The sequence below is a fragment of the Roseobacter sp. EG26 genome, assembly GCF_049830555.1.
Lineage (GTDB): Bacteria > Pseudomonadota > Alphaproteobacteria > Rhodobacterales > Rhodobacteraceae > Roseobacter.
The window spans coordinates 399639-455291 of the sequence record NZ_JBNBLH010000002.1; the positions used below are offsets into that span (position 1 = coordinate 399639).

Here is a 55653-nt window from a genome sequence, read left to right on the forward strand (position 1 = left end):
CCGCTGTCGCAATGACGACGCCTATACTATGGAGTTCATGCAAGGGGCTGTCCAGAACCTCACGGGGTATGCCCCTGACGATATTCTGGGCAACAAGAGGGTTTCGTATGTGGGCCTGACCCATGAGGCGGATGTCGATCGGGTGTTCAAGGAGGTCGACAGATGCATTGAAGCTGGCCAACCCTGGGATGTCGCGTATCAATTGACCCATGCGGACGGCCATCTGGTGAACGTGCGTGAAAGAGGTTGCGCAATTTATGAAAACGGCGAATTGGCCTTCTTGCAAGGTTTGGTCACAGGGGCAGCAGCCGAAATCGAGCTGCGCGAGACATTGCAGGAAACGCTGGACAGCAGCCAGTCACAAACGCTGGAAATCACTGAGCTGACGTCCAAAATCACGGAATCTCTCAAACAACTCAATATGTTGTCGATAAACGCGCGGATCGAAGCCGCACGTAGCGGCGATGCAGGCAGGGGGTTTGCTGTGGTGGCCGAAGAGATCAAGTCACTGGCCGACCAAAATACCAAATGGGCGCAGGTCATCCATTCGGTGCTGGCCAACGAGGGCGCTTCGGAAGCGGCGCGATCTACTGCGTCTGCGGATAGCTGATGATGGAAAGATAACGCGCTGGTAGTTTTACCAATCGTTCAGGCCCATGGGGCGCATCGGCGTCAAAAAACAATGTGTCACCGGGTTTCAGAGCATGCACATTTTCACCGTGGCGGTAGTCCACTTCGCCTTCCAGCATGTAGATCGTTTCAATCCCGCCATGTTGAAAGGTGGGAAAGACGTCCGATTCCTCGGACAATGTGATCAGGTACGGTTCCACCATCACGCCTGAGGCATTTGCCCCAATATGCCCCAGAAGATTGTATTGATGATTGGCCCGCGTGCCCCCGCGTTCCAGTTCCACGCCTTTGCCAGACTTCGTGTGCACGGCTTCCCGTTGTTCTTCGAAACGGCGGAAAAAGCTTGTCAAAGGGACCGATAGGGCGTTGGCCAGCGTTTGCAGGGTGGTCAGGGACGGCGAGGTGTTACCGTTTTCGATCTTGGAGAGCATCCCAATGGACAAACCGGTGAGGCCTGCCAGCTCTGCCACTGTGATCTCTTGTTGCTTGCGGTAGCTCCGCACTTCACGCCCAATTGCGACCTCAAGGACTTTTTCGCGGTCGCCTGATCGAACGCTGTGGGGGTCCTGTGTCAGTGGGGAGGCCATATCCTGCGCGGGTTTTTCAACGTTCATTTTCGATCCTTGCCCAGCCATCGGAGGATAAATTCGGCCCCGATGTACTATGCGTTTCATTTAGAGTATCCTATCGCATTATTTTCCTGATAGGAAAATAAATATGGACCATGAAAGCCGTATTCATATTGGATTTCTGATCTTCGAGGGCTTTCCGATGGCTTGCCTTACGTCAATGATCGAACCGTTGCGCGCGGCAAATGAAATCGCAAACCAGCCCGCCTTTGCCTGGACATTGATAGGTGAGAAAAAGGGCCGCGTGATGTCGAGCGCTCAGGTGGCGTTTGAGGCGACGCAAAGCCTTGCAGAGGCCGATGATCTCGACAGCCTCTTCTTGCTGAGCAGTCCCACGGAGCGGTTTGCAGATACGCAAAAGAGCCCCGCCGCCTTGCGCAGTCTTGCGCGTCACGGGGTCACCTTGGGCAGCATCAGCGGTGGCGTATTCCCTCTGGTGCGCGCGGGCATCGTGCGCCGGCAACCGGTCTCCGTTCACTGGTGTTACGAGGCGGCATTCCGAGCGGAATTTCCCGATGTCGATGCCCGAAGCGACGTGATTGTCGCAAGTGCGCGGTTGCAGACAGTGTCCGGTGCGGCGGCGGCATTTGATCTTGCGCTACGTCTGGTCGAAGGGCAACTGGGCCGTGAGACGGCCCATGAGGTGGCCTGCTGGTTCCAGCATCCCTCGATGCGGGGCGAGGGGGTCCGCCAAAAGGTTCCCGTCGCCCAGGCGCCACACACCGGGGACGACCTGCCCGATCTGGTGCTTCGGGCCGTGGATATTTTTGCCTCCCGGATTTCCGACGCGGTGACTGTTGCTGAGGTCGCCCGCAAAACCGGAGTGACACCGCGGCAAATCGAGCGGGCCTTCAAGGCGGCCACCGGCCAAAGTCCCACTCATTACTATCGCGCGATGCGGATGAAGGCTGCGCGCCAGTTGGTCATCTATTCCGGAGATGCCATCGCCGATATCGCTGCCGCTGTTGGCTACGGCTCAAGCGTGCCCCTGGTGTCGCATTACAAGGCGGCCTTTGGGGTGACACCCCAGCGAGACAGGCGGCGCGCAAATCAGTTTCGTGTGGACGCCAATAAACCGGTGCCGTCAATCTGACCCGTCTGACCTTAGAGCGCAGCTTTCATCGCTGTATGGATGGCGTGTTGTAAGGAACCCGCTGAGGCGCGCGGGCCGTAGATGCTGAATGTCTCTTCGGCGCGGCACAGGGCAAAACACCCAAGGTGATGGATAGAGGTGCGTTGTGCTGAACCCGGTTGGCTGTCGCGGATGTTGAGCGCACAAAGCAGCTCGAATACATCCCGCACACCAGCCCCTGTCAGATCAAACCGCGTCCAGCCGTCAGTCTGTTCGGTGACAGAGGCATTGTCTTTGGTCAGCGACTTGATGTGAGCGGCGATGTCTTCGTGCGTCTCGAACGGGGCCTCAACCATATATTGGTCAGGACCGGTCCAGAAGGCGCAGAGCGATGCTTCCGCAAAACGCGCGATATCTGGTGCGTCCACACCAATGGCTTTCTTGACCGCCGCACAGGTCAGGCTTTCCTTGCCCATCCGTGCGGCGACCGACGCCAGCGCCACCTCCGGCACCTCGCGACAGGTCACACCAGCGACGGAGAAGGTTTCAGCGTCGGATCCGCCCAAGGCGGTGATCTGCGTCAGGTCATGCACGTAAACGCTCCCCATCTGGGTCTACGAAATGAGCCGAAACAATTTCGACGTCGACGGTCAGGTCGGTCACGGGAGAGACCAGCCGCATCTTTTCGCCCTGCCGGTTCGCGCCGCGCTTTAAAAATCCAAGGCCGATCATCGACCCCACCGTCGGAGAGAACGCTGCCGAGGTCACATACCCCTGATCATGCGCGGCATCGACTGGGCCTGTCGCTGCCATAAGATGGCCTCCCGCAGTAATTTTATCATTCGGGTTCAATGGTTTGATCCCGACCTGCAACAGCGCGTCCTCTTCATTCAGCCCTTCGCGCTCAGACATCGCCGATCCAATGGAATCCTTGGCCTTGGAGACCATGCGCCCCATTCCGAGGTTCAGCGCGGTGGTTGTGCCGTTGAGTTCATTACCCGCCGCATGGCCTTTTTCGATGCGCATGACACCAAGCGCTTCGGTGCCATAGGGCGTTACGTCAAACTCTTCTCCCGCCGCCATCAGGCGTCGCATGAGCGCATCGCCGTAGCGGGCAGGCACTGCGATTTCAAATGCCAATTCCCCGGAAAAGGAGATGCGGAAAAGCCGCGCCCGCAGGCCACCGCATACGGTGATGTTGCCGCAGGCCATGAAGGGGAAGCCTTCGTTCGAGATGTCGAAGGCCGGGTCGACAATTTTCTGCAAGAGCCTGCGGGAGTTAGGTCCGGCCACGGCGTATTGTGCCCAGGCCTCGGTGGTTGAGATCAGCTGCACGTCCAGATCGGGGAACAGACATTGGCGTACAAACTCCATGTGTTGATAGACCTTTGCGGCATTGGCGGTGGTGGTTGTGACCACGAAGTGATCTTCGGCCAAACGCGCGGCAGTGCCGTCATCCATGGCCATACCGTCTTCGCGCAGCATCAGACCGTAGCGCGTCTTTCCCACCGCCAGCTTGGCAAACCCATTGCAGTAAACCTTGTTGAGAAAGGTCGCGGCATCCGTGCCTTGCACGTCAATCTTGCCCAAGGTCGTACAGTCACAGATCCCGACGGACGCACGTGTCTGGCGGACTTCGCGGTCCACCGATTGCCGCCAATGGGTTTCACCGGGGAGCGGGAACCATTGCGCGCGCAGCCAGTTGCCGACTTCGACAAAGACCGCGCCGCGCTCCTTCGCCCAGTAGTGGGAAGGTGTCAGGCGGGTAGGGTGGAACTCCATCCCGCGCATGCGCCCGCCAAATGCTCCGATGGCGACGGGCGTGTAAGGGGGCCGGAAGATGGTGGTGCCAACCTCGGGGATAGATTTCCCGGCCAGTTCGGCCATGATGGCGAGCCCACCAAGGTTTGACGTTTTGCCCTGATCGGTCGCCATGCCAAGGGTTGTGTACCGTTTGAGGTGTTCGACGGAGCGGAAACCCTCCTGATGGGACAGTTTCACATCCTTCACGGTCACGTCGTTTTGCTGATCCAGCCAGGCGCGCGCGCAGCCTTCCACGTACCAGAAGGCGGTTTGCGATACCGGCGCGTCACAGGCGTTGGGCAGTTTTGGCAGGCGGCCTTTCAGCCCAAGGGCGGTTTTTGCACCCGCCGCACCGGATTTCAAAGCGCCATGGGTGGAAAATTCACCCAATGCAGCCCCGGCGACGGCCATGCCGGGCGGCAAATCCTTTCCAGGCACAAAAGCCGCGAGACCCTCGTCCCATACCGGTCGGCCACGTTGATGGCAGGTCAGATGTACATTGGGGTTCCACCCGCCCGATACGCCCAAGGCACCACATTCCAGAATACGGGTTGATCCGTCAGCCTGTTTGACCTCCGCAAAGGTCAGCCCCAGACGGCCCCGCGTGTTGACGATCTGCGCGCCCTTCAGAACTTCGAAGTCATAGCTTGACGGGGCATCCGGCCTGACGTCCACCACGGCCGCGATCTTGACGCCCTTGGCGTGCAGATCGACTGCGGTCCGATGACCATCGTCATTGTTGGTGAAAATCGCGATGCGTTGGGCCGGTGTGGCCGCCCAGCGATTTGCATAGCTGCGCAAGGCACCCGCCAGCATGATGCCGGGCCGGTCGTTGTTTTCAAAGGCTATCGGGCGCTCAATTGCCCCCGCGCAGAGCAACGTCTTTTGGGCGTAGATGCGCCAAAGGATTTGTCGGGGCTTGCCCTCATTGGGCGTGTGTATGTGATCGCTGATGCGTTCAACGGCACCGTAGATGCCATGATCAAAAGCGCCAATCACGGTGGTGCGGGTCATCAACCGGACGTTGGGCAGACTGGACAGCTCGGCCAGCGCGGCACTCACCCAGTCCAGTGCAGGGGCATCGTCAACAGGCGCGGTTTCGGACAGCAACCGCCCACCCATGACAAAATCCTCATCCGCCAATATGACCTGCGCACCTGCGCGCCCGGCGGTTAAAGCGGCCATCAAACCGGAGGGACCCGCCCCGATGATCAGGAGATCGCAATGGCGAAACCCTTTGTCGTATGCATCGGGATCCTGTTTCATCGACAGTGACCCCAGACCGGCGGCTTTGCGGATAATCGGCTCGTAGAGCTTTTCCCAGAATGCGGCGGGCCACATGAACGTCTTGTAATAGAACCCGGCTGTCAGGAAGTTCGAAAACCGGTCGTTGATCGCCAACGCATCGAACGCAAGGCTGGGCCAGCGGTTTTGCGATTTTGCGAAAAGACCATTGAAAAGTTCAATTGTGGTGGCGCGGGTATTGGGTTCCTGCCGCGCGCCGCCGCGCAACTCGACCAATGCGTTGGGTTCCTCTGATCCGGCGGACAGGACACCCCGCGGACGGTGATACTTGAAGGAACGCCCCATCAGGCGCACCCCGTTGGCCAAAAGCGCAGAGGCAAGCGTATCGCCCGGATGGCCGGTGTAATCCTTGCCGTCAAAGCTGAAACGCAAGGTGGTGGCGCGGTCGATTTGCCCGCCGCCGAGCCGGTTGATCTGGGTCATGTCGAACGCCCCCGGGTGCGGGCCACATCGCGCGCCATTTCAACTTCCGTGATCTCGTGGGTCACGGTATTGCGGGTGACCACCAGCCAGGACCGGTCGCCCCCTTCGTGAAACCACAACTCGCGATGCTCACCTGCGGGATTATCGCGCAGATAAGCATATTCATAAAATGCCTGATCGCGGTTTTCCGCCTCGGGGTCCGGGCGGTCAATCAGCGATGCGTCGCCAAGGTAGATGAACTCAGCGCTGTCGCGCGGGCCAAGTAGCGGGTGATTGATGATCATCAGTGCAAATTGGGCTGATTGCCCACCCCTTTTTCGTCGATCATGCGACCTCTTTGAAAACGGTCCAGACGGAACGCGGTTGCTGTCGGATGTGGTACGTCCTTGGCCAGCAAATGCGCAAAAACGTAACCCGATGCTGGCGTGGCCTTGAAGCCGCCGTAGCACCAGCCGCCATTGAAATAGAGCCCCTCTATGGGGGTGCGGTCGATGATGGGCGAGCCATCCATGCTCATGTCCATGATGCCGCCCCACATTCGGAGCAGTCGCGCGCGTCCGATCATGGGCATCACGGCCATGCCGCCTTCGCAGACATCTTCCACGACTGGCAGGTTACCGCGTTGAGCATAGGAGTTGTAGCCATCAAGGTCGCCGCCAAAAACCAATCCGCCCTTGTCGGACTGGCTGACGTAGAAGTGACCGGCCCCGAAGGTGATCACGCCCGGCAGCACTGGTTTCAACCCTTCCGAGACAAAGGCCTGAAGCACCTGGGATTCGATCGGCAGACGCATGCCCACCATCGACATCAAACGCCCGGAATTACCGGCCACGGCGCAGCCCACCCGACCCGCGCCAATGAAACCTTTGGACGTCTCCACGCCGAGGCATTTGCCGTTCTCAATCCGAAATCCGGTGACCTCGCAATTCTGAATGATGTCCACGCCAAAGCTGTCGGCACTGCGCGCATACCCCCAGGCGACCGCATCGTGGCGCACGGTGCCGCCTCGGCGCTGCGCCAGCCCGCCCTTGATTGGAAAACGGGCGTCATTGAAGTTCAAAAAGGGGTATTCCGCCCGGATTTGCTGTTCGCTCAGAAGTTCGGCATCTGCACCATGCAACATCATGGCGTTACCGCGTCGAATGAAAGCGTCGCGCTGCGCATCGGTGTGGATGAGGTTCATGATCCCGCGTTGACTGACCATCGCATTGTAGTTCAGGTCTTGCTCCAATCCTTCCCACAGCTTCAGAGAAAACTCGTAGAAAGGTACATTGCCGTCGAGCAAGTAATTTGAGCGCACAATCGTGGTGTTGCGCCCGACATTGCCACCGCCGATCCAACCCTTTTCGACGACCGCAACTTTTCGCTGTCCGTAAATCTTTGCGAGGTAATGCGCCGTGGCCAACCCGTGACCACCGCCGCCGATGATGATGATATCGTAATGCGCCTGCGGCTCCGGATCACGCCAGGCAGGATTCCACCCCTTGTGGCCCGTGAGCGCCTGTTTGATGACGTTAAAGCCGGAATATCGCATGAATCGGACCCCTTTGCCTTTTTATCCCAATTTCACTGGCAAAAGACATGCCTCAAATGCGACATTCATTGAAGCTGATCGGACAATTTCCTGATCTTGCGGACGACAGAGGTACGATCAGAAATACCCGGCAAAAGAAAAAAACTTGATTGTGAGGAAAATCCTGCGAGACTGTGCGGCGGATGTTCAACGATCAGAAAAAGAATCGAAAACAGGCCAAACTTCGCGAAAAGCGCCCCAAAAAAACGGCGCTCACAGCAGGGCGACCGATAGGTCGCATGATAGGGAGAATACTCATGAGAAATGCCACGACGGCTCTGTTCGCCGGTGCTTTGGCAGTGATGCCAGCCATTGGTTTTGCTGCCGATAGCGACGATCCGATTGTCATTCCGATCCACAATTGGTCATCGCAGATCGTGATGTCGAATGTTGTCGGCCAGATTTTCGAATCCATGGGCAACAATGTCGAATACGTAACCACCGACAGTCAGGCGGTGTACGAATCCGTTCGTCTCGGTGATGTGACGCTTGAGCTGGAAGTTTGGGAAGGCGCCTTTGGCGCATCTTTCCGCGCGGCTCAGGAAAAAGGCGGAATCGTCGATGTGGGCGACCACAATGCGGTTACCCGCGAGGACTGGTGGTACCCGATGTGGACCAAGGAAGCCTGCCCGGGTCTGCCGGACTGGAAGGCCCTGAACGATTGTGCCGCCGTTTTCGCAACGGCAGAAACCGGTGACAAGGGCCGGTATCTGGACGGTCCGGTTGACTGGCTGAAGCACGGTCAGGAACGGGTTGCGGCCCTGGGCATGGATTTTGTCGTGGTGAATGCGGGTTCTGCCGCAGCACTCTGGGCAGAAATTGGTGCGGCGGAGGCGGATAAACGCCCCGTAGTTGTCTTTAACTGGACGCCAAACTTCGCTGAAGCGGTCTGGCCCGGAGAGTTCGTGGAGTTCCCGGCCTGGGAAGATGGGTGTGACAAGGATCCCGCCGTGGGTCCGAACCCTGATGCCCTTTACGACTGCGGCAATCCGGCGAAGGGCTACCTCAAAAAGGCGGCTTGGGATGGTATGGAAAGCAAGTGGCCTGCGGCCTACGGCGTGCTGAGCAAAATTTCCTTCACCAACGCCCAGATCGCGGAAATGGCCAAACTGGTCGATGTGGATGAACTGGAACCGGAAGAAGCGGCCGAGGAATGGCTGGATGCCAATGAAGATATCTGGAAGCCCTGGATAGACGCCGGTAGCTGACCCTTCACTTTGCTGAACGACAACCCTGTCCGGTGGCGTGCACCGGGCAGGGTTTTTTGAAAAGAGCTTCCAATGATAGACCCGACCCCTGTTATCTCTGCCCGCAATGTGTGGAAATTGTTTGGACCGAACCCGAAGGCATATCTGGCAGGTCTGCCGGAAGGGCACAGTTACGATGCCATCCGCGAAGACGGCTATATTGCCGGCGTCAAGGACGTGTCCATTGAGGTGGGTCGCGGTGAGATGCTGGTTATTATGGGGCTTTCCGGATCAGGTAAATCGACACTGGTTCGCTGTTTTTCCAGACTGCATGACATAACCGGGGGCTCTATCGAGGTCGAGGGGCAGGACATCATGTCTCTCTCCGAAAAGGAACTGATCGAGCTGCGCCGCAACAAGATGGGCATGGTGTTTCAGAGCTTCGGTCTTTTGCCCCACCGAACCGTCCTGCAAAACGTGGCCTTCCCGCTGGAGATGCGGGGGCAGGACCGCCACGAACGCCGCGAAAGGGCGCTTGAGGTGGTCAAGCTGGTGGGGCTTGAAGGCCGGGAAGAGTATTTCCCGCGCGAATTGTCAGGCGGTCAACAGCAACGCGTCGGAATCGCGCGATCGCTGGCGATTGAGCCGGACATCTGGTTCCTGGACGAGCCATTTTCTGCTCTTGACCCTCTGATCCGTCGTGAAATGCAGGATGAATTTCTGCGGCTTCAGGAGATGTTGGGCAAGACCATCGTCTTCATCACCCACGATTTTGACGAGGCTTTGCGCCTCGCGGACCGTATCGCAATTATGAAAGACGGCGCGGTTGAGCAATGCGACACTCCGGATCGGATCGTGCTGAATCCGGCCACGGAATATGTGCGCAAATTCACCGAAGATATCGACAAGGCGCGTGTGGTTCATGCCGGCGTTCTTGCCAGAGCCGATGTAAGTGGCGAGGGCGACCCGGTGATGGCCTCTGCATCAGTGCATGATCTTGCCAAGCTGCTGATCGAGGACAGGCGCGCAGAGATACCTGTCGCCGGAAATGGGCAGATACTCGGTGCGCTCAACCGGCAGGAAGCGCTGAACATTCTGGTGGGGTCCGGCTGATGGCCGATGCGGTGGCATCCTTGGCAGACGCTGCGCCACGGGGGCTCAGCAGGGGCCGCTGGGCGTTGATCTTTGTGGCTTTCGCCGTTCTGCTGACCTTGCTGCAATACGCAGGGCTGCTGCCAGCAGCATTGCACCGGTTACCGGAAAACGTGATCCCGCCCTTTGCGATCTGGCTCGATGCGATCTTCAACTTTGTAAAGGACGACCTGGGATTATTGACCCTGACCCGTACCCTGACCGAAGGTCTGCAATGGGTTCTCGATGTGACGGCAAATCTGCTTTTCGGGAAACGTCGCTGGCCCAATATCGGACCAATCCCCTGGACCGCCATTGCAGCAGTGACGGGTGTCATCGGCTACTCTCTGGGGGGATGGCGCATGGCGCTCCTCGGGGCGGGCACCTTTACCTGGACCGCGCTGATCGGCCAGTGGGATATCGCCATGCAAACCATGTCCGTTCTGGTCGTTGCCGCGCCCCTTGCTTTTGTGATCGGCCTGTCGCTGGGTATTGCCGCGTGGAAATACGCCTGGGTCAATACCGCCATCAAGCCGATCCTCTCGGTCTTGCAGACGCTTCCGTTCTTTACCTACCTGCTGCCGGCGGTGATCTTTTTCAAGGTCGGGCCCACCGCAGGAGCGGTTGCCACCACGATTTACGCCATTCCGCCGATGATCCTGATGACCACTTTGGGCCTGCAAAAAGTTTCGCCCGAGGTGGTTGAGGCCGGTCATATGTCCGGCTGTACCCGGCTGCAGTTGCTGCGCCATGTCTACATTCCTTCCGCACGCACCGAGATATTGGTCGGGGTCAACCAGGTGATCATGTTGTGTCTGGCCATGGTGGTATTGACGGCCTTTATCGGCATGCCGGGCCTTGGCGCAAAATTGCTGGCGATGATGGGCAGCTTCAAGCTTGGCCGCTCTTTCGAAATCGGGGTCACGATTGTCTTGATCGCGGTGATGCTGGACCGGATGTCCAAAGCCTGGGTCGTCAAGCAACCCGAACACTTTCCACGCGGCACGCCGTGGTGGCGCAAACACATCATGTCCCTGCTGGGGGTTGCGGCCTTCGTGTTCTTTTGCATCGTGGCGCAATTTTTCGAACTTGCCTCTGAAATTGGTCGCCGCCAGAGCTTGTCGATGGGTAAGGAAATAGACACTTTGATCAAGGATTTCCTTGCTGTCGAATGGGTAAAGACGACAACCGGATTCCTGCGTGCGTTCCTGAACGTAAAGGTTCTGATCCCCTTCCGGAACTTTCTGCTGTCGATCCCGACATTTGCGCTCATCTTGCTGATCGTCGCGTTTGCCTTGCGACTGGGCGGGCGTCGGCAGGCGACATATGCTGCGATCTTTTTCTCTCTCGTGGCACTGTCCGGGTGGTGGGACCGTGCCGTCATCACGCTTTACTCCGTCATCTCAGCGGTCACGCTGGCGATGCTGATCGGACTGCCAATTGGCATTCTGGCGGCGCGTTCTGAGAAGTGGTCGCGGCGGGTTCTATTGGCCTGCGACACGGCGCAGACTTTCCCGAGCTTTGTCTATCTTATACCGGCCATCATGCTCTTTGGGATCACCGACATCGCGGTAATCTTCTCGATCCTGATTTTTGCCATGGTGCCGCTGACCCGCTACACGATCGAAGGGTTGCGAACCGTTCCGGCGGAAATGACCGAGGCCGCCGATATGTCTGGTGCAACACGCATGCAAAAACTGTGGAAGGTGCAGCTGCCTTTGGCGTTGCCAACAATGGCCGTGGGGTTCAATCAGGCCATCATGTTTGCGTTTTTCATGGTGATCATCGCAGCTTTCATCGGCACGCAGGACCTTGGGCAGGAATTGCAAAGAACACTCGCGGGTACTGATTTGGGCAAAAACTTCGTGCTGGGTATATGCGTGGCACTTATGGCCCTGACCTTTGATCTGACCATCCTGAAATGGGCGTCAGATCAGAAAAAACTATTGGGCCTGGATCGTTAGTCTACCGCCATTCTTGGTCTCAGGTGGAAGTGGGTATCTGGTTCGAGATGTCTGTTCTTCGCTACCGAGCCGGCAGCGAACGAATGGATTTCAGCACAGAAAGCCAAAGAAAAAGGGCTTGACGATTTCTCGCTAAGCCCTTGAATTCTTTGGCTCCGGTGGTAGGCGTGCTGGAGAATTTCAAACGCTGTCTATCCCTTTGGAAAACCACAAGAAGTTGAAGGGGCGTTCTCTCGTGTATCCCCTAAAGGTATCCCTTACGAAAAATTGGAAGTCAACTGGACAGGGGTATCTGTATCCTCACTGACTGTGCTTCTTTGTCGGTGCCAGTCTCTCATTGCTAGCCCAACCGGATCGTCAATTGCTTCCGCAGAGGCAGAGGACAGGACCTTGAACGCCTCGGACGACTGTGTGTAGGAAAAATCGAGGTCATTTTTGTTGCTGATCTCAACGGATGAAAGCTTAGCGGCTTCTTGGACCACTGCCATGAAGCTTTCGCATACTAAGTCAAAACGCTGACGATTTTTTGAATAATCAATAGCCAACTCAGCATCCATGTGGATGCAATACAATGGTGCTTGACTATCGATGGTAGCGCGGATGCCACGGCTGGAGACAAGCCATTCCTTTCGATTGACCTTGTTCTGAATAGCATGGACTTCTGCCCCGTTTCCACGGATGCACTCGGCCATTCCTTGGATAAGTGGGCCTAATTTTAGCTTGCCTTCAAATTCCAAATGGCCCGAGGCGTAAAGACCGCCCCAAAACTCGGGAACGGTCGCATCGTCCAATGGAGTTATCGTCGTTTGCTCAGAAAAAAGATCTAAATACCAAAGCAGCCCAAGCTGACGATACTCTTCCCACTTCTCAACCCCTATACCGACCGTTTTAAACATTTCCGGAGTTACAAAACGCACTATGCCCGTAACTGAAGAAGCCGAACCCATATGCACCAAGTTTTGCGGCGTCGTAACTGCTGGAAGGAACAGAATAAAGTCTCGTATTCCGGGGAAATGACCAATAAATCCCGCAGCCTGCGCGTCGACAGGATATAAACAGATTTGAGAAAGATCGGTTGAAATGGGAGGATACAAACCAACCGGTTTTAAATGCGTCATGGCATTGATTGCTATTGTCATAGCAGGGTGTGGGGCAGCAAGCTGCGGTCCCAACCTTTGTCCTGATTTCATGCCGTTCATAGGGGACAAAAAATGGTCTCTTAGAAAAGGACCGAAATTGGAAGGCTTACAGTTTATTGTAACCCAGTTATCAGCTTGAATTTCATTCTTTTTTAGAGCCTCCAACAGGTCCATTGGAGAGTGAAAAATCGGGGCGTTTATCTTTTTTATCGGAGTTACCGCTTTGGAAACCAAGGATGGCAACCAGACTTTTAGGTCTTGATAAAGGCTCGTTAATATAAATTTTTGAATTTGATCTGACAAATTTGATGGCCCGTGAAAAATGTAATTGGCCATATATTATGTGGGTTCCCGGGTGACGATTACAAGATATGCCGCCATCAGGACAGTCTTTTTCGAGACCAAATCCACTTGAACCCAAAATTTTGCAAAAAATTTGGCAGCCCAAGATCAATACAGATGGTAGCGTGTTTCCCCCGGTAGACGAACTTGCCTTTGTTGATGATGACATTTGGTAGCTTCATCAGTAGTGCCATTGTTTGTTGTATCCCCAATGTATCCCGTAAAGTAGCCCGAAGGGAGACTGAAAAGCCCTTATTTCTATGGCTTTCAACAGGATAGAAGGAGAGAAATGGCTCCGGCGGTAGGGATCGAACCTACGACCAATTGATTAACAGTCAACTGCTCTACCGCTGAGCTACGCCGGAACGGTCTGGGCGATATAGCAGCGGTGTTTTGCTTCGTCCAGAGGGAATTGCAGGATTTCTTGAAAATTGAAACGGCTGTATTTAGCGCCGTTCGAATTTCGTATCAGCGCTGAGATTGCCATGAGCGGATACGTGGCTTTTTCCCATAAGATCAATGAGATGCGCAAGAACGTTGCGGGTCGCGGCGGCAAGCAATTCCAAAGGTGTGTCCAGATAGATCGCGCGCGCCAGCGCCTGGGCATTGGCAGGGCCCGCAGCCAGTGCTTCAAGGATTTGTTTCTCGCGCGCCCGCCGATGTGAGACAAGCCAGTCGAGATGGTTATTTGGGTGATCTATCGCAGCGCCGTGACCTGGATAAAAAATCTGCCAGCGTCTTTCTTGCAGCCGCGCGCAAGACGTCATGAAATCCGTAAGATCACCGTCTGGCGGCGATACCAGTGAACTGGCCCAACCCATCACGTGATCCGCGGTAAAGCAGATGTCGTCCCAGGCAAAACAGATATGATTTCCCAGGTGCCCGGGGGTGTGGATGACGTTGAGCATCCATTCCGCGCTCTGGATGATGGCGTTGTCTGGCAGGCAAACATCTGGTGAAAATTCGGAATCAATCCCTTCGCCGCCCGCGATCAAACCGGATTCTGCAAGGGATTGCATGACCGGTGACCGCCCGGCCGTTGCGTTGCCAAATGCATGGATCGGGGCCCCGCAGGCGTCCTGCAAACGCCGCGCGAGGGGTGAGTGATCCAAATGACTATGGCTGACGAGAATATGCGTTATACGAGCGTCCGGGCCGATCGCATCCAGAATAGCCGCCAGATGAGCACTATTGTCTGGACCGGGGTCGATGACGGCAATCTCCTTCATGCCCAAAAGATAGGTGTTGGTCCCGCGATAGGTCATTGCGGAAGGGTTTGGTGCAACGATGCGGCGCAGGCCCGGACGCAGGGTTTCTGCATACCCGATCCGTGGATTGAAACTGTCAGGCGCCAGCATGGCTATTCGGTCTTTCTAAAGGGCAGGGGCGTCGTTAGGGTTTAGCCCATGTCGTTCGTCTGGCTCAAACATTATATGCCGCGCAGCCTCTATGCGCGGGCGGTTCTGATCCTGCTGTTGCCGGTGGTATTTGTTCAGTTGGTTGTAACCGTTCTGTTCCTGACGCGCCACTTTGAAGGTGTCACGCAGCAGATGACTGATACGGTCGCGCGGGAGATCAGGCTGGTGCTTGATCTCGCCGACACGGCACCGGATCGTGGGTCCGTCAGTAGCGTCGTGATTGAGCAGGCCTCTCAGCTTGCGATCACGGCCTTGCCGGTGAGCGTGGCAGAAATGCCTGAAACCAACATGCGAGATTGGTTCGATTTCTCGGGGCGCGTGATCATGGCACGGCTGCCGAGCGAGCTTCGCAGGGTCGAGAGGATTGATTTGACCGAATACCGGAGGGTGCATGTGTTTGCAGATACCCGCCATGGGCCGGTCAAAGTCAGTTTTGACAGGCGCAGGATATCTGCGTCCAACCCGCATCAGCTGTTCGTGAATATGCTGTTTTTTGGCGGGTTGATCACGGTTATTGCCATTCTCTACCTGCGTAATCAGCTGCGTCCGATCAAGCGATTGGCGCGTGCCGCAGAGGCTTTTGGCAGGGGCCGACATGAGCCTTATACGCCATCGGGCGCGGTCGAGGTGCGGTCCGCCGGTAATGCCTTTCTCGATATGCGAAATCGGATTGAACGTCAGATCGAGCAGCGCACCCTGATGTTGTCAGGCGTCAGCCATGATTTGCGCACCCCGCTCACGCGCATGCGGTTGAGCCTGTCGATGCTGGAAGATGACGAACGGGCGCTGCTGGAGCAGGATGTCGATGACATGCAGGGCATGCTTGATGCCTTTTTGAATTTCGTGAAGGGCGCGGGGGAGGGAAAACCGGAAGCAGTCGATCCTGTCGAACTCGTTTCAAGTGTTGTTGAAGATGCCCGCCGTGCCGGGCGCAATGTCGCGCTGATGCCCACTGATGGGGAAGGTGGCGGTACGGTGAAGCTCAATATCGCTACCATGCGACGCGCGCTGGACAACCTGATCTCAAATGCCGTCCGCTACGGCGCGCGAGCGGAGGTCTCGGTGATGCTGACCGAAAAGACTCTGCGGATCAGGGTTGAGGATGACGGTCCGGGCATCCCCGAGGAACGCAGAGCCGAAGCGACCAGACCATTCACGCGGCTTGATCCGGCCCGCAATCAGGACAAGGGGGGCAGTGTCGGCTTGGGTTTGGCGATTGCCACCGATGTAGCGCGTGCACATGGTGGTGTCCTGCGGCTCAGCAGCTCCGACCGATTGGGTGGGCTGCGCGCCGACATTGTGATCGCGCGCTGACTCTGACGGCTCAAGCTTTCAACCGCTCCTTTGAGGCGTCTCTTCCGGCGGCGGAATGGCGGAGGATAAGTATGGTAGGCCCGGCAGGACTTGAACCCGCAACCAAAGCGTTATGAGCGCTCTGCTCTAACCAATTGAGCTACAGGCCCGCCATGACTGCGTGGGTAAGCCGGGCCGTTGCCGAGGTCAAGAGCCTGTGAGCTGTCACCGGGCGTTGCATGCAGACCTTGAATGCTCTAACCCGCGAGCAGGTAATCTGTGGCGCGAGGGACCGGACAATGACACTGCCCAAAAATGGGATCACATATGCGGATGCGGGTGTCGATATCGACGCGGGCAATGCCCTGGTGGACCGGATTAAACCGGCGGCGAAACGTACAAATCGTTCCGGTGTTATGGCCGGTCTCGGCGGGTTTGGCGCGTTGTTTGACCTCAAAGATGCCGGATACGTTGACCCGATTCTGGTTGCGGCGACAGATGGTGTTGGCACCAAGTTGAGGATTGCAATTGATACCGGCCATGTGGATGGCGTTGGTGTCGATCTGGTGGCCATGTGCGTAAACGACTTGGTGTGTCAGGGTGCGGAGCCCTTGTTTTTCCTGGATTATTTTGCAACCGGCGCGCTGGATACTGAACAGGCCGCCCGCATCATCGAGGGGATTGCACTGGGGTGCGAGCGGGCAGGCTGCGCGCTGATCGGCGGAGAGACTGCGGAAATGCCGGGGATGTATCCTGCCGGCGATTTCGATCTTGCGGGGTTTTCGGTGGGCGCGATGGAACGCGGTCAGGATTTGCCGACCGGTGTTTCAACCGGCGATGTGCTGTTGGGTCTTGCCTCGGACGGTGTGCACTCCAACGGCTACAGCCTCGTGCGCAAACTGGTGGCGCTTTCGGGTATGGGGTGGGATGATCCATGTCCTTGGTCGGAGAAATCCCTGGGCGCCGAGCTTCTCACGCCGACGCGGTTGTATGTAAAGCAAGCCTTATCGGCGATACGGGCCGGTGGCGTGCATGCGCTTGCCCATATTACGGGCGGCGGGCTGACGGAGAACCTGCCGCGCGTTCTGCCCGAGGGTCTCGGTGCACGGATTGATCTGGAGAGCTGGGCACTGCCGTCGGTCTTTGAATGGATGGCGCAAACCGGCGGTATGAGCGCAAACGAATTGCTCAAGACCTTCAATTGCGGGATCGGCATGATTCTGGTTGTCGCTCCCGAAAGCGCCGATGCGCTTGGCCAGCTTCTTGCTGATCAAGGCGAAACGGTGACGCAGCTTGGCGTTGTGACGCAGACGCCGGGTGTCGCCTATCAGGGCAATCTTCTGTGACGAAACGCGTCGCCGTATTCATTTCGGGCAGCGGGTCGAACATGCAAAAGCTGCTGGAAAGCATGAAAGACGATCATCCGGCGCGGGCTTGTGTCGTGCTGTCGAATGATCCCCGGGCAGGGGGCTTGGATATTGCGGAGGCGGCTGGCGTGCCGACCGAGGTGGTTCGGCATGAACCCTTCAAGGGGGATCGGGTCGCATTCGAACATGCGCTGACCGGTGCCCTGGCGCATCACGCCCCTGATCTCATCTGTCTGGCCGGGTTCATGCGCAAACTCACCGCTGGGTTTGTCGACCCCTGGCGTGGCCGTATGCTGAACATTCACCCGTCGCTCTTGCCAAAGTACCGAGGGCTACACACACATCGGCGGGCTCTGGAGGCGGGAGACGCGGTTCATGGCTGTACAGTGCATGAAGTGACCGCCGCCTTGGATGATGGCCCTATCCTCGGTCAGGCCGAAGTTCCTGTGCTGCCGGATGACACCGAAGCGACACTGGCTGCACGGGTCCTGGAACAGGAACACCTTCTTTATCCCGCCGTTCTGGCACGGTTTGCCGCTGGTGACCGACGACCCGTCATGCTGCGCTAAGAACCGTGCGCCGGGGTTCTGGTCAAAGGTGCAGGGCTCGTGTAACAGTTTCGGGACTGGGTAAATTAACAGAGCTGAAGAAAAAGAAACGCCCGAATGATAACACTCACCACGACTGCGGAACTCGCTGCTTTTTGTGCGGAAGCAGCCAAGTTCGATTACGTCACCGTCGACACAGAGTTCCTGCGCGAACGGACCTACTATTCGAAGCTTTGCCTTATCCAGCTTGCCATGCCCGGCACGGACGACAGCACTGCTGTTCTTGTCGATCCCTTGACGGATGGGATGTCGCTGGAGCCGCTCTATGAACTCTTCCGGGACACATCGGTGGTCAAGGTATTTCACGCAGCGCGGCAGGATCTTGAGATTTTCTACGTCGATGCGCAGGTTTTCCCTGAACCTCTGTTTGATACGCAGGTGGCGGCTATGGTCTGCGGTTTTGGCGAACAGGTGGGCTATGAAACACTGGTCCGGCGGATCGCAAAAAAGCAGCTCGACAAGACTTCCCGTTTTACCGACTGGTCGCGACGGCCCCTGACCGATGCACAGAAAACCTATGCCTTGGCAGATGTGACCCATTTGCGTGACATTTATGAGTTTCTCGCCCGCAAGCTCGAAGAAACCGGTCGCGGGCGCTGGGTCAACGAAGAACTCACGGTTCTGACAACTGCCGAGACCTATGTGATCCCGCCCTTTGAGGCCTGGCGTCGCGTGAAGACCCGTACCAACTCCGCCAAGTTTCTCGCCATTGTGAGGGAATTGGCCGCCTTTCGCGAAACCTATGCGCAGGAACGTAACGTGCCGCGCAACAGGGTGTTCAAGGATGACGCTCTCGTTGAATTGGCGTCCAACAAGCCAAAAAATACGGAAGAACTGGGTCGGGCGCGATTGCTTTTGCGCGAAGCGCGGCGCGGGGACATCGCGGAAGGGATCTTGAAAGCAATCGCCGCTGGTATTGCCTGCCCCGCCGACCAGATGCCGCAGCCAGACCGGTCGCGCGACAAGTTGCAAGTCAATCCCGCCCTGGCGGATTTGCTGCGCGTTTTGCTCAAGGCGAAAACAGAAAGCGTGGGCGTGGCTGCCAAGCTCATCGCGTCGGCGTCCGATCTGGACGGGATTGCTGCGGGGTTGCGCGATGCACCGGCCCTGAAAGGCTGGCGCAAAGAGGTCTTTGGGGATGACGCATTGCGGCTTTGCGAGGGCAAGATCGCCCTTGCGGCGAATAAGTCTGACGTTGAAATTGTCGCGTTGGACTAACAGCCGACGGGTTTTGCCACCATGCAAAACACATCAGTTGCAGCGATAACGCCGCGCGATCAAGGATATCTCAGCGCCGCGATTGCCGTGCGTTTTGCACGCCTTCAACCCGAATGGTGCGCGTCCCTTCCAACATGCGATCCGTGACTCGGCGCGCCGCTGTTACCTGCCGCGTCGCAGGCGCACCCTGCACGCGCAGATCCGCGCGTTGCAGTCCTTCGAGACGGTAGGTCAGAACGCCATCCACGGCCTCCTCATCCTCATTGGCGGGGGTCAGTTGGACGTCGTAGATACCTTGCACGGCCGCCGTGCCCGTGGCGCGAATGATCGCACCGCCAGGCACACGCTCAACGACCAGCTCATCAATGATCTGGATCGGAGAACCCAGGTAGACTTCCTCGCCGCGGCCTCTGGATTGGAAGAGACCGGTGCGTTCCGGTATCAGCGGGTTTTTTTCCTGCGCCGAGGCGGGAACGACGGGAGCAGATTCACTGCCGCCAAACCAGTTGAAGGGGTTGAGCCGCGTTCCACAGCCCGCAAGGACCAGGGTAGAGACCAAAAGGGCGGAAACTGTCTTGCGCATGGTGCCTGCCAATTGTTTTTCGTATCTTCCGAGTACCGCATCTGGCTTCCTTTGAAAAGCATCAAGGCGGGGCTGGACCTTTGGCAAGGCACAGCTTACGTCAGGCGCATCAAGTGAGGATGGACATGGCGCAGGCTGCTTTTGAGGAATTGGTGGAAGACTTCGAGTTCCTGGAGGACTGGGAAGAGAGATACCGCCTGGTCATCGAGGAGGGCAAGGCGATGGTGCCGCTGGCTGACGCATTAAAAGTGCCTGCAACGAAAGTCGACGGTTGTGCGAGCCAGGTCTGGCTGCATGCACTGACTGACGGTGGTGTGTTGCATTTTGATGGCGAGAGTGATGCGATGATCGTCAACGGTCTGATCGCGGTTTTGCGTAAACTTTACAATGGCTTGACGCTGGATCAGGTGGCAAAAGTAGACGCGCGCGCTGAGATGGAACGCCTCGGACTGAACGATCATCTGTCTGCTCAGCGGTCAAATGGACTTCGAGCGATGATCGAGCGCATCCGAAAGGTAGCCACGGCGGCGGCCTAATCCAATTGCAACACCTTCGGTGTTACACGACGCTCTAATTTCCTTCGGAAATTGTGGGTGCGGCACGCGGGTCAAAGCCTGGCAAGGCTGGTGGCCAGATCGCCGTAACCCGTGAGGCGCCGTTCGAACTCGAGCCCCAGGAAATCCGCGCAATGCCGTGCTTTTTCCGTGAGTGCCGCGTCATCGGTCTGTGCCTGATAGACCAGTTTTTCGTAGTTGGCGAAATACATGTCGCGCAGTTCGGGATGACGATCGAGCCCCATGGGCTTGACGATAAAAGCATCAAACTGGCGGACCAGAAAATCAGTCAAATAGAAAGTTGTGATTTCGGTCTCGGCCTGCTTTGCAAAGCGGTCGCTGCCTTCGAAAAAGGAATAACAGTGCGGCCCAGCGACCATTTCGACACCCAGCTCTTCACAGGCGGCCTCAAGCAGACCGCCTGTGCCGCAATCGGCATAGACCACGAAAATGCTGGCATAGGCGGCGCGATGTTTGGTGACAGCCTCCCGGACAGCCTGGGTGATTTTCTCGGGGTAGAGATGGTACTTGGCGGGCAAACAAGTAAGATCGAGATGTGCCCAGCCATTGGCGGCCTTCAGGTCGAGGATTTCGCGTGCCAGCGCCCCGCAGGCGATCAATAGGACCTTGCCGCTCTTTTCTGTCAGCGGCAGGCCTGTCTCGGTAAGCTTCGTATCATTCAGCCCTTGCATAGCGCTCTTTCGCGAAAACGGCCTGCATCGGGGTCTCCGACACAGGCCGCGAAATTCATATGACGGAGATCAGGCGGATTTCTGGTTGTGTTTGCGGCCAACCCATTCCTTTGCAGTCTCCACCGCGACCGCAGCGTCGCGGCAATAGGCATCGGCACCAATTGCCTTGCCAAACTCTTCGTTGAGCGGAGCGCCCCCGACCAGCACAATATAGTCATCACGAATGCCCTGTTCGACCATGGTGTCGATCACAACTTTCATATAGGGCATCGTGGTGGTCAGCAGGGCGGACATGCCCAGAATATCGGGCGCTTCCTGTTCCATTGCTTCCAGATAGGCTTCAACCGCGTTATTGATGCCGAGATCGACCACTTCGAAACCGGCACCTTCCATCATCATGCCGACCAGGTTCTTGCCGATGTCGTGAATGTCGCCCTTGACCGTGCCGATGACCATTTTGCCAACGCGCGGCGCCCCTGTTTCGGCCAGCAAGGGTTTGAGGATGGCCATGCCGCCCTTCATTGCATTCGCCGCCAGAAGAACTTCGGGCACAAACAGAATGCCATCGCGGAAATCGTGGCCCACGATGGTCATGCCGCCCACAAGCGCCTTGGTCAGCACATCGTAAGGTTGCCACCCGCGTTCCAGCAGGATGTTCACGCCTTCTTCGATTTCCTCTTTGAGACCATCATAGAGGTCGTCAAACATCTGCTGAACAAGTTCTTCGTCGTCCAGTTCCGAGAGGATGATATCGTCTTCTTCGTCCGACATGAGCTTTCCTTTGTTGCCGCACCAGAAAGCGGGGCGTGATCTGTTGACCCTTTTGACAGAACGCCCGCACCTGACTTTTCAAATTGCGACACGAGGGTATCGTTGTGCGACGCTGTGACGCAAATTTATCGCAACATCAGATCAATGCACAAGCCTCCCAAGGCTCCGGGAGAGCGAAACTTTTTCATAATGATATGGAGTTCAACCTTGGGTTACTCCGCTGCCTGAACAAGGTTTAAGGGTGGAAGACCCGACGTCGTCGCAGAATGCTTTCGCGTATCAGGATTGGTTTTGCGGGCGTAGAGAAGCGCGAACATTGGGGGCGTAAAGTAGAATGACACGACAGTGGACAACAAAACGCCCCCCGCGACGGACATGGCAAAAGGCGGCCAGAACCCGCCACCTGCAAGGATCAGCGGCAGGAAACCTCCAAAAGTCGTAATGGTTGTGCTGACAATATGGCGGCTTGATCCCATCAGGACACCTACCATGGCATCCGGATTGCCCTGACGCGCATCGGGATCGTCGCGCAGGCCGGTCATGATGATGATGGCGGCGTTTATCGAAACCCCGATCGACCCGATCACGCCTATGATCGCCGTTATGCCAAATGGATACTGGAAGATCGCGAGCGACAGGATACTCAGGCCCGCAGAGAGGACGCTGACCACCAGGGCAATGGCGGAGAGGCGGAAGGAATTGAAGGTCATCACGATGGCCGCAATCGACAGGGTGACGATGAGCCCGAGTGAGGCCAACAGATTGCCCAGCGTCTCGGCGCGCGCATCGCTGTCGCCACCGATCTCCATTCGGTACCCTGATGGCAGTGCAAAACCCTCCGCTTCCAGCGCGCGCTGAACGTCGTTCAAGGCCTCTTCGGGCAAAACATCACGCAGGATGAAGGCCTGAATGGTATTGTTGCGCTCGGCGTTGCGCCGGGTGATGATCGGCTCACTGGGATTGACCGAAATGTCGGCAATGGTGGAGAGTGGGATGCCGACGAATTGGCCCGCCCGCGATAGGCTCGCCGCGTTCGGCGGCAGAAGGGTCAGATCAGCAATGGCCGTAAGGTCCGTGCGTGTCGCATCGCCAAACCGCACCCGCACCGGTAACTCTTCAGACCCCTCCAGCAAAGAGCCACCTGAGACCCCCTCCAGACCCGCTTCAAGTTGGCGCGAGATGCTCGCCAGATCAAGGCCCATGGAACGTGCCTTGGCTTCATCGACATCGATGCTGACCTCCGGCGCGCCTGTGGTGACCGTGCCCCGGGCAAGAGTGACCACATCCACATCCGCAACGATACGGCGCACTTCCGCCCCCAAAACACGGAGGGTGTCGATATCCGAACCGACGATCCGTAATTCGACCGGCGCGTCCACGGGGGGGCCTTGAACGAGGCCGCGCACCAGTACCTGTGCAGCGGGTGCTGCCGCGCCGATGTCGCGTTCCAATCGGCTGATCAGCGTTTCCGTTGCATCCTGTGAATATGTAGTGACAAGGGCCTGCGCAAAACGGGGCGCGTTGTCGCGGGCGCTGACCATATTGTAGTAAAACGCCGGGGCTGATTTGCCGATGACCCAGGAAACCTGTTTTGTTTCGGGCGCATCCCGCAGTAGCCGGTCGAGAGTATCCACCACTTTGCTGGTTTGGGAAAGAGCAGCGCCCGGGCGTAAATCCACCTCGATGTGAAACTGGTCACGATCCACGCCCGGAAAGAACTGTGCGGTCAGCAAAGGCATCGACATGAACCCAAGCACAGGCAGCACCAGCGAAAGGGCGATAGATCGCATGGGGTTCTTGACGGCCCATCGCAGGGACGCTGCAAAGGCAGCAGACAGCCGGGGCAGCTTGATCCCGGAAGAAAGGTGCCCCGACTTATCCCGTGATGGCATCGCCCAACCTGCGATGGCCGGTGTCAACGTCACGGCAATAACAAAAGACCAGCCCAGCATCGTGACGACGGCAATCGCAATGGATCCCACAAAATCGCCCGCCGGGCCCGGCAAGAGGATCATTGGGGTGAAGGATAGGGCGGTGGTTACGGTGGAGGCAAAGAGGGGGGCAAAAAGACGCCGGACCGCACCGCGCACCGCTACCAGTCGCGACTGACCACTAGCGACGCGCTGGCCGACCTCATCGGTCATCACGATGCCCGCGTCCACCAGCAGGCCCAAAGCAACGATCAATCCGGTCACTGACATCTGATGAATGGCAAGTCCGATGATGTTCATGGTTGCAAGGGTTGCCAGGGAGACGATGGGCAGGATGAGCGCCACGATCAGCGCGGCCCGCACGCCAAGAGTGATCAGAAGGACGCCAATAACCAATGCGATGCCGACAGCCATATTGCCGCCGACCTCCGCGAGTCGCTCGGCTGTGTAACGGCTTTGATCAAAGATCAGCTCGACCGTGATCCCGCCGGGTGCATCCGCCTGAAATGTGGCAAGTGCTGCGGTGACCCGACCCATCCAGACATCAACCTGCAATCCATCTTCGAGTTTCGCGGCAACCAGAACTGCGGCTTTACCATTGTGCACCGCGCGTTCGGCAAGCGGCAGGCGCGGCCCACGGCTGACCTCGGCGATATCGGCAATGCGGGTGACCTGACCGCCTGAGCCTTCGCGAACAATGAGGTCGCGCACCCTGTCCGTGGCGGTGATGTCGCCTGCAACATCGATGATCATCTCTGTTCCAGCGCCCCTGACGCGCCCGGCCTGACCTTTACTGTCCGCCCGTGAAATGGCTGTGGAAACATCATCCGCGGTCAGTCCCAGCGCGGCGCTTCTTGTCGTATCAAGTGTCACCAGCACTTCTTCTTGAGGTGCGCCAAAGGTTTCTACCTGCTTGGTGCCGGACAAGCTGCGCAGGTCATCTGCAAGACTTTCAGCGTGTCGCCCGACAATCGATAGGGGGACATCATCATGCGTGCCGGAGAGTGCGATGATTGCGCCGAAGGTGCCGGCACCTTCGGAGGAGAATTCCGGTGTCGCTGCACCTTGAGGAAAGGTAGCCTCGGCATCGCCAAGGGCATCGCGTATTTCGGACCAGACCTGCTCGATTCGGTCATCCGCCAATGTATCGGACAAATCGACCTGCACGATGGAGATACCGGTTGCTGAAGTCGAATTGATCTCATCCACTTCGGGAATTTCCCGCAACACGTCTTCGATTTCCGCAGTGATCAGCGTTTCGACACGGGCAGGGTCCGCGCCAGGGTAGGGTGTTGTGATGGTGGCAAACAGATTGGTGATTGTCGGATCTTCCTGCCGTCCGATCGCGAGCAATGCCGAGAGGCCTGCCGCAATGATCACCAGAAGGGCAAGCGCCACGATGCGCGGTTCACGAAATGTGAGCGTCTCCATCAGCTTGGCTCTTGCAGAAGAGTTACTTTCTGTCCGGGCACAACGCGATGTGGTCCGTCCGCGACGTATCGGCTCCCTTTTGAAAAGGTACCGCGGACATAGGCCCGCTCGGCGTCAGAAAACAGGATCTCGATGGATTCGCTCTGAACGAATGCACTGCCGTCCGTTTCGGAAACGGTCAGCAACCGCCATAACCCGCGTGGCGCGTCCTGCAACGCAGCCAATGGCACCCAGGCGCCGGCCTGATGGACGGTTTGCTTCAGCAACAGCACGCCCGTGTCGCGCAGCGGTGGCAACACATCCGCCGAAAAGTCGAGCAATACCATATGGGTGCGGGTTGCCGGATCCAGTTCCGGAAGGACGGCGTTCAATTGGACGTCGTATATTGCCTCGTCAAACACGACCTGGGCGTTGGGGCTGTCGAGCAAGGCGTCAAGGGCGTCGGGCGACAGGCCAACGCGAAACTGGTGGCCACTGGATTCGACCAGGGAAAGCACAGGCTGGCCAGACTGCAAAGCGCTACCTGTGTCGATCATGCGGGCCGACACCAAAGCATCGAAAGGCGCGCGCAGTTCTGATTTTTCCAACTGCAAGCCGACCGACACAAGACTGGCATCAACTTCGGCAATCCGCGCTTGTAGTTCGACCAGCCGCAGCGCCACGTTGTCTACGGTCTGCGTTGAGGCAAAGCCTTTTTCGCTGAGTTCGGTCTGCCGTTTTGTCGTGCGCCTCGCCAATTCTGCCTGAGCCTCAAGCGCGCGACGTGCGGCGATCAGGCGGGTTTTCTCTGCCTCTATGAGCCGGGTGTCGAGACGCGCGATCATGGTGCCTGCGGCAATTTCATCGCCCTCCTCAGCGGCAAGCAGCGCCACGGTGCCGCCCTGTTCAAAAGCCATTTCGGTTTGTTGGGCGGCCTCAATCTGGCCCGGAAACCGTCGGAGCACGTCATAGCTGTCAGACATTATCAGGCGGCTTGTCTGGACGCGTATCGCTGGTGCTGCAGCTGGCGGGATGACGGCGGCAGCACGATCCGCCAGGATCGTTTGGCCCAGAATGACCAAGCCGATTGCCGCGCCAATTATCAAAACAGTGCAGACGAATGTCACCCATTTGCGTAGGATGCGGCGCCAAAGAGGTTTATCTATGGTGGCAGATATCATGTGAGACCTCACTTGTGAAGTAAGTGTCACTTACATATGTTATAAGCTCTAACTTTATCAAGCGCAAAGGGGCGTTTTTTTGTCAGATACCCACGATACAGTTCAAGAGAAACGCGCGTCTTACCACCATGGCGACCTGCGCGGGCAGTTGTTGACGGTTGTGCGCGAATTGGTGGAAGCCCATGGTCCAGAAGGGTTTTCTGTCGCCGAAGCGGCACGGCGCGCCGGTGTCAGCACGGCTGCCCCTTACAAGCATTTCAAGGATCGGGTCGATTTACTGAATGCGCTGGTATCGGATGCGATGGACCGGTTGAGCTGGCAAATGTCACAGGAAAGAGATCGCCATCCTGCCGGATCGTTGGAGGCTGTGGCAGGAATCGGCAACGCCTACATTACTTTTGCCAAGACGGAGCCCGGCATCTTTCGGTTGATGTTTGGACTGACCGAAGGACATGATGAAAACACTTGCCTGCAGGAAAAAGGCGAGGCCTGTTTCCTGATCGTTGTGAAAGCCTGTGCGGATTATCTGGGCGTTGACACAGATGACCAGTCCGCGGCCCGCAGCGCTTACATGCTTTGGACCTCCGTGCATGGACACGCTTTTCTGAGCATCGACAACAAGAACACGACCGAGCTTAAGTCAATGGAAGAATGGGATTTCCTGATGTCGGTAGGTCGGGGCATCCTGAGCGCGCAGATGAAAGCCTGAAACAGGTCAACCAGCCGCGCGGCGTCGCCGGGAGGTTCTGCGTGCCGGGGTGGCGTTCTCGCCGGTTCCGTCATGTTGCGACGAAAACGCGCCCAGGCGATCGACAATTTCTTCCAACGCCGGTGGGTGGGCCATCGTGCGGGTATCAAGCGCTTCACGCATGTGACGCAGATGTTCGGGCATGGTTCCGCAGCATCCGCCAATGATATGGGCACCGCATGCGCGCGCCATGACCGCATAATCGGCCATCAGTTCCGGCGTTCCATCATAGTGGATATGGCCATCAACATATTTTGGAATACCAGCGTTACCTTTGGCGATAATAGGTTTTTCGGAGCCCTGCGCGGAAAAACCGAGAATGGTGCGCAGCAAATCCGACGCACCAGTTCCACAGTTCGCACCGAAGGCAACCGGGGCCTGCGCTGCGTCGAGATCATCGACCATTTTCACCATATCGGCACTGGTCAGCCCCATCATCGTGCGTCCGGCAGTGTCAAAACTCATGGTTCCAGCCCAGGTCAGTCCCGCCAGCATAAATCCTTCGGCTGCCGCGCGATATTCCTCGGGCGCACTGATGGTTTCAAGCCAGCCGATATCGGCACCCCCTGCTTTCAGCCCGTCGGCCGCTTCGTGAAATATTTCGACCGCCAGCGAATGGCTGAGCGTTCCAACCGGCTCCATGATCTCGCCTGTTGGTCCGACCGAGCCTGCAACAATCACGTCGCGCCCTGCGGTATCGGCCACTTCGCGGCCAATTTCGGCTGACACCCGTGCCAGTTCATGCACGCGCTTCTCGGCCCCATGCAACTTTAGCCGCGAGGCATTTGCCCCAAAGGAATTGGTCAAAAACAAATCACTGCCCGCGTCAACAGCACCTTTGTAGAGAGATTTGATCTTTTGCGGCTCGTCCGTATTCCAAAGCTCTGGCGCATCGCCGGACATCAATCCCATGTTGAAGAGGTTCGTGCCTGTGGCGCCATCAGCAAGCAATGTGCCTTTTTCGCCGAGCAATTTCAGGAATGGATTTGTCATGGGAACTCCGCGCATTAGAGAAGGCAGGGAGTGTCATGAATGTACACTCAAGACAAACTCATAATTCTCATCTTGGTTATGAGGATGAGAACCATTCGATGGTATCAGGGTCTCGGGATGTGTCACTGAATAGGCGATGTCGGCGGCCGCCAGGGTCAATCCGGCAGCTGTCGGTGAAGCCATGTAAAGCGGCACCCAAACAGGCCCAAAACTGGATTTAAACTGGCGCAGTCCCGGCCCGCCGGATTTGGACACGACCCAACGCGCAAGCCTGCGAAAAAAGGCATTTTCAGGATCAGGGCAGGCGGGTGTCGCTGCCAGGGAGATTTGCGCGATGTTGCGCGCGCGTGCCGCCGTGATGGCCTGATTGACCAGGGTGTGCATGGTGCCATCAGGGGCGTCGGGCTGGCATCGCATCAGATCGAGACACCATTGGTGGTCGCTGGTATGAAAGCTGGCATAAGCCAGAAGTTGATCGCCCTGCCAGGCAAGAACGACGTATTGACGAGACAGGTAGTCAGGGCAGAACCGGCCCATTGTGCCGCCCCGCGCGGGACCCCGCGCAACTTGCCACTCGCGGTCGATCCGGGCCATTTCTTCCCAGGGCATGACGTGGGGTGCGCGCACAACGATGCCCGCTTTTGTCGCGCTGCGCAGTTTACGGCGCAAACTGCGGCATGAGGGGCGGTCAAGATCGAATTCTGAGGGGGTGAGCACGGCTTCATCGGCGATGTGCAGGACCGCCCAGCCGAGGTTGCGCGCGCACAGCGCGATGCGGCTGGTGCATTTGTAGAGAACTGCGATCTTGTTATATGCTGTCGCTTCGCGCGCGTGCTCGACCAGAGCGCGGGCAGGATCGTTGGTAATCGGATCGCACAGGGCGGTATGGGTTTGCCGGGTGGGCCATATTGCCAGCGCTGCATTTTGCGTGACATGCCAGAAACCGCCATTCTGCCGGATAAGGCCGCATTCAGCGCGTTTGAACGATGAAAAATCCGGCGCCGACAGGTCTGTTTCGTCGCGGCCTCCTGAGCCAAAGGGACGGGTCATGGCCAGCATGGCCAGAAGCGCTGGCACCGCATAGTAGATCACACGGAACATCACGATCGCACAAAGCACATCGGTTGAGGCTGCTTGCGGCAGAATGCTCAAAAGCGTGAGTTCAAAGGGGCCGACCCCACCCGGAGTGCCAGAAAGCAAAGCCGCCGCCAGCGCCAAGAGATAGGCAGGGAAAAACACCGCAACCCCAAAGGAAATGGCATCGGGCATGAGAACGAACAATGCCGCCGCTGCCGCTGAGACGTCGACCAATGTCCAAAGCAGTATCGCCCCGCTTGCGCGCAGCGAGGGAAAGCGCAGGGATTTGCCGAACACTTTCGGTAACTTAACTGTAAAAAACAGATAGGCCAAGAAAGGCAGACCCGCCATGACAGCCAGCGCAGGAAACAGGGTCCAGCCCGGGGCGGAGAAGATCAGCATAACCGCGGCCCCGACAACAAGCAGACCGATCATGAAAGAGAGGGTCACGAATGCGGATAGCGCCATGGCTCGGGCAAAGGAAAGATCTGGCAGCATTCGCCAGCGGGCCAGCGCGCCGGTAAAGATACCAAATCCAAGGGTCTGGGCCAGGCAAATTGCAATTGTGCCGGAGCGGGCTGCGTGGGAGCGCGAAATTCCGGTTTGCAGGTGACGATGGGCGATGACGTCATAGCGACCTGCGGCCCAAAGGCTCACGGCTGTCAGAGCCAGCGCGGCAGTCCACTGATTGGCGGAGACATGCGCCATCTGCGCGGTAATTTGTGCGATGGACATCTCGGCCAGACGGTCGGTCATCAAAGAAAGACACAAGGCAAGAATGCCCAGCGGAAAACCGACACGCATGGCAAAACGGGCCCCGCCGGCCCAAGATAGTTGGATCATTCCCACGCGCTCCGATAGGGCCCCCGACGGGGAGGCTAGCGGATCAGAATGAGATAAGTGTTAACGTGGTCCCGGAGGGTTCCCGCTCAGACCTCGTCCATCAATTGCGCCTTGGCCTGCGCCATAAGCTCCAGCATTTTGGAGCGGATTGTGGCCTCATCGGCCTTGTCGCCGAGATCGCCGGAAACCTTGCGATAGACATCCTCGTCGCCAGCTTCTTCAAAATCCGACCTGATGACTTCCTTCGCATAATCTTCCGCGTCATCACCTGATTTGCCTAGCAGCTCAGCGGCCCAGAGACCCAACAACTTGTTGCGACGTGCCTCCGCCTTGAACTGCATTTCCGCGTCATGGGCGAATTTGTTTTCAAACGCATTTTCGCGGTCGTCGAAGGTTGTCATGGCGCGATCTCCTGATGTTCGATAAGCCTCTGCAACAGATATGCGGGCTTGCGACGCTTTGCGCAAGTGGCGCTGGCTTGCAGCAACGCGGGGCTTACACTAAGAGGGGCGCAACGTCTGCCGTGATCCTCACGGTAAAAGTGCGAAAGGACGCCCATGGCCCGGCGCAAGAAAATCTACGAAGGCAAAGCGAAGATCCTTTATGAAGGTCCTGAGCCCGGCACAATTGTTCAGTATTTCAAGGACGATGCGACCGCCTTCAACGCCGAAAAGAAAGCCGTGATCGAGGGCAAGGGTGTGTTGAATAACCGCCTGAGTGAATTTTTCATGACAGGCCTTGGTCAGATCGGCGTGCCAAACCACTTCATCAAACGCCTCAACATGCGCGAACAATTAGTGCGCAGCGTGGAAATCGTGCCTTTGGAAGTGATCGTGCGCAACTATGCCGCGGGCACCATGTCCAAACGTCTTGGCATTGAGGAGGGCACTCAACTGCCGCGCCCGATTGTTGAATATTGTTACAAAGACGACAGTCTGGGCGATCCGCTGGTGACAGAAGAGCATATCGCCGCTTTTGGATGGGCCAGCCAGCAGGACATGGACGACATTCTGAGCCTCGCCCTGCGGGTCAATGATTTTCTCTCCGGCGTGATGATGGCGGTTGGAATTCGCCTCGTTGATTTCAAAATCGAGGTGGGCCGTGTTTTTGACGGAGATTTTCACCGCTTGATCGTGGCGGATGAAATCAGTCCGGACAGCTGCCGGCTGTGGGATATCGAAACCGGTCAGAAGCTCGACAAGGATGTCTTCCGACGTGATCTTGGAGATCTCAAAGACGCTTATACCGAAGTGGCGCGCCGGTTGGGCGTTATGCCCAAAAATACGCCACCGGTGACCAAACCGACCCTGATCAACTGACTATTTGACACGAAACGAGAAAATTAAGGACAGAGCATGAAAGCGCGAGTGCATGTGATGCTAAAAAACGGCGTTTTGGATCCACAGGGTGAGGCGGTGCGCCATGCTCTAGGGGCCTTGGGGTTTGAAGGCGTCAACGGTGTGCGGCAGGGCAAAGTGATTGAACTTGACCTCGCTGACGGTGCGACCGAAGCCGATGTGACCGCGATGTGCGAAAAGCTGCTGGCCAATACGGTGATCGAATCCTACTCGGTGGAGACGCTCTGATGCACGCAGCGGTTGTTGTTTTCCCCGGATCCAACTGCGACCGCGATCTGGCCGTTGCTTTTGAAGCAGCTGGTGCCAAGGTCAGCATGGTCTGGCACAAGGACAGCGCGTTGCCAGACGGCGTGGATATTGTTGGCATTCCGGGGGGGTTCTCATTCGGTGACTACCTTCGGTGCGGCGCGATTGCGGCTAACTCTCCGATCTGTCGATCTGTTGCAGATCACGCGGGCCGTGGCGGGTATGTTCTGGGCGTCTGCAACGGGTTCCAGGTCTTGACGGAAACCGGTCTTCTGCCCGGTGTATTGCTGCGTAATGCAAAGTTGAAGTACATCTGCCAAACCGTTGGTTTAAAGGTAGAAACATCTGCATCTGAATACACCAAAGGGTACAATGCGGGCGACGTCATCAACATTCCAATTGCCCATCATGATGGCAATTATTTTGCTGATGACGATACCATCGCGCGGCTGCAGGGCGAGGACCGTGTCGCGTTTACCTACACTGACAATCCGAATGGAGCGCGCGCGGATATCGCGGGCATCCTGTCGGAAAATCGCCGCGTATTGGGCATGATGCCGCACCCGGAGCGAGCGGCGGATGTTGGCCATGGCGGCACCGACGGTCAGGCGCTCTTCCGCGCATTGTCGCGTGCGCTCATCACAGCGTGACTTGAGCCTATCGGGCGCTTTCGCGTAGATTACGCGGATGAGCAGCAACGTCGATCCTGACAATCAAGAACGAGCGGTCAATTGGCGCGTGCGCGTGGCCTTGGGCGTATTGTTATTGCTGGCCGTCTCTGTCGTTGCCGTCACCAATAGCCTGCTGACGGATCGCTTTACCGAAAGCACGCGCAATCGGGCGGAGTTGCGACTGGCACTTTATAGCGGCAACCTGCTGTCGGAATTGCGCCAGAACGCAATTGTGCCACAGCTTCTGGCCCGCGACGCCGAACTGATCGGTGCTCTTAACTCTGCCGATTATACCGCCTCGACCCGCAGGTTGATTTCCTTTGTCGAGGAGATTGGTGCGGCCTCTCTGATGCTTTTGGACATTGATGGGCGCACGGTGGCGGCAACGGATCGCAACCGGCTTGGGTCGAGCCATCGCGCAGAGGCCTATTTCGTTGACGCGATCCGGTCCAATTCCACCATCTTCACGGTCGCCGAACGGGAAACCGGCGGATACGGGTTCGTTTATTCGCGCCGGGTTCAGTCAGGTTCCGACGTTCTCGGAGTGATTGCGGTTGAGGTCGATTTGCAGAAATTCGGCCGCGCCTGGGCAGGGATCTCAGACGCGGTGGTTGTGACCGACAGCACCGGCACGATCATTCTGACAACAGAACCCCGCTGGCGGGGACGCACAGAAGAAGAAGCGCTGGCGCGTCAGACGCCGCAAAACGCAATTCAGCGTGCCATTCAGGCGACGGCCGATTGGACCGCCCTGCCGCCTGATGCCTATCTGCAGGGCGAAGCGGTCATGCGGCTGGAAACCCGCATTCCCTTCCGCGGTTGGCGGATGGCGAGTTTTACAACCTATGCGTCGGTGCGTGAGAGGGTGAATGGTGTTTTGGCGCTTGAAATCATGGGTTTCGCGATTCTTCTGGCGCTCAGCTTCTATGCGCTGAGCCGCAGGACGGCGCTGCGTATGGCTCTGTTTCAGCGGGAATCTGCCGAACTGCGCGCACTTAACGTGGCGCTACAGCGAGAAATCGCCGAGCGTAAAAGGGTGCAGGAAACGCTCGCCGTGGCCGAACAGACCCTTGAACAATCCAGCAAACTGGCGGCCTTGGGTGAGATGTCTGCAGCGGTCAGTCATGAACTTAATCAGCCACTTGCTGCGATGAAAACCTATCTGGCTGGCGCACGACTTTTGTTGCGCAGGAACCGACAGGAAGAAGCGCTGTCTTCCTTTGGGCGCATTGATGATCTGATCGAGCGGATGGGCGGTATCACACGTCAATTGAAATCCTATGCTCGCAAGGGGCAGGAGGCCTTTTCCCCAGTAGATATGGGAGATGCGCTGGCCTCCGCCCTTTCCATGATGGAGCCACAGTTGCGTCAGCGCCATGTCCAGATCAGCCGGATCGTGCCTGAGACGCCGGTTCAGGTGATGGGGGACAGGCTGCGCATTGAGCAGGTGATGGTGAACCTGTTGCGCAATGCGATTGATGCCACTAAATCCGAGCGGTTGCCGAAGGTTGATATTATGCTGTCAGCTGGCGAGACGGCGACGTTGACCGTCCGTGACAATGGGCCGGGCATCGAAGACCTAGATCAGCTCTTCGAACCGTTTTACACTACCAAGCAGGCGGGGGACGGCGTGGGGCTGGGTCTTGCCATCTCCTCGGGGATTGTTAACGACCTTGGAGGACGGCTCACCGCACGTAATGGACAAGCGGGCGGCGCAGTTTTTGAAATGCAGCTGCCTATTTTGGGCAGCGAACACAGCACACAAGCGGCGGAGTAAGCCATGACACAGGCCATGAAAATCGCAATCGTGGACGACGAACAGGACATGCGGCAGTCGATCAGCCAGTGGCTGGCACTATCGGGATATGACACAGAGACGTTTTCCAGCGCCGAAGATGCGCTCAAGACATTGGGGCCTGATTATCCGGGCATTGTGATCTCTGATATCAAGATGCCTGGCATGGACGGGATGCAGTTCCTGAAAAAACTGATGGGCAATGACAGCGCGCTGCCTGTGATCATGATCACGGGGCACGGCGATGTGCCAATGGCTGTGGAAGCCATGCGCGTTGGCGCATTTGATTTCCTTGAAAAGCCGTTCAACCCCGACCGGATGAACGAATTGGCCAAAAAAGCCACCGGCGCGCGCCGCCTTGTGATGGACAACCGGGCGTTGCGGCGGGAGTTGTCGGATGGCGGTCAACTGATGAAAAAGCTGATTGGCCAAAGCCCCGTAATGGAGCGGCTGCGCGAGGATATCCTTGATCTGGGGCAGGCCGACGGCCATGTGCTGATTGATGGCGAAACCGGCACCGGCAAAACCCTGGTGGCCCATGCGTTACATGCGGTGGGCAGTCGCGCTGGCAAGAAATTCGTTCTGGTCAGCTGCGGGGCTTATGAGGAAGAAGCCCTGAGCAAACGGCTTTTTGGTCCGATGTTGCCGGAAGACGCACAATTGCCAGCGATCGAGGAAGCACGTGGCGGGACATTGGTGTTGGAAGACATCGAAGCTCTGTCAGAGACCATGCAGGCGCGGTTGTTGAGCGTGATCAACGAGCAGGGCGCCCCGGCGGAAACGCGCATTGTCGCGATTTCAAACCTTCAGGAAGCAGGACGTACGTCCGAAGATGCCCTGCGCGCTGATCTTTTTTACCGGCTGGCAGCCCTGCGCATTACCGTGCCGCCGTTGCGTCAACGTGGCGAAGACATCCTGACGCTATTCACGCGACTGAGTGAGCAGTTCTCCGATGAATACGGCTGTGATGCGCCGCAGGTCTCGGCCCAGGAGGCAGCGCAGCTTTTGCAGGCACCCTGGCCGGGCAATGTGCGTCAGCTGATTAATGTCGCTGAACGCGCCGTCTTGCAGTCACGTCGGGGGTCGGGAACGATTGCGTCACTGTTGATGAACGATCACGAAGACATGCAGCCGGTCATGACCACGGAAGGCAAACCGCTGAAAGAATATGTGGAAGCATTTGAGCGGATGCTGATCGACAACACCATGCGGCGGCATCGCGGCTCGATTGCCAGCGTCATGGAGGAATTATGCCTGCCACGACGCACGCTTAACGAGAAAATGGCAAAGTACGGGCTACAGCGATCAGATTACCTTTGAGTAGGGTGACCTGAAGGAAAGTTTCGGAAAAATGACGTGAAAACCGGGGGATAGGCGCAAATTCAGCGCCTATTCGCACATTGCCCATTGTGTTTTCACATCCTGTGGCATTATCTAAGGGAATGGAGGCATGTCGCCCGCCGACAATCCGCTTCCTGAGAGATTCGCTGCCTTGGGCCCCCGTGTGGACGTATCACACACCCGATGCAGACCGATTGGGCCGGAAACGGCCGAGGAACCGCTGATGTGGCTGAAGGCAAAACGCCCTAAACACACAGTATAATAATGGATACGTGGCAGCCTTTACGCCCGTATCGGAGAAGAAACGCGATGACGCGCGCCGATGCATTGAGCAGATTTGCCATGGCCCCACCGGGCCAGATTGGCCGTGCGTCCCTGATCGCCCTGACAAGACATATTCCGCAACGCCAGGCGCCCCCGGGCGATGGTCGGCTGCGGCTGTGCAATCTGGAAATATGGCTAAGAAAATGCTTATCGATGCCACCCACGCGGAGGAAACCCGCGTCGTGGTGGTCGACGGAAACAAGGTCGAGGAGTTCGATTTTGAATCCGAAAACAAACGCCAGCTTGCTGGCAACATTTACCTTGCAAAAGTAACCCGGGTCGAGCCGTCGCTACAGGCGGCCTTCGTAGACTATGGCGGCAATCGCCATGGGTTCCTTGCGTTCTCGGAAATTCATCCGGACTATTATCAGATCCCGGTCGCGGACCGTCAGGCGCTGATGGAAGAAGAACGTGCCTACGCCGAAGCGCAAAAGGCGAAGGAAGACGAGGAAGAAAAACCTAAGCGTCGCTCACGCAGCCGCAGCCGCTCGAAATCGAAGGCCGCTGAGGCGAAAAGCGATGATGCGGTGATCTCGCAGGACGTCGAATCCGATCAGATCGATGGCATGGAAACCATTGATCTGGCGGCGGAAGAGGGTTCCTCGCCGATGGAGCGCGTGGCTGAAACGCCCGTTGAAGAGCCTGTTGAGCCGCCTGTAGAAGAAGCATCCGTTGAGGCGGCTGACGATGATTCCTCCGAAGAAGGGACGGTTGTATCAGAAGAACCTGTCGCTGAGGATGAAGAGGCGGCTGAGGCCCCTGAAGCGGCAGATGAGGATGACGACGATGACGACGTGTCCTCGCGCAAGTCCGATGCTTCCGCCAAGGATGACAGCATCGAATCCGTCGCGGACGATGACGATCAGGAAGACATTCGGCCCGCTCGCAAACCCCGTCCTCGCCGGTACAAAATCCAGGAAGTCATCAAGGTTCGCCAGATTCTTCTGGTGCAGGTGGTCAAGGAAGAGCGCGGCAACAAGGGTGCAGCACTCACCACCTATTTGTCCTTGGCCGGTCGGTACTGTGTGCTCATGCCCAATACCGCGCGGGGCGGCGGGATTTCCCGCAAGATCACCAATGCCGCAGACCGTAAGAAGCTCAAGGACATCGCCAATGAGATCGAGGTGCCGGAGGGCGCAGGGCTCATCGTACGCACTGCCGGTGCCAAACGGACCAAAGCGGAGATCAAGCGCGACTATGAATACCTGCAGCGGCTGTGGGAACAAATTCGCGAATTGACGCTGAAGTCCATCGCGCCGGCGAAGATTTACGAGGAAGGCGATCTGATCAAACGGTCTATCCGCGACCTTTATAATCGCGAGATCGACGAAGTGTTTGTGGAGGGCGAGCGCGGTTATCGCATTGCCAAGGACTTCATGAAAATGATCATGCCGTCCCACGCGAAAAATGTGAAACTTTACGCCGAAAGCCTGCCGCTTTTTGCGCGTTATCAGGTGGAAAGCTATCTGGCGGGCATGTTCAACCCGACGGTACAATTGCCCTCAGGTGGCTACATCGTGATCGGCGTGACCGAGGCGCTGGTGGCCATCGACGTGAACTCTGGTCGCGCGACCAAGGAAGGCTCGATCGAGCAGACGGCGACCAAAACCAACCTTGAGGCTGCCGATGAGGTGGCGCGCCAGTTGCGGCTGCGTGACCTTGCCGGTCTGATCGTGATTGATTTCATCGACATGGACGAGCGCAAGAACAACGCCGCCGTCGAAAAGCGCATGAAGGAAAAGCTCAAAACCGACCGTGCCCGCATTCAGGTGGGCCGCATTTCGGGCTTTGGTCTGATGGAAATGTCGCGCCAGCGTCTGCGGCCGGGCATGATCGAAGCCACCACGCAGCCGTGTCAGGCCTGCCACGGTACCGGCCTGATCCGTTCGGATGATAATCTCGCCCTATCCATCCTGCGCCAGATCGAAGAAGAGGGCACCCGCAAGCGGTCCCGCGAGGTTTTGGTGCGTGCACCTGTGGGCATCGCCAATTTCCTGATGAACCAGAAACGTGAACATATCGCCCAGATTGAAGGACGTTATGGCTTGTCGGTTCGGATCGAGGGTGACCCGGCATTGGTTAGCCCGGATTTCAGCCTTGAGAAATTCAAGACCGCGACACGTGTTGTGCCGGTTGCCGCTGCACAAGTGGTGTCGGTCGACACCTCTTTGATGGATCAGATTGATGCGGATGACAGCGATGTCGTGGACGCGGATGAAGCGCCCGCCGCACCCGCCGGGGACGCCGCTGGCAATACAGCTGCTCCGGAAGAGGGAGAAGGTAAGCCAAAACGCCGCCGTCGCCGGCGCCGTCGCAGTCGCAACAAATCCAATGGTGCTGAAGCGTCGCAAGTTGAAGATAACGGCTCCGCTGGCGGAACAGAGGGCGAGAAACCAACTGAGCCTGCCGAGGTGGCATCAGAGACGCAATCTGACGCGGATGAAGCGCAGGTAGAGGTGCCCGAAGAAAAGGTCGAGAAACCAAAGCCGAAACGCCGGTCGCGTAGCTCAAAGGCGAAAGCTGAAAAAGAGGACGCGGTATCTGAAGAGGCATCTGTGGTTGATGCGCCAGAATCGGCTGCGGAAGAACCTGCGCCAAAGCCAAAACGCAAGCGGGCCAGTCGCGCAAAAGCACCCAAGGTTGAAGCGGCAGCCGCAGAGCCCGCCCAAGCCCCAGCGCCCGAGGCAACTGCGACAAGCGATACTCAGCCTGATGAGCCCGCCACCGAGACGGAACAGCCCAAACATCAACCTGTGCCCGAAGCGGCAGCGGTGGTTGAGCAAGCGCCTGATCCAGTGCCAGAACCCGTCGCTGCTGCCCCCGAGCCCGAGCCGGAGGCGACACCAGCCAAGCCCAAGCGAAGGGGTTGGTGGTCGCTTGGTGGCTGATCACCTTGCAGATTGAACGAGAAAGGCGTGCGGGCAAGCGCGCCTTTTTTCGTTACGCCTTGCGGATCACGTAGGTTTGTACAGGCCCGTCATCGTTCATTGAAATCAACTTGTGACCAGCCTCGGCGCAAAAATGCGGTACATCAATCACTGCGGCAGGATCATCTGCAAGGACAGTCAGGGTCTCACCACTCGCCAGCCCCTGAAGGCGTTTGCGCGCCTTGAGAACGGGCAGGGGGCATAGCAGCCCGGTTGCGTCGAGGTGGGTTTTATCCTGGGTCATACTGCCCAGATAAGCGTGATGTTTCAGTCTGTCCACAAGGATGTGACCAGCCGTCGCGTGACCTGTCGGCGCTTATCAGCTAGGGGATAGATATGTTTGGATTTGAAATCATCGACGCGGGCCTTCTTCCTGCCATGATCATCGCCCTCCTGGCCGGTGTGATCAGCTTTCTCAGCCCCTGCGTGCTGCCGATCGTACCCCCATATCTGGCCTATATGAGCGGGGTGTCGCTGGGGGAAATGACGGGTGAGGCGGCAGCGCGCAGGCGTGCGGTGATTGCCGCACTTTTCTTTGTTCTTGGGTTGAGTACGGTCTTTTTGATCCTCGGCTTTACCGCCTCGGCCTTCGGCGCGTTTTTCCTGCAAAACCAGGTGATTTTCTCACAGGCGGCGGGTCTTGTGGTGATCATTTTCGGGGTGCATTTTTTGGGCCTTATTCGCATTCCCTTCTTGGACCAGGAAGCGCGGCTGGATGCGGGTGACAAAGGCGGCTCCAGCTTTGGTGCCTATGTTCTGGGGCTGGCCTTTGCCTTTGGCTGGACGCCCTGTATTGGTCCCCAACTGGGGGCAATTCTGTCGCTTGCGGCCTCTGAAGCATCGGTGAGCCGGGGCACGCTCTTGCTGGGCATTTATGCGGCGGGTCTGGGCATTCCGTTTCTTGTCGCTGCAATGTTCATCACCCGTGCCGTTGGTGTCATGAACCGCCTGAAACGACACATGAAAATGATCGAGCGTGTCATGGGCGGATTGCTGGTGGTTGTCGGGCTGGCGCTTGTCACCGGTGCCTTCACAACCTTCTCCTGGTGGTTGCTGGAACGTTTCCCGGCCTTGGCAACGCTGGGCTGATCGCATTAGACTGAATTCAATCCCTGCGACGCTGCCGGGCTTGAACAAGGTCTGGCAATGGGCAGCACATCTCCCACCCTCGTAAAGCACCGCAAGGTTTTCTACATCCCGGGGTATGATCCTTTTCCGCCCCGTCGGTACCGTGAGCTGTTTCGCAAGGAAAGTGCCGCTCAGGCCGCGATTTCCGGCTATCGGATCGAGATGCTTGGCGCGCTGGAGGGCGCTGCTTTTGGTTGGCGCGTTCAGGCCGAGATCGAGGGGCACGTTACCGAGAGTGAATTCGAGGTGCTGGTCTGGTCGGATATCGTCCAGAACAGTTTTCATGCGTCGATCCTGCTGACCTATGCTGCACTGATACGTACCGCGTGGATCTATATTTCAACCGGTGCCTTGTGGCGGTTGATGCGGTTGCGAAAGGGCCCCGTTATCGCAGCCTTGTTCCCCGTTGTGGCGCTGCTTCTGCAAGCCGCAATAGCCTGTGCCATCGGGTTCCTGGGCTGGTTGGTGGTTGATGCTTTGCTTAGCACGATCTGGAACAATCCACTGGCTGTCGGCCTTGTAGCAACAGGGGGGGCTTTCTTGTTGGCGTGGCAGACCCTACGCCTTTTCAAGAAACATGACGGCCGCATTTTTGCGCATTACCTGATGCATGACTTTGCCCATACCGCATCGCAATATGGGGCCTACCCGACGGCATTGACCACGCGTCTGAAACGTTTTGAAGGCGCGATCGCCGGCGCGCTGGTCTCAGATGTCGACGAAGTTCTTGTGGTCGGGCATTCCTCGGGCGCGCATCTTGCGGTGACGGTGCTGGCCGCACTGATCCGCGAAGGCCATATCCCGACAGGCGGGCCAAAGCTCGCATTTCTGTCGCTGGGGCAAGTGGTCCCAATGGTTTCTTTTTTGCCCCGTGCCCATGCCCTCAGGCGCGATTTGAAATACCTGTCGACAAGCGATCTGACATGGGTGGATGTGACGGCCCCTGGTGATGGATGTTCGTTTTCGCTTTGTGACCCGGTGGGTGTATCCGGGCAGGGCACACCGCAAAAGAAATGGCCGTTGGTGTTCTCGGCAGCCTTCACCAAAAGCCTGTCGCCTGAACGCTGGTGCGCTTTGCGGTGGCGCTTCTTTCGGCTGCATTTCCAGTACCTGTGTGCTTTTGATCGGCCTCGGGACTACGATTATTTTCAGATCACCGCTGGTCCGCGCGCTCTTGCCGATCGCTACGAGGGGCGGCCCGCGTCCCGGTCGCGGATTGACCATACAGTCAGCAGATATACCTGCACCGAACCATGACCAAACCGCCCAAACCTCCTGCGCGTGTGGGCAAAGTCCCGCTTTGGCGATATGCGCGCTTGTTCCGGCGCGACATCATCTCGGCGCAGCCTGAGCATCTTTACGGTGCGTGGATGGCGGAGTTTCGAACGCCGTTTTTCCACAGCTTCATGGCCAATGACCCCGAACTGATCAATCTCCTGCTGAAAGAACGCCCGGATGATTTTCCAAAATCCGATCGCGTCGGGGAAGGTTTGCGCCCTTTGCTGGGTAACTCGGTCTTTCTGACGAATGGCGAGACGTGGAAACGCCAGAGACGGATTATTGATCCCGCTTTCGAAGGTGGACGTCTTCGCGAAACCTTCCCGGCGATCTGGCAGGCTGCGGAGGCCGCGGCCGCACGGTTCAGCGCGCACGCAGATCAGGAAATCGATGTGGAACCCGAGGCCAGCCATGCTGCGGCTGACGTGATCTTTCGAACACTGTTTTCAATCCCGATCGACCATCGCGTCGCACGGGATGTTTACGAGGCTTTTCGGACCTATCAACGCAGCCAGCCCATTTTGAACATGGCGGCTTTCATGCCCTTGCCCCGTTGGATGCCGCGCGGGTTTCGCCGCACGACCAAGCGGAGTGCGCTGCAAATCCGACGGTTGATCCGGGAGATCACGCAACAGCGGCAAAGGGAAATTGATGCGGGAAATGCACCGCAGGATCTGGCGACCAAGATCATGACAACGGCTGATCCTGAGACCGGCAACACCTTCGACGTCGATGAAATGGTTGACCAGGTCGCGATTTTCTTTCTGGCAGGACATGAAACCAGCGCGTCGTCCCTTGCCTGGTCTCTCTATCTTCTGGCGCTTTTCCCGGATTGGCAGGACCGTGTCGCTGAGGAAGCCCAAGCCCTTGGGGAATGTGATTTCGGCGTTTTGTCGAAGCTGCGAATAACGCGCGATGTGTTTCGTGAGACCTTGAGGCTCTACCCGCCGGTGCCGATGATGGTGCGCGAGACGCAAAAAGAGGAAACACTGCGCAAACGGGCTGCACCACGGGGGGCGCAACTGGTGATGAGCCAATGGCATTTGCACCGGCACACGCGCCTCTGGGACGCCCCGGATGATTTTAAGCCCGACCGCTGGCAAACCGAGAATGGACAGGCCTGTGCACGCAATGCCTACATTCCTTTCAGTGCCGGTCCGCGGGTTTGCCCGGGGGCGGGCTTTGCGATGATCGAAGGGGTGTTGATGCTCGCTCATATTCTGCGTGATCACCGGGTGGTGCTGACCGATCATCCAACGCCCGTACCGGTGGCACATTTAACGGTCAGATCGCGTGATGGCATCTGGTTGCGCATTGTCCGGCGCTAACATGTACCATCCGTTGCCGGACTGTTCTAAAGAAGGCCAAGGGGCGGAATCAGAAGGAAAAAGACCATGTCAGACCAAGCTGCAATGCGCGAGCAAATGAAATCAGGTGCAGGCTTTATCGCCGCATTGGATCAGTCTGGCGGTTCAACACCGAAAGCGCTGAGCCTCTATGGTGTGGAGCCTTCGGATTATTCCGGCGATGAGGAAATGTTCCGCGCCATGCACGATATGCGCGCACGGATCATTCTGGCGGAGGATTTTACCAAGGCCAAGGTCATCGGCGCGATCCTCTTTGAGCGCACGATGCATGACACGATCAATGGCACGCCGGTGGCGGACTTGTTGTGGAACCAGCGCGGTGTTGTCCCTTTCCTGAAAATCGACAAAGGTCTCGAAGAGCAGGCCGACGGTGTGCAGTTGATGAAACCTATGCCGGGGCTCGAAGATGTTCTGACCACGGCACAGGCGAAAGGCATCTTTGGCACCAAGGAGCGTTCAGTGATCCACGAAGCAAACGCCAAGGGCATTGCCGATATTGTTGCTCAGCAATTTGAAGTGGGGCAAACGGTGACGGGCGCCGGGCTTGTTCCGATCCTGGAGCCTGAGGTCAACATCCATTCAGACACCAAAGGTGAAGCGGAGACCTTGCTGGAAGGTGAAATTGCCAGGTATCTCGACACGCTGGATGACGGCGTGGACATCATGCTGAAACTCACGCTGCCGGATCAACCTGGTCTCTATGACGGTCTGGCCGCACACCCACGCGTCCTGCGTGTCGTCGCCTTGTCGGGCGGGTATTCGACGGACGAAGCCTCTGCCAAGCTCGCAGAAAACAAGCACATGATCGCCAGCTTCAGCCGCGCACTGACAGAAGGGTTGAACGTGCGGATGTCAGATGGCGAATTTAACGCGGCTCTGGGTGGAAATATTGACAAGATCTATCGCGCGTCGGTCTGAGACCCCGCCAAACGGTCTTGTAGACTGCGCAGCACATAGAGTCGGATCGCGGAGGCCAATCCCATGTCGCTCCCGCGATCTACATCAATTTCAGCCACTAGCGCATTGATTGGAAGTGATTTTTCTGCGGCCAAATCACGTAGGGCCCGCCAGAATTCATCCTCCAGAGATATTGAGGTTCGGTGCCCTTTTAAGGTCACCGAGTGTTTGACGGGCCGACCGCTCATGTCTCGCGTTTGTGAGCGTCCAGATTGCGCGCGATTTTCTCCGCTTTGGCCTTGAGCGCCGCTTTTTGCGCCTTGGTCTGTCCGAAGGCCACCGCGTTCTCATCCGCCCGCGCCCTGCGTGAGGCGCGGTTGCGTTCTTTTTTTACTTTGTTGAGATTGATGGGCGTGCTCATTTGGGTCCGATCATGTTTTCCGGGCGCACAACGCGCTCGAAAGTTTCCGCGTCAACAAATCCCAGCGCAATCGCCTCTTCTTTCAGGGTTGTGCCGTTTTTATGTGCGGTTTTGGCAACCTTGGTCGCATTGTCATAGCCGATTTCCGGTGCAAGTGCCGTGACCAGCATCAGGCTTTCGCGCATCAATCTCTCGATCCTGTCCGCATCGGCTTTCAGGCCAACCACCAGATTATCCGTAAAGGCCGAGGCTGCATCCCCCAGAAGTTGCATGGATTGCAACACGTTATAGGCCATCATGGGCTTGTAGACATTGAGTTCGAAATGCCCCTGACTCCCCGCAAAGCCGACGGCGGCATCATTGCCGAACACATGGGCGCACACCTGCGTCAGGGCTTCGCATTGTGTGGGGTTCACCTTGCCCGGCATGATCGACGAGCCCGGCTCATTCTCCGGCAGGACCAGTTCTCCCAACCCGCAACGCGGGCCAGACCCCAGCAGGCGGATGTCATTGGCGATCTTGAACAAAGAGGCGGCGACCGTCTTCAAAGCGCCCGAGATTTCGACCATGGCGTCATGAGCTGCAAGCGCTTCGAATTTATTGGGCGCGGTCACAAAGGGCAGGCCGGTGATCTCGGCCATATTCCGGGCAACCGTCACATCCCAACCTTTGGGGGTGTTCAGACCGGTGCCCACCGCAGTGCCCCCTTGCGCAAGTTCATAGATGCGGCCCAAACCATCCTTCACGCGCTGGATACCCATGGCGACCTGATGGCTGTAGCCCGAAAATTCCTGGCTGAGCGTAAGGGGTGTGGCGTCCTGGGTGTGCGTGCGTCCGATCTTGATGATACCGTCGAATTCGGCGACCTTGGCCTCCAGCGCGCGGTGCAGTTTTTCCAGGCCCGGCTGCAACACGTCATGCGCGGTCATTGCCGCGGAAATATGCATTGCCGTGGGAAAGGTGTCGTTGGACGACTGGCCCATATTGCAGTGATCGTTCGGGTGCACGGGGTCTTTCGATCCAATCTCACCGCCCAGAATTTCAATCGCGCGGTTGGCGATCACCTCGTTGGCGTTCATGTTCGACTGGGTGCCGGAACCCGTCTGCCAGACCACGAGCGGGAAGTTGTCGTCGAATTTGCCTTCGATCACTTCGCCAGCGGCCTGCACGATGGCATTGCCGCGATCCGTGTCGAGTTTGCCCAAAGCGATGTTGGCCTGGGCGCAGGCTTTTTTGATCACGCCCAATGCGCGCACTACTGCAACGGGTTGTTTTTCCCAGCCAATCGGGAAATTTATGATCGAGCGTTGGGTCTGCGCGCCCCAATATTTGTCCGCGGGCACTTCAAGGGGGCCAAAGCTGTCGGTTTCAGTGCGGGTCGCTGACATAATATGCTCCGTCATTTGAGTTACCTGCGGTTTACAGTTGCCGGCAGGGCCGTGCAACTGAGCATTGACGATATCTTTGAAAATGCCCCCTTCGGGTGGATTTGGTCTGTCCAACAGGTGTCATCTGTCGTTGAATAGCTGGTGTGGGGTGCTATCTTGAAGAGAAGGAGGCAGGGCGATGTCAGACCTCCGTTCAGTCGTCGACAAAAGGTCCGTCATCATGATTTCACAGCGACGCACGATCAGAGCCCAGCTCGCACTTTGGCAGGCTCTGTGCTGCATTCTGGTGGCGGGGGTGATGCTGACCGCTAATATGGCGCAGGCCGATATTTCCCGATTTGTCGGGACTTACAAAGGGTCGGCGGAAGTAACGTCGGCGGATGGCACCAAACGGCACAGGGACATGGACGTCGAAGTTACCCAAACCTCTGACGGTTTTCGGGTGGACTGGACATCGACGACCTATCGGCCCAATGGCACGGCCAAAGAGAAATCCTACTCCATCGAATTTGTCCCGTCAGACCGGGGGGATGTTTATGCATCGGCAATGAAACGCAACGTTTTTGGCCATGATGTACAGCTCGATCCGATGAAGGGGGAACCCTACGTCTGGAGCCGGATCAATGGCGATACCCTCAGCGTCTATTCGTTGTTCGTGGCGGAGGATGGAGGCTATGAGATTCAGCAGTTCAACCGCACGCTGGCAGAGGGCGGGCTACAGCTGGATTATCAAAGCGTGCGCAATGGTGAAATCCAGCGCACGGTTTCCACATTTCTGACCAAGCAGTAGCGGCTATTTTCTAAAGCTGTCCAAAGAGACGATTTCTGCGTCTTTTGCATCATCTTCACTGGTTTCTTCCGCGTCATGGGTTCTGGTTTTGGACGCAGGCTGCACCGCCGGGACGGAGGCGGTTGTCGTGGGTACCAGATCGGTTGGCCCGATGTTTTCGTCCTCATCCTCTTGGGTTTCAAAACGCAGGCCGAACTCAACGGAGGGGTCGACGAAGGTTTTGATCGCATCGTAAGGAATAAACAGCGGCTCCGGCGCATCGCCAAAGTTCAACGTTACGGAGAAGCCGTCATCGCCCACATCCAGATTGTCGTACCAGTGCTGCATCACAACCGTCATTTCACCGGGATAGCGATCGGACAACCAGTCGGCCAACTCGGCATCCGGATGGCTGGTGTCAAAAGTGATGAAGAAATGGTGCGCGCCCGGAAGACCGTTTTCAGAGACATCTCGCAGCACTTTTTGAATCAGACCACGCATGGCCTCATGCATCAGGTTACCATAATCAATGCTGCGGCTCATCGTGATCCTCTGAGCTAAGGGTGATCGGTGGTTAAAGCATAACCGATTCCCGCCCAGAGGAAAGAGGTTGCAGACCGAAATCGGCCTTGCCTCAAAGAACGCCGACGCAAAGGCCGGCGATGGCCAGGATGAAGAGGCTCTCCACCATCCCCCGTTTCAGCCAAAGCAGCAGCGCGGCAGCCAGAAACGTGAGCGCCAGGGCGCGCAAGTCGAGAGAGGTCATGTCGGGCAGGGGGGCAGCGGTCCAGCCTCCCGTGCCAACCCGGTCAAAGAGCACATGGACCGCAAACCAGATCGTCAGATTGAGAATGACGCCGACAACCGCCGCGGTGATGGCATTGAGGGCGGACGAAAGCCGCGGTTTCGCCGCGATCCTGTCCAGATAGGGACCCGCCAGAAAAATCCACAGAAAGCAAGGGGTGAATGTGACCCACAAGGCCACAGCCCCGGCGGCGACAGCCAATCCGACCCCGCCCTTTGCAAAGCCTGCAAGCAGGGCGACGAATTCGGTCACAAGGATGAGAGGCCCCGGTGTGGTTTCTGCAAGTCCGAGTGCGTCGATCATTTCGGCGGTGCTGATCCAGCCGAAATCATGCACCACCGTTTGGGTCATGTAGGCCAGAACAGCGTAGGCCCCGCCAAAGGTCACAACCGCCAGCTTCGAGAAAAACAGCGCGATCTGGCTCAGGAATGCGTGATCCATGAACCAGAGAGCCAGGACGGGCGCGCTCCACAATCCGCCCCAGATCAGCAACGTCTGCAATGTGTTGGGCGGGCGGGTATGGACGATGGTCTCTTGTGTCTCGGCAGATTTGCGCATGGCGAAACCGTATAACCCTGCCGCGATCACGATCAGCGGAAAGGGCAGCCCAAGGAAATAAAGTGCGACAAAGGCGGACCCAGCGAGCAGGAGAGCGTCCCGCCCTGTCAGGGCCTTGCGGGAGACTTTCAAAAGCGCTTGAAGAACGATGATGATCACCGCCGCCTTGATCCCTTCGAAGGCGGCTTGAACCAGCGGTACCTGCCCGTAGAGCGCGTATCCCAATGCCAGACAGAGGATGACAAGGGCACCGGGCACCACAAAGAGCAGACCCGCGATCAGCCCGCCAAAGGTGCCGCGCAATCGCCAGCCTGCATAGGTCGCAAGCTGCATGGCTTCGGGGCCGGGCAGCAACATGCACAAGGACAAAGCGCGCAGATAGCTCTCTTCGCTGAGCCAGGGGCGGTTTTCGACCAGTTCGCGGTGCATCAGGGCGATCTGTGCGGCAGGCCCTCCGAAGGACAGCAGGCCAATGCGCCCGAAAACTTGGATCATCTCGGCAGTTGATGGGGCGTTCATCCGACATCTTCCTGCCAGTCATGTGTTTCGCTCTGTCCATCCCGCGCCCAGCGAAAGAGCGCATCATAAAGAACCATACCTGCCTCCAACTGCGCCAGATCATCCCGAGATCCGCGCGACAGCCCCACGGACATGGCCAGCAAACCGGCGCATTCGGGGGCCAGATCATGACGGTTGGTGTCAGCTCCGCGAATGATCTTTGCCATGGTTTGCAGGGCGGGTATCTGCAGGCCAAACCCACTCAGCATCGTATCAAATGTGCATTGCGGACCGTCGTGGGTCCAGGGCGCCCCCGGCACATCATAAGCCACTGCGCCGAATTTCTCGGAAACTTCGGCAACTTGCGCGGGGGGTACGAACAAAAACTCAGCCTTGGGGTCAACGAAACGCCGGATCAGCCATGGACAGGCAATGCGGTCGATTTTGGGTCGCCAGCGTGTGACCCAGCGGGACCCGGGTGTGGCTGCGGGCAGCTTGCCCACGGGGATGCGCGGCAGGCCCGCCTGCTTCCAGGCAATGTTGCCGCCCTCCAGAACTTCGGCCTCAATACCGTGGGTTCTCAGAAGTGCTGCACTCCCATGGCTCAGTTTCAGCCCTTTTTGACAGATCACGACGACGCGCTGGCCAGTGAGGTCACCGACCAATTCGGGGATCTTCGTATGTGGCCAGCGACGCGCCGTCGGCACCAATAGCGGATCAGCGCAGAAATCTTCATCAATGCAGACGTCTATGATAGCGGGCGCATCGGGCGTGCCAATCAGGCGCATGAGGGCAACGGGGGATATTGAGGCAAATTGGGCCATAGAACTGCATCCTTTTGTCGAATCAACAGGATGCGATACTTGGGCCTGAGCCTCACGGGGCTATCGCTCTATCCCCATAAGAGACAAATGCCACAGTTGCGGGGGCGCGGTCAATGCAGGCAAAGGAGAGAAGTGCAGGCTTCTGTTGCCAGGTGCCTGCGGACCCCGCCTTACGTCGCTAAACGCAAGGAGTTAGGTTTCAGTATCTCAGGTCGCTTACGCGGCCATTGCTACTGGAGCACGATTGTCATTTGCAATTGTACATGTTTCGCCGATAACGGTGGCAGACAGCCGAGACAAAGCAAACCCCTTTAGACGTTCGTCGATCCTGTTTCGGCCCCATGATCCCCAAATGAAGGATTTTGGTGGAGCCGCCGGGTACCGCCCCCGGGTCCGATCCGCTTATTACGAGCGCGTTTATGTCCATAGTCCCGAAGGACGCTTTAGATATAAGAGGATCAGGCTGCTGTTGCAATCAGACTGGGCAAATTTGCCGGAAATTGTTCTATAGACTCGGATTTTTAAAGATTGAGGCCAAGACCAAGCATGCCAATAATGGTTTCACAAATCAGGAACACCCATTTCTTGCGGGATTGTCCGTCCAGCATCAGTGAAGTCAGTCGCCCTATCGCCCCACCAGCCCAGATAAAACCGATCATGGCGTAGGCGTCGGGCGTATTGAGGGCGAGCGCGCCGATACCTGCAAGGACGTAGAGGGCACCAGAGGCTGCGCGTATTTCCGACATGCCCATGGTCGATCCGCCGTCTTGAAGGTCAATCGTCGACATTGTGTATTTCGGCGCCAGCCACCCGAAAATACCCAAGGCGATGCTGATCAATGCGAGAGAGATGTTAATGCCGGTTACAATGTCCATTCTGGGCCTCTGTTTGCATTTGTTTCCGCGAAGCTAAGCCGAATTGCCGAAATGGCCAGCCACGTCTGCTGACGCCTGACAGCAAAGGACCCTTTCGACGCAATTGTTGCTGTGTTAGCTAGAAACCATGTCCATTAACCGGGTCCATTGTTATCGGGGCGAGTGGTATGTGATATGCGCAGGTTCGCGCATGTGCTGGGAAATTGTTCTTTCAATTGGGAAAGCATTGGCCAGAATTTAAGGACGCTCCATTGTCGGTGCGGCCTGTGACGATTGAAAAACGAAGCCTTTTGGTTATGCCGGTTTTTGTGATTCTGCACTGCGGGTGAATTATGGAAAATCAAGACAACATTTTGACACTGGAAGCACTGGCCGAATGGCTGAGCGATAAAATCGGCAATTGCAGTGTGCTCATTACGCAGGTGCAGACGGATAAGCAGTTGAATTTGGCAACCAGTGGTCAAGCGCTACCAGATGCGGTGCGGGATGAGGTCCCCATTGGCTATTCCATTTGCCGTCATGTTGCGGCGATGGATTTTCCGTTGGTGATTGATGACGCCTTTACGCACCCCTTGCTGAAAGGCAACGCAATGGTCACAGAGTTTGGCGTCGGTGCCTACGCAGGGGCGCCCACCCACAGCCATAATTCAGAGCCTTTTGGGGCTGTCTGTGTGTTGAAACAGAACATACACCGTTGGCAGGCGCCTGAAATCTCCCTGATCATTCGCGCAGCGAGTATGGCCGACAAGGTATTCGCCGCCGCGGGATAGTGTGCAGCCATGCTTGACAGATGATTTGCTCTACCTAGAATGTTTTTCTTGCATAAACTTCAATCAGTGGTCGTATTGTAAAAGTGCAGTGGCTGCCTGTCAGGGTGGTACCATGACGAAAGGAAGATCTGTTTCGCTTATGGAAAACGTCCCGCCAATTCGTCTGTTGTCAGAAGAACCCGGTTCTGACGACGCTGAGAAGGCGCAGATCGTCCGTGCGTTTTTTGATTTGGCGGATGCGATCATAGAGGACGCACCCAAGGAAAATCCGGCCCCCCTTGAACTCTCCTTGTCTCGCAGCAGGATTGATGAGCTGATTGATAAACACAGCGACGCGCAGTCTGTCGAGCACATCAAGAACATCTGGAATGCATTGCAGTATCTTGTTGATGAATCTGCTGCGGAAAAAAGTACTGATCCAACAGCCTCAGAGTCTTCGGTGACTAAAAAACGTACCTAGCTCGCGGGTTTACTGGATTTTTTCAGACGTGAGGCAAAGACGCTCTGGGCAAGCGTCTGAGTTTCTTCTTCCAGCGCTGACAGGGCGGCCTGGGTTGCTCGGGGGTCCTGCTGCTCCAACGCGTCCGCGATGCTGGTGTGCAGCGCGACAATTTTGCCCCGTGACCGGGCGGTGAAGGTAATCATGTTCATCAGGGGCTGCATTGCCTCTACCGCGCCTGACAGCTGATAGGACAGAACCGGGTTTGACGCGCCGTCGACAAGCGCCCGGTGAAACGCTACATCGGAGGCACAAAAGGCTTCGTCTGTAAGCCCAGGATGCCCCTGGCGCAGAATCTCCGCGCGCATTGTCGCCAGATGATCCGCCGTGCGACGTTCGGCAGAAAGCGGCGCGCAGGCGCGCTCCAGGGCATAGCGTGCTTCGCAGGCGGTCTCAAAACTCACGGCATTCATGCTCAGAAGCAGCGTGGACGTGGTGATTTGCTGTGGCTGTGCCGCTTCGAAACTCAGACGATTTACAAATGCGCCGCCCGTGGCTCCGCGCTGGGTGCGGATCAGCGATTGCGCTGCCAGCCGTTTCAATGCCTCTCTGACCGTAGGACGCGACACATTGAACTGGTCAGACAGCTCTGCCTCCGAAGGCAGCCTTTCGTCAACGATCAATGTGCCATCCACGATGGCATTTCTTATGGCGGCGGCGATCTGCGCGGACAGATCAGCAGGGCTGTCGGGGTCAATTTTCATTTGTCTTACATTTAATGTTTGATCGACTTCTAATTGTCTGGCATTTGATTGGCAAGGATTAAGGGGGACTCACTTCGTGCACGGCATCATGCGCTCCACACTCTGGCTTGGATTTTTTACCGCCATTCTGGCGGCCTGGTGGGTCATGTACGCGATGAGCATCGACATGGACCTCGATCTTCTCGGAAGACCGGGCGAGATGGGCGCACGCATGGCCGCGATGGACCCGCGCATGCCCATGTATATGCCCATGGCCAATTTCGGCCCGCTGTTTGCCATGTGGGCGATTATGATGGCGGCGATGATGTTGCCCACCCTTGTACCGACCTTACGCGCGTACGAGGACCTGATGGTTTCAGCAAACGGCACGCGGGCAGGGTGGTTGGGCGTTTTGCTGGGCTATTTCGTTATCTGGGTTGGCTTTGCCGCTGTGATAACGGGCGCGCAACTCGGCTTGCTGTTCGGCGGCATCATCGACATGCTCGGTGTCGCCAAATCGCCGCTGGTGGCGGGCGCGCTGCTTATCATTGTCGGTCTTTTTCAGTTCACCCGCGCCAAGGAAATCTGCCATGGCGTCTGTCACGCGCCGGCGATGTATTTTCTGGGTCATTGGCGCACAGGGTTTCAGGGCGGGCTGGGCATGGGGCTGGGCCTTGGTGCATTTTGTGTCGGCTGTTGTTGGGGTTTCATGTCGCTGGGATTTGTCGGTGGGGTGATGAACCTCGCCTGGATGGGCTTGGCGACACTCTTCATGATCCTCGAAAAACTGCCGCAAATCGGACATTACGTGACAAAACCTATGGGGGTCATCTTATGTGCTGCGGGTCTCGCAGTGATGGGCTGGCCGAGCTTGATGGGAGGATAACATCATGGCAAAGAACAGACGCGCGGACGCTGACAAGCTGCCCATCAGCCAGCGGATTGACCAGCGAATGCCCAACCCCAAAAGGCGGCAGACAAGCCCGACGGAATGGGCGATCAAGGGCGAGCTTTTCCTGAATTGTTCATGCACGGTGTTTTGCCCCTGCGTTGTCAGCCTGGGCGCGCATCCCCCCACCGAAGGCCACTGCCATGCCTGGATGGCGATTGCCATCGACGAGGGCCACTACGAGGGCGAAGACCTGGGCGGTCTGAATATCGGGCTTCTGGTCGACATCCCGGGCCGCATGGGCGAGGGCAACTGGAAGGTGGCGGCCTACGTGGATGAGCGGGCAACCGGCAAGGCCTACAATGGTATCTTGCAGATATTCTCAGGTGCAGCCGGAGGCACCACAGGCCTCTTCACCATGCTGGTGTCGAAGATCATCGGGGCGGAGCGCGCGCCCGTTGAAATCGTTCGCGACGGCAATCGCCGTTCCATCATGATCGGCCGCAAGATTCAGGGGGAGATCGAAATGCTGACCGGTAAAGACCCCGAACATCCGGTTATGGTCAGCAATTCCAAATACTGGATGGGCCCGGATATCATCGCCGCAACCGGCCTGAAAAGTCGCGTGCGGGATTACGGTCGCGTCTGGGATTTCGGTGGAAAATCGGCAGAGATTTGCCCGATTGATTGGAAAGGCCCTAAACCGTGATCGACCCGGCCTATGCGGTGATGATGGCACGCTACAACGGCTGGCAGAACGGCCAGTTGATGCCTGTGCTGGAAGCCATGTCGCATGAGGACCTGACCCTCGACAGGGGTGCGTTTTTTGGCTCGCTACTGGCAACGGCGAACCACCTGCTTTGGGGCGATACCCTCTGGATGAGCCGGTTTGACCCGTCGGTGGAGCCCCCCGCAGTGCCGCCCAAGGATCATGCTAAGCTGCATCCGACCATCCAGTCATGGGCGGCGGACAGGTTTCGGATGGATGGCAAAATCCGCTTCTGGGCCGAAGGGCTGCGCACTTTGGACCTCAAGGGAGATCTGATTTTCACGCCCAGCACTCTGGGACGTGAAGTGACGGTGCCTTTGGCCTCATCCATCGTGCATTTTTTCAGTCATCAGACCCATCACCGCGGGCAGATTCACGCGATGCTTACAAGTGCAGGACAGAAGGCCCCAGTCAGCGATCTGTTCCTGATGCCAGAGGATGCCTGACATGGCGTTGATTTCACCTTCGCGGCGGTTGCGCCGCACGCCCTTTTCCGCAGGTGTCGAAGCGGCGGGCGTCAAAGCCTATACCATCTACAACCACATGTTGCTGCCAACGATTTTTGAAAGTGTCGAGGCGGACTATCATCATCTGAAAAACCACGTTCAAGTCTGGGATGTCTCTGTAGAGCGACAGGTGGAACTGCGTGGTCCGGATGCCGCAAGACTGATGCAGATGCTCACGCCGCGCGATCTCAGAAGCATGTTGCCCGGGCGCTGTTTCTACGTGCCTATCGTCGATGAAACAGGCGGTATGCTGAACGATCCCGTCGCCGTGAAACTGGCTGAAGATCGTTGGTGGATTTCGATTGCCGACAGTGACCTTCTGCTCTGGGTTAAAGGCATTGCCAATGGGTACCGTCTGGATGTGCTTGTGGACGAGCCTGATGTGTCACCGCTGGCGGTGCAGGGTCCCAAGGCAGATGACCTGATGGCCCGGGTCTTTGGCGATGCGGTGCGCGACATCCGGTTTTTCCGGTTTGGCATGTTTGAGTTTGAAGGGCGCGATCTGGCGGTTGCGCGATCCGGTTACTCCAAACAAGGGGGCTTTGAAATCTACGTCTCCGGCAGTGACATTGCGATGCCGCTTTGGGAGACGCTCTTTGCTGCGGGCGAGGATCTGAACGTACGGGCAGGGTGCCCCAACGCCATCGAGCGGATCGAAGGTGGGCTGCTTAGCTACGGCAATGACATGACCGATGACAACACACCCCATGAATGCGGATTGGGCAGGTTCTGTGACACCCAGACGGCGATTGGCTGTATCGGAAGGGATGCTTTGTTGCGCGTCGCAAAGGAAGGCCCGGTTCAGCAGATCAGGGCGATTGCCATTGAGGGCGATCCCGTGCCGCTTTGTGATCGCGCCTGGCCGCTCTTTGCACAGGGTCGGCGAGTGGGCCAGATCACCTCGGCCACCTGGAGCCCGGACTATGCCACCAATGTGGCCATCGGCATGGTGCGGATGACCCATTGGGACAGCGGCACCGCACTTGAAGTCGAGACCCCCGACGGCATGCGATCCGCGACAGTGCAGCCGGGGTTTTGGCTTTAGACGATTTCAGCGCAACATTATGCGTGTACCCAAGAGACAGTAAAACTGGGCAGGGACCCGAAAGGAGACAAGGATGTTCAAGGCACTTGTGGTGAACAAGGATGACGAGAGCGGCAAAACCTCCGCCGCTGTCGCGGAGATTTCAGAGGATCAACTGCCCGATGGGGACGTGACCGTCGCGGTTGAATATTCGACAGTCAACTACAAGGACGGTCTGTGTATTGGGCCGGGCGGTGGTTTGGTGCGCAACTATCCTCATGTGCCGGGGGTTGACTTTGCGGGCACTGTCGAAGCCTCCGACGATGATCGTTGTAAACCGGGGGACAAGGTTGTGCTGACCGGTTGGCGTGTCGGCGAGGGCCATTGGGGCGGTTACGCTCAAAAGGCGCGGGTGAAGGCTGACTGGCTTGTGCCGCTGCCCGATGGGCTGGACACACGCGCCGCGATGGCCGTGGGGACGGCCGGTTTTACCGCGATGCTGTCTGTTATGGCCCTGCAAGACCACGGCTTGAAACCGGGCGACGGGCCGGTGCTGGTCACCGGTGCTGCGGGCGGCGTTGGGTCGGTTGCCGTCGCTCTGTTGGCGTCACTTGGTCATGAAGTGGCTGGTGTGACGGGACGACCGGAAACCGCAGACTACCTCAAGGGCCTCGGGGCCAGCCAGATCGTTGCGCGTGAAGAGATCAATGAGACCGTTAAACGCCCGTTGGAGGCTGAAACCTGGGCCGGATGCATAGATGCGGTTGGCGGCGCGATGCTGGCGCGTGTCCTGGGGCAGATGAAATATGGCACCTCCGTCGCAGCGGTGGGCCTTGCGGGCGGTGCAGGGCTGCCGGCAACCGTGATCCCTTTCCTGTTGCGGGGCGTGAACCTTCTGGGCATTGATTCCGTCATGCAGCCCTATGAGAACCGCGTTCGGGCCTGGCAACGGGTCGCCACCGATCTGCCGATGGATAAGCTTGAAGCTATGGTTGTGCCCGCGACGCTTGCTGATTTACCCCAGCTTGGAGCAGATATTCTCAGAGGTCAGGTCAAAGGCCGCGTCGTCGTCGATGTGAATGGTTAAGTCGCCGTTCGGATGCCACCCTGAGCCTTTGCGGATTTGAACAGCGCAGCAAAAAAGGGACGCTCGAAGGA

General features: G+C 57.5%; 53 protein-coding genes, 2 tRNA genes and 1 other RNA gene (1 of these 56 cut by a window edge). 29 read left to right on the forward strand and 27 right to left on the reverse strand.

The window, feature by feature from the left end; all coding sequences use genetic code 11:
- Window positions 1-610, forward strand: partial view of a methyl-accepting chemotaxis protein gene (locus ACOTTU_RS07495; RefSeq protein WP_425657042.1) — the 3' portion only. 50 nt of this gene lie to the left of the window's left edge; 610 of the gene's 660 nt are visible here — the last part of the coding sequence; its start codon lies off the left edge, out of view; its stop codon occupies window positions 608-610.
- Here ACOTTU_RS07495 and ACOTTU_RS07500 read toward each other — a convergent pair.
- The gene (locus ACOTTU_RS07500) at window positions 588-1217 is read right to left on the reverse strand and encodes a helix-turn-helix domain-containing protein (protein WP_298917847.1); all 630 of its coding nucleotides are present in this window, start codon (window positions 1215-1217) and stop codon (window positions 588-590) included. The two genes, ACOTTU_RS07495 and ACOTTU_RS07500, sit on opposite strands and share 23 nt — an antisense overlap.
- Window positions 1218-1347: 130 nt before the next feature.
- Between ACOTTU_RS07500 and ACOTTU_RS07505 the strand changes: the two genes are divergently transcribed.
- Window positions 1348-2352, forward strand: a complete 1005-nt coding sequence (locus ACOTTU_RS07505; RefSeq protein WP_425657044.1) for a GlxA family transcriptional regulator — start codon at window positions 1348-1350, stop codon at window positions 2350-2352.
- A gap of 11 nt (window positions 2353-2363) precedes the next feature.
- Here ACOTTU_RS07505 and ACOTTU_RS07510 read toward each other — a convergent pair whose 3' ends face one another.
- The 4 genes from ACOTTU_RS07510 to ACOTTU_RS07525 are packed head-to-tail and all read right to left on the reverse strand — an operon-like array spanning window position 2364 to window position 7396.
- Window positions 2364-2924 carry a sarcosine oxidase subunit gamma gene (locus ACOTTU_RS07510; RefSeq protein WP_425657046.1) on the reverse strand — a complete coding sequence of 187 codons (561 nt, stop codon included), beginning with the start codon at window positions 2922-2924 and terminating at the stop codon, window positions 2364-2366.
- The gene (locus tag ACOTTU_RS07515; RefSeq protein ID WP_425657048.1) at window positions 2917-5862 is read right to left on the reverse strand and encodes a sarcosine oxidase subunit alpha family protein; all 2946 of its coding nucleotides are present in this window, start codon (window positions 5860-5862) and stop codon (window positions 2917-2919) included. Before ACOTTU_RS07515 ends, ACOTTU_RS07510 begins: the two co-directional genes overlap by 8 nt.
- Window positions 5859-6146, reverse strand: coding sequence for a sarcosine oxidase subunit delta (locus ACOTTU_RS07520; protein ID WP_298917790.1), 288 nt, complete (start codon window positions 6144-6146; stop codon window positions 5859-5861). The genes ACOTTU_RS07515 and ACOTTU_RS07520 overlap by 4 nt, the downstream gene beginning before the upstream one ends.
- Window positions 6146-7396 (reverse strand): sarcosine oxidase subunit beta family protein, encoded by a 1251-nt coding sequence (locus tag ACOTTU_RS07525; protein ID WP_425657049.1) that lies wholly within the window; start codon window positions 7394-7396, stop codon window positions 6146-6148. Before ACOTTU_RS07525 ends, ACOTTU_RS07520 begins: the two co-directional genes overlap by 1 nt.
- Before the next feature lie 296 nt (window positions 7397-7692).
- Between ACOTTU_RS07525 and ACOTTU_RS07530 the strand changes: the two genes are divergently transcribed.
- The 3 genes from ACOTTU_RS07530 to ACOTTU_RS07540 all read left to right on the forward strand — a co-directional run bounded on the left by ACOTTU_RS07530 (window position 7693) and on the right by ACOTTU_RS07540 (window position 11717).
- Window positions 7693-8643, forward strand: coding sequence for an ABC transporter substrate-binding protein (locus ACOTTU_RS07530; protein ID WP_298917795.1), 951 nt, complete (start codon window positions 7693-7695; stop codon window positions 8641-8643).
- A gap of 72 nt (window positions 8644-8715) precedes the next feature.
- The gene (locus tag ACOTTU_RS07535) at window positions 8716-9735 is read left to right on the forward strand and encodes a quaternary amine ABC transporter ATP-binding protein (RefSeq protein ID WP_425657051.1); all 1020 of its coding nucleotides are present in this window, start codon (window positions 8716-8718) and stop codon (window positions 9733-9735) included.
- On the forward strand, window positions 9735-11717 hold the full coding sequence (locus ACOTTU_RS07540; protein ID WP_425657052.1) for an ABC transporter permease: 1983 nt from the start codon (window positions 9735-9737) through the stop codon (window positions 11715-11717). The genes ACOTTU_RS07535 and ACOTTU_RS07540 overlap by 1 nt, the downstream gene beginning before the upstream one ends.
- A gap of 257 nt (window positions 11718-11974) precedes the next feature.
- On the opposite strand, the gene ACOTTU_RS07545 is transcribed toward ACOTTU_RS07540, so the two are convergent.
- The 3 genes from ACOTTU_RS07545 to ACOTTU_RS07555 form a co-directional block, all read right to left on the reverse strand.
- Complete coding sequence (locus tag ACOTTU_RS07545) at window positions 11975-13192, reverse strand: hypothetical protein (RefSeq protein ID WP_425657054.1); 1218 nt, start codon at window positions 13190-13192, stop codon at window positions 11975-11977.
- A gap of 296 nt (window positions 13193-13488) precedes the next feature.
- Window positions 13489-13563: transfer RNA gene (locus tag ACOTTU_RS07550), tRNA-Asn, on the reverse strand.
- Between the two features lie 81 nt (window positions 13564-13644).
- Complete coding sequence (locus ACOTTU_RS07555; RefSeq protein WP_425657056.1) at window positions 13645-14556, reverse strand: MBL fold metallo-hydrolase; 912 nt, start codon at window positions 14554-14556, stop codon at window positions 13645-13647.
- A gap of 48 nt (window positions 14557-14604) precedes the next feature.
- On the opposite strand from ACOTTU_RS07555, the gene ACOTTU_RS07560 reads away from it, so the two are divergent.
- Window positions 14605-15930, forward strand: a complete 1326-nt coding sequence (locus ACOTTU_RS07560) for an ATP-binding protein (RefSeq protein WP_298921493.1) — start codon at window positions 14605-14607, stop codon at window positions 15928-15930.
- A 72-nt stretch (window positions 15931-16002) separates the two neighbouring features.
- On the opposite strand, the gene ACOTTU_RS07565 is transcribed toward ACOTTU_RS07560, so the two are convergent.
- Window positions 16003-16079: transfer RNA gene (locus tag ACOTTU_RS07565), tRNA-Ile, on the reverse strand.
- 129 nt (window positions 16080-16208) lie between these two features.
- Here ACOTTU_RS07565 and purM point away from each other — a divergent pair.
- From purM to rnd, 3 genes are all read left to right on the forward strand, one after another.
- Window positions 16209-17255: a phosphoribosylformylglycinamidine cyclo-ligase gene (gene purM / locus ACOTTU_RS07570; protein WP_425657058.1), complete on the forward strand. Its 1047-nt coding sequence runs from the start codon at window positions 16209-16211 to the stop codon at window positions 17253-17255.
- A complete protein-coding gene (purN, locus tag ACOTTU_RS07575) occupies window positions 17252-17845 on the forward strand; it encodes a phosphoribosylglycinamide formyltransferase (RefSeq protein WP_425657059.1) in 594 nt (197 codons plus the stop codon). Before purM ends, purN begins: the two co-directional genes overlap by 4 nt.
- 96 nt (window positions 17846-17941) lie before the next feature.
- Window positions 17942-19102 (forward strand): ribonuclease D, encoded by a 1161-nt coding sequence (rnd, locus tag ACOTTU_RS07580; protein WP_298921498.1) that lies wholly within the window; start codon window positions 17942-17944, stop codon window positions 19100-19102.
- A gap of 70 nt (window positions 19103-19172) precedes the next feature.
- Here the strand turns inward: rnd and ACOTTU_RS07585 are convergent, their stop codons facing one another.
- Window positions 19173-19685: a hypothetical protein gene (locus tag ACOTTU_RS07585; RefSeq protein ID WP_425657061.1), complete on the reverse strand. Its 513-nt coding sequence runs from the start codon at window positions 19683-19685 to the stop codon at window positions 19173-19175.
- Window positions 19686-19810: 125 nt separating this feature from the next.
- Here ACOTTU_RS07585 and ACOTTU_RS07590 point away from each other — a divergent pair, with 125 nt between their 5' ends.
- Window positions 19811-20221, forward strand: a complete 411-nt coding sequence (locus ACOTTU_RS07590; protein WP_298921501.1) for a SufE family protein — start codon at window positions 19811-19813, stop codon at window positions 20219-20221.
- Between the two features lie 71 nt (window positions 20222-20292).
- Here ACOTTU_RS07590 and ACOTTU_RS07595 read toward each other — a convergent pair whose 3' ends face one another.
- From ACOTTU_RS07595 to ACOTTU_RS07610, 4 genes are all read right to left on the reverse strand, one after another.
- Window positions 20293-20931, reverse strand: coding sequence for a DUF1638 domain-containing protein (locus ACOTTU_RS07595; RefSeq protein WP_425657063.1), 639 nt, complete (start codon window positions 20929-20931; stop codon window positions 20293-20295).
- Between the two features lie 69 nt (window positions 20932-21000).
- Window positions 21001-21702 carry a corrinoid protein gene (locus ACOTTU_RS07600; RefSeq protein WP_298921505.1) on the reverse strand — a complete coding sequence of 234 codons (702 nt, stop codon included), beginning with the start codon at window positions 21700-21702 and terminating at the stop codon, window positions 21001-21003.
- 212 nt (window positions 21703-21914) lie between these two features.
- Window positions 21915-25064: an efflux RND transporter permease subunit gene (locus ACOTTU_RS07605; protein ID WP_425657065.1), complete on the reverse strand. Its 3150-nt coding sequence runs from the start codon at window positions 25062-25064 to the stop codon at window positions 21915-21917.
- Window positions 25064-26224 (reverse strand): efflux RND transporter periplasmic adaptor subunit, encoded by a 1161-nt coding sequence (locus tag ACOTTU_RS07610; protein ID WP_425657066.1) that lies wholly within the window; start codon window positions 26222-26224, stop codon window positions 25064-25066. Before ACOTTU_RS07610 ends, ACOTTU_RS07605 begins: the two co-directional genes overlap by 1 nt.
- 79 nt (window positions 26225-26303) lie before the next feature.
- On the opposite strand from ACOTTU_RS07610, the gene ACOTTU_RS07615 reads away from it, so the two are divergent.
- Window positions 26304-26933: a TetR/AcrR family transcriptional regulator gene (locus tag ACOTTU_RS07615; protein ID WP_298921512.1), complete on the forward strand. Its 630-nt coding sequence runs from the start codon at window positions 26304-26306 to the stop codon at window positions 26931-26933.
- A gap of 6 nt (window positions 26934-26939) precedes the next feature.
- Here the strand turns inward: ACOTTU_RS07615 and bmt are convergent, their stop codons facing one another.
- From bmt to ACOTTU_RS07630, 3 genes are all read right to left on the reverse strand, one after another.
- A complete protein-coding gene (gene bmt, locus ACOTTU_RS07620; protein ID WP_425657069.1) occupies window positions 26940-27965 on the reverse strand; it encodes a betaine--homocysteine S-methyltransferase in 1026 nt (341 codons plus the stop codon).
- A 33-nt stretch (window positions 27966-27998) separates the two neighbouring features.
- A complete protein-coding gene (locus tag ACOTTU_RS07625; RefSeq protein ID WP_425657071.1) occupies window positions 27999-29885 on the reverse strand; it encodes a phosphatidylglycerol lysyltransferase domain-containing protein in 1887 nt (628 codons plus the stop codon).
- 86 nt (window positions 29886-29971) lie between these two features.
- Window positions 29972-30286, reverse strand: a complete 315-nt coding sequence (locus tag ACOTTU_RS07630) for a DUF1476 domain-containing protein (protein WP_425657073.1) — start codon at window positions 30284-30286, stop codon at window positions 29972-29974.
- 156 nt (window positions 30287-30442) lie between these two features.
- On the opposite strand from ACOTTU_RS07630, the gene purC reads away from it, so the two are divergent.
- The 6 genes from purC (at window position 30443) to ACOTTU_RS07660 (ending at window position 38508) form a co-directional block, all read left to right on the forward strand.
- Window positions 30443-31204 (forward strand): phosphoribosylaminoimidazolesuccinocarboxamide synthase, encoded by a 762-nt coding sequence (gene purC, locus ACOTTU_RS07635; RefSeq protein ID WP_298921520.1) that lies wholly within the window; start codon window positions 30443-30445, stop codon window positions 31202-31204.
- Window positions 31205-31240: 36 nt separating this feature from the next.
- Entirely contained in the window at window positions 31241-31471 is a 231-nt protein-coding gene (gene purS / locus ACOTTU_RS07640) for a phosphoribosylformylglycinamidine synthase subunit PurS (RefSeq protein WP_298921522.1), read from the forward strand.
- Window positions 31471-32139: a phosphoribosylformylglycinamidine synthase subunit PurQ gene (gene purQ / locus ACOTTU_RS07645; protein ID WP_425657075.1), complete on the forward strand. Its 669-nt coding sequence runs from the start codon at window positions 31471-31473 to the stop codon at window positions 32137-32139. Before purS ends, purQ begins: the two co-directional genes overlap by 1 nt.
- 37 nt (window positions 32140-32176) lie before the next feature.
- Complete coding sequence (locus ACOTTU_RS07650; protein WP_298921526.1) at window positions 32177-33937, forward strand: sensor histidine kinase; 1761 nt, start codon at window positions 32177-32179, stop codon at window positions 33935-33937.
- 3 nt (window positions 33938-33940) lie between these two features.
- Complete coding sequence (locus ACOTTU_RS07655) at window positions 33941-35275, forward strand: sigma-54-dependent transcriptional regulator (protein WP_298921528.1); 1335 nt, start codon at window positions 33941-33943, stop codon at window positions 35273-35275.
- A 476-nt stretch (window positions 35276-35751) separates the two neighbouring features.
- Complete coding sequence (locus ACOTTU_RS07660; RefSeq protein ID WP_425657079.1) at window positions 35752-38508, forward strand: Rne/Rng family ribonuclease; 2757 nt, start codon at window positions 35752-35754, stop codon at window positions 38506-38508.
- A gap of 52 nt (window positions 38509-38560) precedes the next feature.
- Here ACOTTU_RS07660 and ACOTTU_RS07665 read toward each other — a convergent pair whose 3' ends face one another.
- Window positions 38561-38791: a sulfurtransferase TusA family protein gene (locus tag ACOTTU_RS07665; RefSeq protein ID WP_425657080.1), complete on the reverse strand. Its 231-nt coding sequence runs from the start codon at window positions 38789-38791 to the stop codon at window positions 38561-38563.
- A 92-nt stretch (window positions 38792-38883) separates the two neighbouring features.
- On the opposite strand from ACOTTU_RS07665, the gene ACOTTU_RS07670 reads away from it, so the two are divergent.
- From ACOTTU_RS07670 to ACOTTU_RS07685, 4 genes are all read left to right on the forward strand, one after another.
- On the forward strand, window positions 38884-39636 hold the full coding sequence (locus ACOTTU_RS07670) for a cytochrome c biogenesis CcdA family protein (protein WP_298921531.1): 753 nt from the start codon (window positions 38884-38886) through the stop codon (window positions 39634-39636).
- A 57-nt stretch (window positions 39637-39693) separates the two neighbouring features.
- Window positions 39694-40932, forward strand: coding sequence for a hypothetical protein (locus ACOTTU_RS07675; RefSeq protein WP_425657082.1), 1239 nt, complete (start codon window positions 39694-39696; stop codon window positions 40930-40932).
- Window positions 40929-42281, forward strand: coding sequence for a cytochrome P450 (locus ACOTTU_RS07680; protein WP_425657084.1), 1353 nt, complete (start codon window positions 40929-40931; stop codon window positions 42279-42281). The genes ACOTTU_RS07675 and ACOTTU_RS07680 overlap by 4 nt, the downstream gene beginning before the upstream one ends.
- Before the next feature lie 66 nt (window positions 42282-42347).
- The gene (locus tag ACOTTU_RS07685; protein ID WP_425657086.1) at window positions 42348-43238 is read left to right on the forward strand and encodes a fructose bisphosphate aldolase; all 891 of its coding nucleotides are present in this window, start codon (window positions 42348-42350) and stop codon (window positions 43236-43238) included.
- On the opposite strand, the gene ACOTTU_RS07690 is transcribed toward ACOTTU_RS07685, so the two are convergent.
- Genes ACOTTU_RS07690 through fumC form a run of 3 tightly spaced genes read right to left on the reverse strand, consistent with a single transcriptional unit; the run spans window position 43220 to window position 45026 of the window.
- Window positions 43220-43465: a ribbon-helix-helix domain-containing protein gene (locus ACOTTU_RS07690; RefSeq protein WP_425657087.1), complete on the reverse strand. Its 246-nt coding sequence runs from the start codon at window positions 43463-43465 to the stop codon at window positions 43220-43222. The genes ACOTTU_RS07685 and ACOTTU_RS07690 overlap by 19 nt on opposite strands.
- Window positions 43462-43638 carry a DUF4169 family protein gene (locus tag ACOTTU_RS07695; protein ID WP_298921539.1) on the reverse strand — a complete coding sequence of 59 codons (177 nt, stop codon included), beginning with the start codon at window positions 43636-43638 and terminating at the stop codon, window positions 43462-43464. The genes ACOTTU_RS07690 and ACOTTU_RS07695 overlap by 4 nt, the downstream gene beginning before the upstream one ends.
- Entirely contained in the window at window positions 43635-45026 is a 1392-nt protein-coding gene (gene fumC, locus ACOTTU_RS07700) for a class II fumarate hydratase (RefSeq protein ID WP_425657144.1), read from the reverse strand. Before fumC ends, ACOTTU_RS07695 begins: the two co-directional genes overlap by 4 nt.
- A 178-nt stretch (window positions 45027-45204) precedes the next feature.
- Here fumC and ACOTTU_RS07705 point away from each other — a divergent pair, with 178 nt between their 5' ends.
- A complete protein-coding gene (locus tag ACOTTU_RS07705) occupies window positions 45205-45816 on the forward strand; it encodes a hypothetical protein (protein WP_425657089.1) in 612 nt (203 codons plus the stop codon).
- A gap of 3 nt (window positions 45817-45819) precedes the next feature.
- Here the strand turns inward: ACOTTU_RS07705 and ACOTTU_RS07710 are convergent, their stop codons facing one another.
- From ACOTTU_RS07710 to ACOTTU_RS07730, 5 genes are all read right to left on the reverse strand, one after another.
- Entirely contained in the window at window positions 45820-46338 is a 519-nt protein-coding gene (locus ACOTTU_RS07710) for an SspB family protein (protein ID WP_425657091.1), read from the reverse strand.
- A gap of 91 nt (window positions 46339-46429) precedes the next feature.
- On the reverse strand, window positions 46430-47677 hold the full coding sequence (chrA, locus tag ACOTTU_RS07715) for a chromate efflux transporter (RefSeq protein WP_425657093.1): 1248 nt from the start codon (window positions 47675-47677) through the stop codon (window positions 46430-46432).
- Window positions 47674-48480 carry a chromate resistance protein ChrB domain-containing protein gene (locus tag ACOTTU_RS07720; RefSeq protein WP_425657095.1) on the reverse strand — a complete coding sequence of 269 codons (807 nt, stop codon included), beginning with the start codon at window positions 48478-48480 and terminating at the stop codon, window positions 47674-47676. Before ACOTTU_RS07720 ends, chrA begins: the two co-directional genes overlap by 4 nt.
- Before the next feature lie 131 nt (window positions 48481-48611).
- Window positions 48612-48959: a transfer-messenger RNA gene (gene ssrA, locus ACOTTU_RS07725) on the reverse strand.
- Between the two features lie 42 nt (window positions 48960-49001).
- The gene (locus ACOTTU_RS07730; protein WP_425657097.1) at window positions 49002-49355 is read right to left on the reverse strand and encodes a DUF4345 family protein; all 354 of its coding nucleotides are present in this window, start codon (window positions 49353-49355) and stop codon (window positions 49002-49004) included.
- 353 nt (window positions 49356-49708) lie between these two features.
- On the opposite strand from ACOTTU_RS07730, the gene ACOTTU_RS07735 reads away from it, so the two are divergent.
- Together ACOTTU_RS07735 and ACOTTU_RS07740 are read left to right on the forward strand one after the other, a co-directional pair.
- Complete coding sequence (locus ACOTTU_RS07735; protein ID WP_425657099.1) at window positions 49709-50125, forward strand: GAF domain-containing protein; 417 nt, start codon at window positions 49709-49711, stop codon at window positions 50123-50125.
- A 112-nt stretch (window positions 50126-50237) separates the two neighbouring features.
- On the forward strand, window positions 50238-50585 hold the full coding sequence (locus tag ACOTTU_RS07740; RefSeq protein WP_425657101.1) for a hypothetical protein: 348 nt from the start codon (window positions 50238-50240) through the stop codon (window positions 50583-50585).
- Here ACOTTU_RS07740 and ACOTTU_RS07745 read toward each other — a convergent pair.
- Window positions 50582-51328, reverse strand: coding sequence for a FadR/GntR family transcriptional regulator (locus tag ACOTTU_RS07745; RefSeq protein ID WP_425657103.1), 747 nt, complete (start codon window positions 51326-51328; stop codon window positions 50582-50584). The two genes, ACOTTU_RS07740 and ACOTTU_RS07745, sit on opposite strands and share 4 nt — an antisense overlap.
- A gap of 76 nt (window positions 51329-51404) precedes the next feature.
- Between ACOTTU_RS07745 and ACOTTU_RS07750 the strand changes: the two genes are divergently transcribed.
- The 5 genes from ACOTTU_RS07750 to acuI all read left to right on the forward strand — a co-directional run bounded on the left by ACOTTU_RS07750 (window position 51405) and on the right by acuI (window position 55582).
- Entirely contained in the window at window positions 51405-52193 is a 789-nt protein-coding gene (locus ACOTTU_RS07750; protein WP_425657104.1) for a DUF2182 domain-containing protein, read from the forward strand.
- Between the two features lie 4 nt (window positions 52194-52197).
- Window positions 52198-52905, forward strand: a complete 708-nt coding sequence (locus ACOTTU_RS07755) for a DUF1326 domain-containing protein (protein ID WP_425657105.1) — start codon at window positions 52198-52200, stop codon at window positions 52903-52905.
- Complete coding sequence (locus tag ACOTTU_RS07760) at window positions 52902-53411, forward strand: DinB family protein (protein ID WP_366523342.1); 510 nt, start codon at window positions 52902-52904, stop codon at window positions 53409-53411. The genes ACOTTU_RS07755 and ACOTTU_RS07760 overlap by 4 nt, the downstream gene beginning before the upstream one ends.
- A 1-nt stretch (window position 53412) precedes the next feature.
- On the forward strand, window positions 53413-54516 hold the full coding sequence (locus ACOTTU_RS07765) for a dimethylsulfoniopropionate demethylase (protein WP_425657108.1): 1104 nt from the start codon (window positions 53413-53415) through the stop codon (window positions 54514-54516).
- 73 nt (window positions 54517-54589) lie between these two features.
- Window positions 54590-55582 (forward strand): acryloyl-CoA reductase, encoded by a 993-nt coding sequence (acuI, locus tag ACOTTU_RS07770; protein WP_425657110.1) that lies wholly within the window; start codon window positions 54590-54592, stop codon window positions 55580-55582.
- Window positions 55583-55653: the final 71 nt, after the last annotated feature.

What these genes read in the sequence shown, in the direction of transcription:
- ACOTTU_RS07500 (WP_298917847.1), bottom strand. Translation starts at nt 1,217, where the DNA reads ATGGCCTCCCCACTGACACAGGACCCCCACAGCGTTCGATCAGGCGAC.
- ACOTTU_RS07505 (WP_425657044.1), top strand. Translation starts at nt 1,348, where the DNA reads ATGGACCATGAAAGCCGTATTCATATTGGATTTCTGATCTTCGAGGGC.
- ACOTTU_RS07515 (WP_425657048.1), bottom strand. Translation starts at nt 5,862, where the DNA reads ATGACCCAGATCAACCGGCTCGGCGGCGGGCAAATCGACCGCGCCACC.
- ACOTTU_RS07520 (WP_298917790.1), bottom strand. Translation starts at nt 6,146, where the DNA reads ATGATCATCAATCACCCGCTACTTGGCCCGCGCGACAGCGCTGAGTTC.
- ACOTTU_RS07525 (WP_425657049.1), bottom strand. Translation starts at nt 7,396, where the DNA reads ATGCGATATTCCGGCTTTAACGTCATCAAACAGGCGCTCACGGGCCAC.
- ACOTTU_RS07530 (WP_298917795.1), top strand. Translation starts at nt 7,693, where the DNA reads ATGAGAAATGCCACGACGGCTCTGTTCGCCGGTGCTTTGGCAGTGATG.
- ACOTTU_RS07535 (WP_425657051.1), top strand. Translation starts at nt 8,716, where the DNA reads ATGATAGACCCGACCCCTGTTATCTCTGCCCGCAATGTGTGGAAATTG.
- ACOTTU_RS07540 (WP_425657052.1), top strand. Translation starts at nt 9,735, where the DNA reads ATGGCCGATGCGGTGGCATCCTTGGCAGACGCTGCGCCACGGGGGCTC.
- ACOTTU_RS07545 (WP_425657054.1), bottom strand. Translation starts at nt 13,192, where the DNA reads ATGGCCAATTACATTTTTCACGGGCCATCAAATTTGTCAGATCAAATT.
- ACOTTU_RS07555 (WP_425657056.1), bottom strand. Translation starts at nt 14,556, where the DNA reads ATGCTGGCGCCTGACAGTTTCAATCCACGGATCGGGTATGCAGAAACC.
- ACOTTU_RS07560 (WP_298921493.1), top strand. Translation starts at nt 14,605, where the DNA reads ATGTCGTTCGTCTGGCTCAAACATTATATGCCGCGCAGCCTCTATGCG.
- purM (WP_425657058.1), top strand. Translation starts at nt 16,209, where the DNA reads ATGACACTGCCCAAAAATGGGATCACATATGCGGATGCGGGTGTCGAT.
- rnd (WP_298921498.1), top strand. Translation starts at nt 17,942, where the DNA reads ATGATAACACTCACCACGACTGCGGAACTCGCTGCTTTTTGTGCGGAA.
- ACOTTU_RS07585 (WP_425657061.1), bottom strand. Translation starts at nt 19,685, where the DNA reads ATGCGCAAGACAGTTTCCGCCCTTTTGGTCTCTACCCTGGTCCTTGCG.
- ACOTTU_RS07590 (WP_298921501.1), top strand. Translation starts at nt 19,811, where the DNA reads ATGGCGCAGGCTGCTTTTGAGGAATTGGTGGAAGACTTCGAGTTCCTG.
- ACOTTU_RS07595 (WP_425657063.1), bottom strand. Translation starts at nt 20,931, where the DNA reads ATGCAAGGGCTGAATGATACGAAGCTTACCGAGACAGGCCTGCCGCTG.
- ACOTTU_RS07600 (WP_298921505.1), bottom strand. Translation starts at nt 21,702, where the DNA reads ATGTCGGACGAAGAAGACGATATCATCCTCTCGGAACTGGACGACGAA.
- ACOTTU_RS07605 (WP_425657065.1), bottom strand. Translation starts at nt 25,064, where the DNA reads ATGGAGACGCTCACATTTCGTGAACCGCGCATCGTGGCGCTTGCCCTT.
- ACOTTU_RS07610 (WP_425657066.1), bottom strand. Translation starts at nt 26,224, where the DNA reads ATGATATCTGCCACCATAGATAAACCTCTTTGGCGCCGCATCCTACGC.
- bmt (WP_425657069.1), bottom strand. Translation starts at nt 27,965, where the DNA reads ATGACAAATCCATTCCTGAAATTGCTCGGCGAAAAAGGCACATTGCTT.
- ACOTTU_RS07625 (WP_425657071.1), bottom strand. Translation starts at nt 29,885, where the DNA reads ATGATCCAACTATCTTGGGCCGGCGGGGCCCGTTTTGCCATGCGTGTC.
- ACOTTU_RS07630 (WP_425657073.1), bottom strand. Translation starts at nt 30,286, where the DNA reads ATGACAACCTTCGACGACCGCGAAAATGCGTTTGAAAACAAATTCGCC.
- purC (WP_298921520.1), top strand. Translation starts at nt 30,443, where the DNA reads ATGGCCCGGCGCAAGAAAATCTACGAAGGCAAAGCGAAGATCCTTTAT.
- purS (WP_298921522.1), top strand. Translation starts at nt 31,241, where the DNA reads ATGAAAGCGCGAGTGCATGTGATGCTAAAAAACGGCGTTTTGGATCCA.
- purQ (WP_425657075.1), top strand. Translation starts at nt 31,471, where the DNA reads ATGCACGCAGCGGTTGTTGTTTTCCCCGGATCCAACTGCGACCGCGAT.
- ACOTTU_RS07650 (WP_298921526.1), top strand. Translation starts at nt 32,177, where the DNA reads ATGAGCAGCAACGTCGATCCTGACAATCAAGAACGAGCGGTCAATTGG.
- ACOTTU_RS07655 (WP_298921528.1), top strand. Translation starts at nt 33,941, where the DNA reads ATGACACAGGCCATGAAAATCGCAATCGTGGACGACGAACAGGACATG.
- ACOTTU_RS07660 (WP_425657079.1), top strand. Translation starts at nt 35,752, where the DNA reads ATGGCTAAGAAAATGCTTATCGATGCCACCCACGCGGAGGAAACCCGC.
- ACOTTU_RS07665 (WP_425657080.1), bottom strand. Translation starts at nt 38,791, where the DNA reads ATGACCCAGGATAAAACCCACCTCGACGCAACCGGGCTGCTATGCCCC.
- ACOTTU_RS07670 (WP_298921531.1), top strand. Translation starts at nt 38,884, where the DNA reads ATGTTTGGATTTGAAATCATCGACGCGGGCCTTCTTCCTGCCATGATC.
- ACOTTU_RS07675 (WP_425657082.1), top strand. Translation starts at nt 39,694, where the DNA reads ATGGGCAGCACATCTCCCACCCTCGTAAAGCACCGCAAGGTTTTCTAC.
- ACOTTU_RS07680 (WP_425657084.1), top strand. Translation starts at nt 40,929, where the DNA reads ATGACCAAACCGCCCAAACCTCCTGCGCGTGTGGGCAAAGTCCCGCTT.
- ACOTTU_RS07685 (WP_425657086.1), top strand. Translation starts at nt 42,348, where the DNA reads ATGTCAGACCAAGCTGCAATGCGCGAGCAAATGAAATCAGGTGCAGGC.
- ACOTTU_RS07690 (WP_425657087.1), bottom strand. Translation starts at nt 43,465, where the DNA reads ATGAGCGGTCGGCCCGTCAAACACTCGGTGACCTTAAAAGGGCACCGA.
- ACOTTU_RS07695 (WP_298921539.1), bottom strand. Translation starts at nt 43,638, where the DNA reads ATGAGCACGCCCATCAATCTCAACAAAGTAAAAAAAGAACGCAACCGC.
- fumC (WP_425657144.1), bottom strand. Translation starts at nt 45,026, where the DNA reads ATGTCAGCGACCCGCACTGAAACCGACAGCTTTGGCCCCCTTGAAGTG.
- ACOTTU_RS07705 (WP_425657089.1), top strand. Translation starts at nt 45,205, where the DNA reads ATGTCAGACCTCCGTTCAGTCGTCGACAAAAGGTCCGTCATCATGATT.
- ACOTTU_RS07710 (WP_425657091.1), bottom strand. Translation starts at nt 46,338, where the DNA reads ATGAGCCGCAGCATTGATTATGGTAACCTGATGCATGAGGCCATGCGT.
- chrA (WP_425657093.1), bottom strand. Translation starts at nt 47,677, where the DNA reads ATGAACGCCCCATCAACTGCCGAGATGATCCAAGTTTTCGGGCGCATT.
- ACOTTU_RS07720 (WP_425657095.1), bottom strand. Translation starts at nt 48,480, where the DNA reads ATGGCCCAATTTGCCTCAATATCCCCCGTTGCCCTCATGCGCCTGATT.
- ACOTTU_RS07730 (WP_425657097.1), bottom strand. Translation starts at nt 49,355, where the DNA reads ATGGACATTGTAACCGGCATTAACATCTCTCTCGCATTGATCAGCATC.
- ACOTTU_RS07740 (WP_425657101.1), top strand. Translation starts at nt 50,238, where the DNA reads ATGACGAAAGGAAGATCTGTTTCGCTTATGGAAAACGTCCCGCCAATT.
- ACOTTU_RS07745 (WP_425657103.1), bottom strand. Translation starts at nt 51,328, where the DNA reads ATGAAAATTGACCCCGACAGCCCTGCTGATCTGTCCGCGCAGATCGCC.
- ACOTTU_RS07755 (WP_425657105.1), top strand. Translation starts at nt 52,198, where the DNA reads ATGGCAAAGAACAGACGCGCGGACGCTGACAAGCTGCCCATCAGCCAG.
- ACOTTU_RS07765 (WP_425657108.1), top strand. Translation starts at nt 53,413, where the DNA reads ATGGCGTTGATTTCACCTTCGCGGCGGTTGCGCCGCACGCCCTTTTCC.
- acuI (WP_425657110.1), top strand. Translation starts at nt 54,590, where the DNA reads ATGTTCAAGGCACTTGTGGTGAACAAGGATGACGAGAGCGGCAAAACC.